We start from the raw sequence: 56510 nt of genomic DNA, 5'->3' as shown, positions 1-56510 counted from the left end.
CGTGCGCGAACTGCTCTGGCTGGAGCGGACCGAGAACTACATCGACAAGTTCCTCGATCACCAGCCGCTGAATGCAGGCGATTCGATCATCATCTACTCGCATTCCGGCACCAACTCGGCCGGCATCGAGACGGCGATGTACGCCAAGAAGCGCGGCTTGTTCGTTGTCGCCGTCACCTCGAAGGCGAACGACAAGCCGGCCAAGCACTCTTCCGGCAACCGCCTGAAGGACGTCGCCGACATCGTCATCGACACCAACTCGCCGGTCGAGGACGCCATCGTCCCGATCGAGGGCTGGAGCCGTCCGGTCTCGGGTTCCTCGACCGTTCTGGCGATGGTGCTGACGCATGAGTTGATCGCCCGCACCGCTGACGCGCTGTCGAAGAAGGGCCTCGAGCTGCCGGTCTTCGCTTCGCCGACCATCGAAGGCGTGACGCTGCACGACACCGACGTCATCTACGGCATCTACCGCGAGAAGATGCTGGAAGCGCAGCAGAAGCACCTGGCAACCTTCCAGGAAACGATGAAGGGCTGAGCGTTTCGCTCCATCCTTCTAGCGCCGTCTCGACGCCGCGAACCTCCGGGTTCGCGGCGTTTTTTGTTGGCCTTCGGTCCGCCCGTTTGGGTCTCAAATTGTGCGTGCCGAGTCCCAGCACGATGGTGCACCTGCCTCTTGCCGTTCCCCACGCTCGCCGTCATCCCGGCCCCCGAGCCGGGACCCATGCAGCCGAGGCATGGAGAGGCTAGCTCACCGGAAGCCCGGCTGAATGGGTCCCCGCCTTCGCGGGGATGACGCCGGAATGGGATTGGGAAGATGGCCTGTTGGCCCTGCCTGGCGGACGTGTTTTCGCACAGGCTGCCGATCCAAATAACGCGAAATGGATCAGCATCTTGTCCGTATTTCCTCAGGACACTTACACGACCAACTTTGTCGGGTTTATTGACAGGCGGCTTCATTTCGGGAAATCTCGGGTCTGACCGGGCTGTTCTGCTTCGGTCAACGAGCGACGGAGACGTGCCGGCCGCCTGCTTCTGCGGCGCATTCCTGGGAGAAACCCGATGACACTAGCCAACGATGTTCCTTCCGATCTTCCCCGTTTTTTCTCGTTCTTTCGAGCCGCCGATCCGAAGGTTGCTCGAGATTCCGAGCCCTCGCAGCGTCCTGACCAGGTGCTTGACGGCGACAAGGCAGACGACGCCGACACCACATCCGACCTCGTCTGGTCGCTTGCCTATTGGCCGTGGCTGTAGCACTCGAAAGGGGGCCGGCGGTGATCGGCTCCTTTTTCAAGGATGCAGCATGAACGCGACGATCCGGACCCGCTCCGTGGGGGCCACAGCCTCGGCAAGCCGCGACGGCCTGCCGGAAGTCATCAGCGAAACCGGCGGCAAGCTGTCGGTGGTGACGCGGCCCTCGGCCGAAGGGTTCAATCCGCTCGACCTGCTCGCGGCGTCGCTTTCGTCCTGCATCGTCCTCAGCGTCCAGATCGCCGCGCGCGGCGAGGGATGGATCGGCGAAATCGACCAGGTGACAGCCAAGGTCATCCCGGAAAAGGCAAAGGACGGCCTTTCGCGGGTTGAGCGCTTCGTCACCACGGTGACAATCGAGGGCCCGCTCGACGCGGCGAAGAAGGCCAAGCTGATCGAGGCGGCCGAGACGATCTGCACGATCTCCAACACGCTGCGCACCGGCGCCACCGTCGTCACCGACTGACAGCGCCAAACGCCATTTGCGCCGACTGAATTGTTTCGTCGGGAGCCGGCCGTTTTCCGGCTGCGTTGCGTCGGGGCGTCGAGACAAGGTCTGAATTCACACCGCGCCGGACACTTCGCGGTGTTTTTTTCACCATCTATTCAAAAATCGAAACGACGCCCGTTGCGGGCGGACGCGGCGGATGGTTCCATGCCCATCAATTGGGGGAGCGGCTGGCTTCCGGCCGCCCGCATGGAACAATGAGGACCTCATGACCATCCGCTTCCTATCCGCGACGGCGCTTGCCGGCGCGATTGCCCTGAGCAGCCTGTTCGTGGCGCCGTCCCAGGCCGCCACGCCCAAGGATCTGCTGATCGTCGCCCAGGCGATCGACGACATCGTCAGCCTCGATCCGGCCGAAGGTTTTGAGCTGACCTCGGTACAGTCCTTCAACAGCCTGTATCAGCGGCTGGTGCAGTCGAACCAGACCGAGCCGACCAAGCTCGATCCGGTGCTGGCCGAAAGCTGGGTCGTGGCGCCGGAAGGCAATGCGATCACCTTCAAGATCCGCGAAGGTGCGACCTTCTCGTCCGGCAATCCGGTTCGCGCCGACGATGTGATCTATTCGCTGTCGCGGGCGGTGAAGCTTGGCAAGTCGCCGGTGTTCATCCTGAACGAGCTCGGCTGGTCGGCCGATAATGTCGACACCTTCCTGACCAAGGTCGACGACAACCACGTCAAGGTTTCCTGGCCCGCCAAGGTCGGCCCGTCCTTCGCCCTCTCGATCCTTTCCGCGCCGGTCGCTTCGATCGTCGACCAGAAGGAAGTCGAGGCGCACGCCAAGGATGGCGATTTCGGCAATGCCTGGCTGCACACGGCCTCGGCCGGCTCCGGCCCGTTCAAGATCCGCGCCTACCAGCCGCATGAAGCGCTCGTGCTCGACGCCAATGCGACGTCGCCGACCGGCGCGCCCAAGCTCAAGGGCATCATCTTCAAGAATGTCGCCGATCCGTCCGCGCGCCGCCTGCTGATCGAGCAGGGCGATGCCGACATCGCCCGCGATATCGGCGCCGACCAGATCGCCGCCCTGACCGGCAAGCCCGGCATCAACGTGCTATCGGCGCCTTCCGCCGAGGTCGATTTCCTGGGCTTCAATGCCGCCAGCAAGACCAATCCCGACACGAAGAACCCGGCGCTCTGGGAAGCCGCGCGTTGGCTCGTCGATTATGAGGGCATTGCCAAGAACCTGCTCAAGGGCCAGTCAAACGTCCACCAGGCCTTCATTCCGAAGGGCTTTGCCGGTTCGCTCGACGATACGCCGTTCAAGCTCGACGTCGAGAAGGCAAAGGGCATCCTGAAGGCCGGCGGTCTCGACAAGGGCGTGACCGTCAAGCTCTCCGTGATCAACCAGCCGCCCTATACCGACATCGCCCAGGCGCTGCAGGCGACCTTCGCGCAGGCCGGCATCAAGCTGGAAATCGAGCCCGCCGTCGCCAGCCAGTTCTATTCGACGCTCCGCTCGCAGGGCCACGAGGCGGCTCTGGCGTTCTGGATCCCGGACTATTTCGACCCGCATTCCAACGCCAGCGCCTTCGCGCTCAATCGCGATGATGGCACCAAGACGGTTGCCTGGCGCTATGGCTGGAGCATTCCGGAGCTTTCCGAGAAGACCCAGGCCGCGGTCGAAGAACAGGATGCGGAGAAGCGCGCGGCGGATTATAAGGCTATTCAGCTTGAGGTTCAGCAGAAGTCGCCCTTCGTCATCCTCCTGCAGCCGAACAACCAGATCGTGCTGCGCGATAACGTCAAGGGCTTCGTCCAGGGCCTCAATGCGGACCAGGTCTATTTCGCAGGGGTCGAGAAATAAGTGACAGATACCGGCGGCCGGCTGGCGGCCCCTGAGCTTCTTCCCCGTCGGCCTCGCGGCCGGCGGGGACTTTCGTTTTTGTCTGGCGTCGCCAATTGGCTGGTCACGCTGGCGATAACTCTGCTTGGCCTTTTGGTCGTCACCTTCGCGCTGGCCGAGCTTTCGCCCGCCGATCCGGCCCTGCATCTGGCCGGCGACAAGGCGACCGAGGCGACCTATCAGGCGGCGCGCAAGACGCTCGGCCTCGACGATCCGCTGCCGCAACGCTTCGCCACTTATGTTGGCGACGCGCTCACCGGCGATCTCGGCACGTCCTGGTCGACCAACCAGCCTGTCTTCAGCGACATTGTGCGCGTGTTTCCGGCAACGCTGGAACTCGCCACCGTCGCCATCCTCTTCGGCGCGCTGCTCGGCGTGGCGCTTGGCGTCGTGGCCGCGCTCCGGCCGGGCGGGCTCGTCGATGGCCTCGTCCGCATCGTCTCGCTGATCGGCTATTCGGTGCCGATCTTCTGGCTCGGGCTGCTGTTCCTGCTGCTGTTCTATGCAAAGCTGCATTGGGCCGCGGGCCCCGGCAGGCTCTCCGACATCTACGCCTATACGATCACGCCGGTGACCGGCTTTTACCTGATCGATACCGCGATCTGGGGCGAGGAGGGGTCGTTCCTCGATACGCTGTCGCATCTCGTGCTGCCGGCAACCGTGCTCGCCATTCACTCGCTCGCCTCGATCTCGCGGCTGACGCGGGCGAGTTTGCTCGGCGAACTCGGCAAGGAATACGCCGTCGCGGCGCGGGCCAAGGGCGTCGGCGAGGTTCGCCTGATGCTGACCCATCTCCTGCCCAATGTCGCCGGAACCGTGCTGACTGTGATCGCGCTTGCCTATGCGACGCTGTTGGAAGGCGCGGTGCTGACCGAAACCGTGTTCGGCTGGCCGGGCCTTGGCCGCTACATGACGACGGCGATCTTCGCCTCCGACATGCCGGCCGTGCTCGGCGGTACGCTCGTCATCGGCGTCTGCTTCGTGATCGTCAACGCGATCACCGACATTCTCGCCCGCATCGTCGACCCGAGGCTGTCATGACCAATCTTCCGCTGACGGTCGCCGTCGCCCCCAACCGGCTTTCGCTGGCCAAATTCGCGCGCCGCTCGCCCTCCGCCGCCATCGGCGCGACGCTCGTTATACTGATCCTTCTGGTCGCGCTGTTCGCGCCGTGGATCGCGCCCTATGACCCGATCGCGCAGGATGTCGCCAATCGTCTGGCGCCGCCCTCCGCCGCGCACTGGTTCGGCACGGACGGCTTTGGTCGCGATCTGCTCTCGCGGCTCCTTTACGGCACGCGGCCGACCCTGATGCTGCTCGCCATCGTCATCCTGCTGACGACGCCGGTCGGCATTGCCATCGGCATCATCGCCGGCTTCTATGGCGGCCTCGTCGAGCGCGTCCTGATGCGCATCACCGATATCGCCATGGCGTTCCCGAAGCTGGTGTTGGCGCTCGCCTTCGTCGCCGTTCTCGGCGCCGGCCTCGTCAATGGCGCGCTGGCGCTGGCGTTGACCGCCTGGCCCGCCTATGCGCGGCAGACCCGGTCCGAAACCGTCGCGCTGCGCAAGAGCGACTATCTGGCGGCGGCCGAAATGATGGGCATCACCGGCCCGCGCCTGCTGCTCGGCCATGTGCTGCCGCTCGTCCTGCCCGGCGCGATCGTCCGCATGGCGCTCGATCTCGGCGGTATCATTTTGATCGCCGCCGGCCTTGGCTTCCTCGGCCTCGGTGTCCGGCCGCCGACGCCGGAATGGGGCGCGATGGTTGCCGATGGCACGCAGGTGATCTTCGACCAGTGGTGGGTGGCGGCGACGCCGGGCGCGGCGATCCTCCTGACCAGCTTCGCCTTCAATCTTTTGAGCGACGGGCTCCGTGACTTGATGGACCCGCGCAATGGCTGATCCGACTCTTCTCAACGTCGAAAAACTCTCCGTCCGCTTCCCGTCCGATCGTGGCCCGGTCGAAGTCGTGCATGGCATCTCGTTCGCGATGGGCGCCGAAAAGCTTGGCCTGGTTGGCGAATCAGGCTCGGGAAAGTCGATGACGGCGCGCGCGCTGATCGGGCTGGTGGCAAAACCCGGCCGCGTCACAGCTGACCGGCTGACGCTGGATGGCGAGGATCTGACCGCGCTCACGCCCCGGCAATGGAAGCATTGGCGCGGTTCGAAGATCGGCCTCGTCCTGCAGGATCCGAAATTCGCGCTCGATCCGGTGATGAGCATCGGCCGCCAGGTCGAAGAGCCTTTGAAGCTGCACACCGCCGCCAAAAAGGCCGAGCGGCGCGAGCGCGCGCTGGCGATGCTCGAAGCTGTCGGCCTGCCGGATCCGCTCCGCGCCTATCATTCCTATCCGCACCAGCTTTCCGGCGGCATGGGCCAGCGCGTCATGCTGGCGACGACGCTGATTGCCGAGCCGCGCCTGCTGATTGCCGACGAGCCTACCTCTGCGCTCGACCGCGATCTTCGCGACCAGGTGCTCGACCTGATGCTGAAGCTGGTCGACGAGCGGCAGATGGGCCTGATCCTGATCAGCCATGATCTCGACCAGGTGGCGCGCTTCTGCGACCGGGCGCTCGTCATGTATCGTGGCGATATCGTCGACCGGTTGCCGGCGTCCGAACTGGTCAACTCGCAGCATCCCTACACCAGGACGCTTTGGGCCTGCCGACCTTCGCCCGAGACGTTCGGCACGATGCTGCCGACGCTCGACCGCGTCCGCCTGGAGGCCGGCGCATGAGCCTCGTCGATATAAGCGATCTCAATGTCACGTTCCGCGATCAGGACGTCGGCCGCCATATCCTTCGGGGCATCGAGCTTTCGATTGGCGATGGCGAGACCTTCGGCCTGCTCGGGCCATCCGGCTGCGGCAAGTCCACGCTGCTGCGGGTCATCGCCGGCTTGAACCGCGACTGGCACGGTTCGATGTCGCTGCTCGGGCAGGCTGTGCCGCCGCGCAGGCGCTTTACGGGCAAACTGCGCCAGCAGGTGCAGATGGTGTTCCAGGATCCCTATGCCTCGCTGCATCCGCGCCACAAGATCGGCCGCGCGCTGCGCGAGCCGCTCGTCGTCAACGGGCTCGACAATCCGGACAAGCGCGTCGCCGAGGCGCTGGCCGAGGTCGGCTTCGGGCCGGATGTCGCGGGGCGCTATCCGCATCAGCTTTCCGGCGGCCAGCGCCAGCGCATCGCGATTGCCCGCGCGCTGCTGCTGCGGCCCAAACTGCTTCTGCTCGACGAGCCGACCTCGGCGCTCGACATGTCGGTGCAGGCCGAGATCCTGAACCTGCTTGTCACGCTCAAGGCGCGCTTCGGTATGAGCTTTGTGCTGGTCAGCCACGATCCGGACGTCATCGGCCATATGTGCGACCGCGCTGCCCGCATGGCCGAGGGCCAAATTGCCACCACCTTTGACCGGGCGGCTCTTGCGGCCGGCGCTGCCGCCGCGCGATGATCGCGGCCACATTGGATCGACAAGCGGGGACGGATATGAGCGACGACCAGGCATTGCTGCAGGAACTTCTCGATCAGGAAAAACGGCTGGTCTTCGATCGCTTCGACAATGATACCGCGATTGCGCTCGGCCAGAAGATCATCGACCGGGCGCGGCGCGACGACCTCTCCATCGTCGTCGAGATTTCGCGCGGCGAGCAGCGGCTGTTCTATTGCGCGCTGGCCGGCACCTCGGCCGACAACGAATTCTGGGTCGCCGGCAAGACGGCGGTCGTTCGCCGCTATGGCCATTCCTCGTTCTACATGGGCCAGAAGGCACGCGTGAAGGGCGTCGATTTCGCCACCGCGCAACTGGTCGACCCGCACAAATATCTGCCGCATGGCGGCGCTTTCCCGATCATGGTCCGCGATGTCGGCATGGTCGGCACGGCAACCGTCTCGGGGCTTCCGCAGGCGGATGATCACAAGCTGGTTGTCACCGTGATCGAGGAAATGCTGGAGGAACTGGGTCTTGGCGAGAGCCGCGCCGAGGTCTGGACGGCTTAGCAGGTCTCCGCGGCACGGGCTGGCTTTCTGAGCGGGCGTGAAGGCGCTTTATCTTGGTGCGCCTGCAGGTGGCACACCGCGCAAGTCCCACCCTCGCCGTCATCCCGGCCACCGAGCCGGGATCCACTCAGCCGTGGCGTTGACCAGCTCTGCATTGCGGGAGACGTCCCACCCGGCCGGACCATGGATTCCTGCTTTCGCAGGAATGACGGCCTTGCGGCGTCGAGGCTCGCGCTACGATCGAATGGATTTGGCTACCCTCTCCCTCGGATAGCGAGGTGAGAGTAGCGAAATCCGGTCGATCCGTTTCACACGAAGCTGGCCCGATCCGGGTGGTCGCGTAGCAGGGCGGCCTTCAGCTTCTCGATCGCCCGGCTCTCGATCTGCCGTACGCGTTCCTTGGAAATGCCCAGCGTCTCGCCGAGCGATTCCAGCGTTGCGCCATCCTCGCGCAGGCGACGCTCGCGCAGAATGCGCACTTCGCGGTCCGACAACGCGCCCATCGCCTCGTTCAGCCAGACGACGCGCCGTTCTGTGTCGATCACGTCGCCGACCGTCTGGTCAGGCAGCGGCATGCTGTCGACGAGAAAGTCCTGGCGATCCGAGGTCGAGGATTCGGTGTCGTAGATCGGCGCGTTGAGGGAGGTATCCGAGCCTGAAAGCCGGGCGTCCATCAGCGCGACGTCATTGGTAGAGACCCCGACCGCGATGGCGATCTGCTGGTAGATCTGGTGATTGGGGACCGCGACCGACCCTTGCGAGAGCTTGGCGCGCAGCCGGCGCAGGTTGAAGAACAGCGCCTTCTGGGTCGAGCTGGTGCCGCCACGGACGATCGACCAGTTGCGCAGGATGTAATCCTGGATGGAAGCGCGGATCCACCACGTCGCGTAGGTCGAGAAGCGGACATCGCGGTCCGGCTCGAACCGGGCGGCGGCTTCCAGCAGGCCGACATGGCCTTCCTGGATCAGGTCGCTCATCGGTAAGGCAAAATGCCGGAACCGGGCAGCAATCGCGATGACCAGCCGCATATGCGAGGCGGCGAGACGATGCAGGGCCGCCTGGTCCTTGATGTCGCGCCAACGGATGGCGAGGTTCTTTTCCTCGTCTCGCTCCAGATAGGGCGCCTGCATCGCCGCCTTGACGAATTGCCGCCCGGAGATCGCCGATGTGCCCATGCGACCTACTCCTGTTTATGGAAAGCTTCGTGCGCCCCACGTGCATCTAAGGGGCAACCCTACGCTCGCGTTCCACAAAGGCACGACACATTGGTGTGATGCGACGATCGTGGCAGCAGGATCGGTGACGCTAGCGTGCCGTAACTCCAGGGTTTCTGCGCGAAAACGTCAGGGAACATATGTTGGTGGTGGGCCCAAAAAAGAAACGCCCGGCGGAGCCGGGCGTTTCAATAACAAGCTGGAAGTGCGCAGATTATGCGGCTTCGTCGTGCTTCTCGTCGTCGGTGTCGACTTCGGCAACGGCTGCCTCTTCATCGGCCTTGCCGCCGCGCTTCGGGCTCTTGGCAAGGTTCTGCTCGATCTGACGGACCGCTTCGGTCTCGGAGATCTCGCTCACTGCGGCGATTTCGCGCGACATGCGGTCGAGAGCGGCTTCATAGAGCTGGCGCTCGCTGTAGGACTGCTCGGGCTGGGTGTCGGAACGGAACAGGTCGCGGACAACTTCCGAGATCTGGATCAGATCGCCGGAATTGATCTTCGCTTCATATTCCTGGGCGCGACGGCTCCACATGGTGCGCTTGACGCGGGCGCGGCCACGGATGGTCTCGAGAGCCTTCTTGACGGTGGTGGCGTCCGAAAGCTTGCGCATGCCAACCGTCGCGGCCTTCGCGACCGGGACGCGCAGTTTCATCTTGTCCTTTTCGAAGGAAATGACGAAGAGCTCAAGCTTGATGCCGGCCACTTCCTGTTCCTCGACGCCGACGATCGAACCGACGCCATGCGCCGGATAGACAATCTGTTCGCCGGTCTTGAAATCGGAACGCAGAGTGGTCTTCTTGAGGGTGGCCATACGCGTATTAACTCCGTTAAATTGGCGGGCCTGGCTCGCCAAGCCAAACCGGATTCTGACGAAACCCGTCTCATCCATGGCAAACGCTTTCCCGAACCGGTCCCGGAACTTGGTTCCGGAGGCGACCCGGTCGGGTCCGCTCATCCACTGTCAGCCGATCAGGAAAACACTCATCCCGATATGGGGATCCGCACGCGCGCAATCAACATCGAAGACAATGCACCGCCGCCGCGCTCTATTGTCGCGGCAGGACGACTTTTGGCTTCAATGTTGAGGGTTATTCACGAACGAAACACCAGAACGGTGCGGTTACGCCGTAAGTGGTTACCGACTGTATTTGTATATATATCACAAAATACCCCAAAATCAAAGCGTTGCCGTCGCGGTGCGCGGGCGCACCTCGGGGCTGGTCTTGATGGCGGGTATCGGATCCGCTCAGGCGTCGGAAGGAACCCGGCTGGAAAGCCGGCTCAGTCGCCTTCGCCGGGAGCGGCGGAGAAATGCGTCTCGAGCTTGTTGGCCACGCCGTCGAACTCGGCAGCATCAGCCGGCGCATCCTTGCGAACCGTGATGTTGGGCCACTTCTCGGCGTATTCGGCGTTGAGCTTCAGCCACTTCTCGAGGCCAGGCTCGGTGTCCGGCTTGATCGCCTCGGCCGGGCATTCCGGTTCACAGACGCCACAGTCGATGCACTCATCCGGATGGATGACGAGCATGTTTTCGCCCTCGTAGAAGCAGTCCACGGGACACACTTCGACGCAATCCGTGAATTTGCACTTGATGCAGTTGTCGGTCACGACATAGGGCACATTCGTCTCCTCGGGCGAGCACGCTCCAAGCTCGCCGCCGCGCTTTGGGTAAACGCTTTAGCCGGAACGCGCAAGGATCGCCGATGCGGCATCCAGCCTGCCGGGCTGAATGAATTTCCTCAATCTTCGTCGTCGTTTGGAAAATTCTCTCTAGAGCCATTCGAATTCTCGCCAAGACCGTTCGACGAGAAGGAATGATACGCATCCAGCGCCCGGCGATCGCGCTTTGTCGGCCTCGGGCCGCCGCGCACGACCGGCTCGGTGAGAACCGCCGGCGGGGTCAGGTCTTCATACAGAAGCTGCGCTTCGGGGGCGGGACCCCGGCGCGTGCCGGGGTCGAGGATTTTAACGACGCGAATCTGGCGTTCGAGCGCCAGCGTCAGCACATCGCCGGGCCGCACGAGGCGGCTCGACGAATCGATCTTGTCGCGATTGACGCGGACCTTGCCGCCCGTCACCAGCTTCTGGGCGATCGAGCGGCTCTTGGCGAAGCGAGCAAACCAGAGCCATTTATCGATACGCTGGCGTCCGGTCTCCTCGCTCATCGCTGCTCCGCGTCTGCGTTAACCGCCGCGCTTCTTGGCTTCCAGGTCGGCCTTGAGGGCCGCCAGAGCCGCGAAGGGCGAGTTGGGATCGATCGCGCGCTCGCGCCGGGGCTCTTCGCGACGCGGCTGCGGCGCGCTCTGACCCGGACGATCGCCGCCCTTGTTGCGGTGATCATTGCCGGGACGATCGTTGCGACGACCGTCGCGATCGCCCTGCGGACGCTCGCCGCCACGCTCGGGACGAGGTCCACGCGCCTGCTGCGGACGGCCCTGGCGGCGTGCTTCGCCATCCTGCGGGCGACCACGGCCGCCTTCGCGACCTTCCGGCCTGGCGTCGCCCGTCGCGGCATCGGCCGAAGCCGGAGCGTTGTTCGGACGGCGACGGTTGTCGGCGCGCTGCGGCGGACGACGGTCGAAACGACCCGGACGCCAGACATCGATCATTTCCGGCTCGGCAGGCGCAGCCGCTTCCGCCGTGGCGGCCTCGGCCGTCTCGACATCGGCTGTTTCCAGCGACGGCGCATCGACGACCGGCGTGGCGTCGGCCTCGGGAGCCTCGGCCGGAGCTTCCGCTTCGGTCGTGATTTCGGTTGTTTCCACCGTCTCTTCCGAGACGACGGTCTCGACCGGAGCCACCTCGGCCTCAGCCGGGGCCTCGCTCGCGGTTTCCGTCTCGACTGTCTCTTCCGAAGCGATCGTCACGACCGGCGCGGCTTCAACGGCCGCCGGAGTTGCCTCGACGGCGGCAGGCGCCGCCTTGGGCGGTGCCGGACGGCGGTCGAGACGATAACCCAGGGACTTCAGCACGCCGGCGAAATCCTCGCCCGAGCAGCCCAGAAGCGACGTCATGGCGACGGTGATGGTGAAACCATTGCCGTCGACGGCGCCCTCGGGCGGCACGAGATTGTCGGAAGTCGGCTTCCAGGCAATCAGCGGGCGGATGATATCGGCCAGGCGCTCGAGGATATCGATGCGGACGGCGCGATTGCCGGCGATGCGATAGCCGACGACCTTGTAGAGCGGCCGCGCGAACGTCGGATCGACCGGCACCGTGGTGCGGCCGGTGGCCGACAGCTGCGGCAGCTCGGCCAGGCCCGGCGCGTCGAGGCCGTGGTTCTTCAGCGCCCACAGCATGGCGTTCAGCGCGCTCGGGGCGGGCTTCAGCAGGGCCGGGACGTAGATGTGATAGGCGCCGAAACGGACGCCGAGCTTGCGCAGGCCGGCGCGCGAATCCTGGTCGAGACCCTTGATCTCGTCCGCGAGTTCCGAACGCTCCAGCACGCCCTGTCCCTCGACGAGACGGAAGGCGATGCCGCGTGCAGGCGCCGAAAGCTCGACACCGGCCAGCAATTCGAACAAGGGCTTCAGCAGCGTCTCGACATGGCTCTTCAGCCAGATGTCGACGCGATCCTGCACGCGTTCGCGCGCCGGGCCGGTCAGGCCTTCATCGGACAAGACGACGAAGCGCGGCTTCAGCGCGTCATCGGTTGCGACGATCCGCGCGACAGGCGCGCCGAGCCAGCGCAACGTGCCGTCGGTCGACAGCACGAATTCGGGATTGGGCGCGTTGCCGAATTTCTCGGCACGGCGTTCGATTTCGCCTGCAAGGGCTTTCTGGGCAACCGCCCCGATCGCTTTGGCGTCCGGTCCGTCGGCCTGGGGATCTGGCGTGAAGCGGAAACCCTGCAGGCTTCCGACATGCTGTCCCTCGACCAGCACATCGCCGGAGGTCGTGATTTCTGCTTCGAGCATGGCGTTTTCTCTGAGCCGCTTCATCAGTACACTGGTGCGTCGATCCACAAAACGCTGAGTCAGCCTCTCGTGGAGCGCATCGGAAAGACGATCCTCTATAGCGCGCGTGCGCTCCTGCCAATGGCGAGGATCTTTAAGCCAGTTAGGCCGGTTTGCCGCAAAGGTCCATGTCCGAATGTGTGCAATGCGGTTGGCAAGCGTATCGATATCGCCATCTGTGCGATCTGCAAAGGCGACTTGACGCTGAAACCAGTCGTCGGGAACCGCCCCGTCGCGGGCGACGAAGGTAAAAATATCGCCGACCAGCTCGGCGTGATTAGCCGGTGCAATGCGTCGATAATCAGGCGTCTGGCAGATATCCCAGAGAAGTTCGAGCCGTTCGCGCCGGTTGGCCAGCCCCCTTATGCCGGGATCGCGGGAGAGGATTTCGAGGACCGTAACGTCTTCCGAGGGCGGCGCCTTCGACAGGCCTTCCATGGCCGGCGGGCGGTCCAAACTGGCGCGAAGCGTATCGATTGAGCGGAAATCGAGCGCGCGATTGCGCCATTGCAGCGTTCGCACCGACATGAAGTGGTGGCTTTCCAGCGCCTCGATCAGCTCGTCCTCGAACGGGTCGACCTGGCCCGTCACGCCAAAGGTGCCGTCGCGCGTATGCCGTCCGGCGCGCCCGGCAATCTGGCCAAGCTCGGCTGCCGTCAGCCGGCGATACTGGAATCCGTCAAATTTGCGTTCCTGCGCGAAGGCGACATGGTCGACGTCGAGATTGAGGCCCATGCCGATGGCGTCGGTCGCCACCAGAAAATCGACATCGCCCGATTGATAAAGTTCGACCTGGGCGTTTCTCGTCCGGGGAGAAAGGGAGCCAAGCACCACGGCGGCGCCGCCGCGTTGCCGGCGAATCAGTTCGGCGACCGCATAAACCTCGTCGGCCGAGAAGGCGACGACGGCCGAGCGGCGGGGTAGGCGGGTGATCTTTTTCGAGCCGGCATAGGTCAGCATCGACATGCGCGGCCGGGTGACGATCTCGATGCCCGGCAGCAATTTTTCCAGAATGCCGCGCATGGTGGCGGCGCCGAGCAGCAGCGTCTCGTCGCGCCCGCGCAGGTTCAGCAGTCGGTCGGTGAAGACATGGCCGCGATCGAGATCGGCCGCCAGCTGGATTTCGTCGATGGCCACGAACGAGACGTCGGTATGGGAGGGCAGGGCCTCGACCGTGCAGACGCGAAAACGCGGATTGGGCGGGACGATCTTTTCCTCGCCCGTGATCAGCGCCACCGATTCCGCGCCGATGCGGGCAACGACCCGTCCATAGACCTCGCGCGCCAAAAGCCGCAGCGGCAGGCCGATGATGCCGGAGGAGTGGGCCAGCATCCGCTCGATCGCCAGATGCGTCTTGCCGGTATTGGTCGGCCCCAGGACGGCAGTGACATTGCGCCCGCCCGCTCCGGCGCCAGGGGGTCTTATCCGTTCATGCATATCGCGGGCGGTCTCACTTCCAGATCAACGCTTCCGAACCTGTCCTCTGTATCATGTCGATACAGTGACCCGCTCGGATCCTTGCCGCAAAGGGTTCCGGTTAAGGTTTGGAACCTTTCTAGAACAAACGATGTCCGAATCGCTGACTCGTCGGAAATCGCTTTCTGTTCACCCCCATATATGTGCCGGCTCGGCGCGAGTGCCACGAAATAGTGCCGTGAACCCCGCGTCATCGACGGAAAAACACCGTCTGGCATTAACCTTTGCCGGTTCGGCACTGAGCCAGCGTGGTTAGCAAAAGGTAAATTGTTTCAAGGGCTTTTGACCGATCGCGTTAAGGATCGGGCCGAACCCAGAACGGAGCATGGACGAATCGCTGGCGTATCAGGGTTCCGCATTCGTGCCCACGAGCGGTGGTGTGGCTTTTCAATTCGGCCACTGGATGTCGGGGCGCTGTCTTGGCCCGGCTATATTGGCCGGGGCTGATCCGGGGGCGCATGGTTAAGGCTGGATGGCAGAGTGTTGCAATCCGGGACAGTCACTCAATTCGCAACCCACCGCCCCAACATGCCGAGGAGGCCCGAAGGGCCGACTCGATTTTGCGGGGGGAGTGCCGGGTTGCATCGAGGTCGTGCGTCCTTCGAGACGGCTTTCTGCGAAAGCCCCTCAGGATGATGGAGTCTGGCATTTGGCAGGACGGCCGGTAGCTAGAACAAGATCCATCATCTTTGAAGCATCCTTCTTCACCTCTGCCTGAGGGAGAGGTCGACGGCCGCAGGCCGGCGGGTGAGGGTTTACGGCCTCACCGGATGGTTCCCTAAACCCTCTCCCGGCTCTTCGAGCCGACCTCTCCCTCAGGGAGAGGTGAAAGGTCGGAATCGACCCCGATGGATCTTGCTCTAAAGCTCGAGGTCGTGAGGGTCTCCAGAACCTCCTCCATCGATGCAATTCAAAACCCCCATCATGCTGAGGAGGCCCGGAGGGCCGTCTCGAAGCACGCACAGGGGCCGAGCAGGGCGCAAACTGGCACCCGGATATCCCCAACGCTCCGGCGTCATCCCGGGCGGAGGCCCGGGATCCATTCAGCCGGGAAGATAGGGAGCCAGGCGCTCGATGCGACGGCTGCATGGGTTCCCGCTTTCGCGGGAATGACGGCGAGCGTTTGGGTGCGACGGCCAGCGTAAGGCGATCCAAAAAGCCTCAGCGACCGCTATTCCGCCGAGGCGCGCTGGGTCTCGGTATGGCCGACGAAGCGGGAGGCGTGGATGGTCAGCATGCCCACTTCAGTGCCGATCTGCATCCGGAAGGGCATCATCACGCCGAGGCTCTCGACCGGGGCCAGCCAGACTTCGAGCGTCTTGTTGTTTTCCATGTATTCGATCGCCTCGCGCGTCGGCCTGTGGCCGGCGACCGCGACATAGCGGGCGGCGCAGACGACGACCGTGCCCTTGTAGGAGCCAGGCTGGCCCTCGACCTCGGCCGTGCCCTTGTAGGATAGCTTGACGTCGAAGCGCTGCCAGCCGTCGAAGACCGGGACGGTGCGGTTGCAGGCGGCCGACGGGTTGCCCTTGACGATCGGCACGATCATCGCGCTCAGCGGATCAAAAATGTTGCGCTTGTGCTGCGGCAACAGGGGAACGCGATCCGCCTTCTTGGCCAGGGGCGGCATGGCGGCCACATTGATGATGGTGCCGGCCTTCATCTGCATCGAGACGGTGCTGTTGCGCTGGCCGTTCTCGCTGGTATCCAGCATGTAGGCCGCAGGCAGGATCCGCGAGCCGACAATGCGGCCGCTGCTCTTCAACAGGCCCTTGCCGTCGGAGACGAAGCGGCTGACGCCGCTGGTCGTGCCGCGAACCGTGATCGTGTAGCCCTTGCCGTCAAATACCGTGTCGAGCGCGAACCGACCGATGGTCATTCCGCCAAGCAGAATGTTATATTCGCCGTCTACCGTGCCGATCTTCGGCGTGGCGGCGGGAGCGGCTTCCGCCTTCGGTACGACGAAAGTCGATGCCAGAATGCCGGCCGAGATCGTGGCCAGCATCGGCAGGACAAAGGTACGGAGAAGGCGGGGCGATCGCATGGGATTGTTCCGTCGAAGAGGGCAGCCGAACCCGATTCCCGCCGGCTTCACAGCCGGGGCTTCGAGCCCGTGATCGATGCCCCCAAATCACTTCGCGTGATTCTATGTGATTTGCACCGCCTTCGTCACTAGTCATCGCATGCTGAAAGCTTGACGACCGCAGCTTCGGCCACTATGAGAAGGCCCACTTTCCGATACCCCTGCTGCTATGAATGCCGAGCCCGGCGCGTTGCGGCGGAAAAGAAGGATTTCTGTTATGTCCCGTGTCTGCGAGTTGACCGGCAAGGCCGTTATGACCGGCAACACCGTCAGCCATGCCAACAACAGGGCGCGCCGTCGCTACCTGCCGAACCTCGTCAATGTGACGTTGATCAGCGATGCGCTCGGCCGCAGCTTCAAGCTCCGCGTTTCGGCTTACGGCCTGCGTTCGGTTGAGCACCGTGGTGGTCTCGACGCGTACCTGGCCAAGGCTAGCGCCAGCGAGCTGTCCGATCGCGCCCTGACGCTGAAGCGCGCTATCGCCAAGAAGACCGCTGGCGTGGAAGCCGTCGTAGCCGCTTGAGGCCTTCGATGATCAAGCCCGGTCACATCGTTGCGGCCGCCTTCATGGCGGCCGTTGTCGTTCTGTCCAACATCCTCGTCCAGTATCCGGTCGATGCGATGGTGGGCAGGCTTGCGCTCGCCGATATCCTGACCTGGGGCGCGTTCACCTATCCGTTCGCCTTCTTCATCAGCGACCTGACCAACCGACGCTACGGCCCGAACGTGGCGCGCATTGTCGTGCTGGTCGGCTTCGTCTGCGCCATCGTGGTGTCCTTCAAGCTGGCGACGCCGCGTCTCGCGATCGCGTCCGGCACGGCATACCTGTTTGGCCAGCTGCTCGATATCAGCCTGTTTGCGCGGCTGCGTCGTCAGGCCTGGTGGCGGGCGCCGCTGGCGGCTTCGGTCGTTGGCTCGGTGATCGACACGGCGATCTTCTTCACGCTCGCCTTTGCACCGTTTGCCGCCTTCCTCGGCCCGAACGATTCCTTCGCGCTCGAATCGGCGCCGCTTCTGGGCGTGTTGTCGATTGCCAGTGCGCGCTGGATGTCGTGGGCGCTGGGCGATCTGACGGTCAAGCTCTGCGCGGCCCTGCTGCTGCTGGCGCCTTATCGCGCGCTGATGCGGTATGTGCTGTCCTGGCCCGACGCGCAGAGAAGCCCGGCCTGACCGGCTCCCAACAAATAGAAAAAGCCCCGCTTCGGCGGGGCTTTTTTTATGCTTGGTTATGCCGCTTGAAAGCGGACCTCGCCGCCGTTCAGGAAGCAGGTGTGGTTGAACAGCGAAAGGTCCAACGGGTTTGGCAGCCGGACATCGCCGATATCGGGAAACGCCTTGCTAGCCGGATCGTAGGTGCGGTCGATTTGGGAAATGAAGACGAGGATCAGCGCCCGCTTCTGGGCAAAGGCCCGCAGGGTACGGATCTGCGTCATCAGGTCGGGGTTCTCGCGGCGCTGGTCGAGCAGTTGCAGGTAGTCGACGACCGCCAGCGTGCCGGGTGGCGCCGTGGCGAGAGTCTGGATGATGGTGTCGGCGCTGATCGCGTCGGAACTGTCGAAGGCGAACAGACCGCTGGCCAGCATCGCCTCCGCGCCGATGGCCCGAAGCCGATCGATGATCTCGCTCCCGGTATATTCCAGCGTGAAAAACACGCCGCGATGGCCGGCCCGCATCGCCTCGACGGCCAGTTCCAGGCTCAGCAGGGTCTTGCCCTGGCGAGGACGTGCGCCAACCAGAACCAGATCGCCGGGGGAAAGCCGGGCGTAAAGCCGCGCGGCCGGCGAGATCGCCGCTGCCTTGGCGATGAGCAGGCTCCAGGCAGAAAACCCTTCGCTCGCGGCGATCCGGTTGAGCGCGGCGTGCAGGGGAATCCCTTCGCTGCGGGACAGAAGCCGGGCGTTTCGCTTCAACTGGTGGACGGGGGCGGACAGAATCATGGCGCAAACCTCCTATTGCGAGCGGGTTTGGCAATCCCTCCTTATGCGCAGGCTCGAACAGTTGGTTCGAAAGATCGTCCGTCGCCCTGCATGAAGGATGCTGTCCCGGCTGGAGGGGGGAGGCGTGGGCCGCGCCAGAATCAAAGCATAGCTGATCGCGCGGCGGCCGAGAATGCTGGGCGGGCTGGCTCGCGCGAAAAAGGCGGGATCAATTGACGGCGGTGCTGGGAGCGCTGCCCGGACCTTGCCAGATGAATTCGAGGATCAGGGTGCGCTGCAGGACGCTCAGATTGTCGTCCGACACCAGCGTGATGCGCGTCCGGCCTTCCTCGTCGGTCGTGACGGCGAGGCCTTCCATGTTGTCGATCTGGTTCAGCATGTCGGCGTTCATCACGATGGGGCCGTCGACGAGCGCGCCGGGGCGGATCGTGTCGCCTGAAATGCGGCGCAACCGCATGCCGACGCCATAGGGCATGATCACCCGTCGCTCCAGCAGCAGCAGGTCGCCATTCGGCAGGAAGGCGCCGTCGGTCACATCGAAATCGTCGCTGCGCACGACGGTGAAGGCGCCGGCGAGCGGCCCGCGCACGATCCAGGCGCGATGATTGCGCCTCTTGTCGAGCGAGCGTTCCGCGACCAGCACAGGGGATCCGGCAAGCGCGCTGTCGGCCGGCGCAAGCGCCACGGTTTCGAGGCCGCTGTTGCGGACCAGTCCGGTTGCCGAACGCGGCAGCTTGACCGGTTCGGGCCTGGCGAGCGAAAGGTCGGGATTGGCGCGGTAGAGGCGAAGCTCGTTGGCCTGCTCGAACGAGACATAGGCCGCCTCGCGACCGTCGATCGTCGTCAGCCGCAGCCCTTCGGCGTCGGCGTTGCTCTTGATGCCGAGCGGCTTGCCCTTGCTGTTCAACATCGGCGCCCCTTCGGCGTCGCTTATGCCGACCAGGCGCCCCGCCTCCCGCTCCAGCGTGCCGCGGAACCAGTAGCCCGTATCCGAGATGGCGACGAAGCTCTTGCCGTCCGGCCTGAAATCGATGCCCGACAGGCCGCCGAAGGCGCGGTTGGTCGAGGTCAGCGTCAGCCCACCGGCAAATTCGAATTCGCCGAACTGGGTCTGGCCGCGGCCGATGAGGAACTTGTCGATCCGCGTGGTGCGGACGGGCTCCGGCAGGAAGCCGGCGGCCAGTGCGATGCCGGCCGACCCGGCCAGGATCATCGCACAGAGGGCCGCCAGCGCGTGCCTCATCGCGTGCCGGTCCGCCGTCTCGGCGCAGCCCGGCGCACCGGCGCCTGGTGCTCGTCAAACAGCTCGGCCAGCTTTTCCGTCATCGCGCCGGCCAGTTCTTCGGCGTCGACGATGGTCACGGCGCGGCTGTAATAGCGCGTCACGTCATGGCCGATGCCGATGGCGATCAGTTCGACCGGCGAGCGATTCTCGATCTCGTCGATGACGAAGCGCAGATGGCGCTCGAGATAGTTGCCGGTGTTCACCGACAGCGTCGAATCGTCGACCGGCGCGCCGTCCGAGATCATCATCAGGATCTTGCGCTGTTCGGTGCGCGCCAGCAGGCGCTGATGCGCCCAGTCCAGCGCCTCGCCGTCGATGTTTTCCTTGAGCAGGCCTTCGCGCATCATCAGGCCGAGGTTGCGCTTGGCGCGCCGCCAGGGCGCGTCGGCGGCCTTGTAGATGATGTGGCGCAGATCGTTCAGGCGGCCAGGAGCGGCCGGCTTGCCGGCCTGCAGCCATGCCTCGCGCGACTGCCCGCCCTTCCAGGCGCGCGTCGTGAAGCCGAGGATCTCGACCTTGACGCCGCAACGCTCCAGCGTGCGCGCCAGGATGTCGGCGCAGGTCGCCGCGACCGTGATCGGTCTGCCGCGCATAGAACCGGAATTGTCGATCAGCAGCGTCACGACGGTATCGCGGAAATTGGTTTCCTTCTCGATCTTGAAGGAGAGCGGCTGCATCGGATCGGTGACGACGCGGTGGAGCCGCGCCGGATCCAGCATTCCCTCTTCGCGATCGAAATCCCATGAGCGGTTCTGCTGCGCCATCAACCGGCGTTGCAGCCGGTTGGCGAGACGGCCAACGGCGCCCTGCAGGTTGGAAAGCTGCTTGTCGAGGAAGCCGCGCAGCCGGTCCAGCTCCGCCGCGTCACAAAGATCCTCGGCCTTGATCGTCTCGTCGAAACGCTGGGTGAAGGCCTTGTAGTCGATGGTCGGATGGGCGTTGGAGAACGGGCCATCCTGCCGCTTGGCTTCGCCGGCGTCGCGCGCATCCTCGGCGTCCTCGCCGTCGGAATCGTCTTCCGCGCCGGCTTCGGTCGTTTCGGTGTCGCCGGCCTCGGACTCGTCGCCCGTGGTCTCGGCTTCCTCGGCGGCGTCGCTGTCGGCCTGGTCGGCCTGATCCGATGCATCGTCCTTCTCGGAGCCCGAATCCTCGGAGGCGTCGTCGCCCTGGTCCTCGTTGTCGTCGTCCTCGCCCTTGCCGAGTTCATCGGCCATGTCGAGCGAGGCGAGCAGCGAACGGACGGCGGAAGCGAAGCGCTTCTGGTCGCCCACCGCGTCGGAAAGCTTGTCGAAATTCGGTCCGGCCTTGGATTCGATCCAGTCGCGCCAGAGGTCGACGATCTTTTCGGCCGATTGCGGCGGCTTCTGCCCGGTCAGCTTTTCCCGCACGAGCAGCGAGATGGCATCCTCAAGCGGGGCTTCGGACTGCTCGGTGATCTCGTGGAAATTGCCGCGGTGATAGCGGTCCTCGAGCATGGCGGCGAGGTTGCCGGCGACACCCTCCATCCGCCGCGCGCCGATCGCTTCGACGCGCGCCTGTTCGACGGCGTCGAAAATGGCGCGGGCGTTCTTGCCCTCGGGCGAAACGGCGCGGTGGATCGCGTCGTCATGGCAGGCAAGCCGCAACGCCATCGAATCGCCGAGGCCGCGCGTCACGGCGACCTCGGCCGCCGTCGGCTTGCGCGCCGGCTCGGGCAGCCGGGCGCGAAGCCCGGTCAGGATCGGCCGGTCGTTGGAAAACGAGACTTCGAGGTCCGGCTTGCCGGAAATGGCGCGCACGCAGCCGGCGACCGCGCGCTTGAACGGTTCCGTCGCCGCTTCGCCGGGTCTCTGTCTCGGATCGCTGTTGCTGCCGCTCATCTTCGCTTCCTTCTCCCTCGCCCGCCTGGCGGGAGAGGGTTGGGGTGAGGGTCTTGGGCGCCCGATCTTGTGGGAAGATCCGGGCTGCCGATCTTACGCGCAGATCCTTGCCAAGGGCTATCGACCGAAAGGGCGAGGCGGTGCGCACGAATGTGCAAGCCTCGCCAAGTCCTGGCTGGCGATGCCTTCGCCAGCCAAACCCTCTCCCGCGATGCGGGCGAGGGTTTGGGTCCGCCTTAGCTCAGCACCACATTGGCAGCCGATTCGACCAGCTCTTCGCCAAAGGCGCGCTGATAGAATTCCGCCACCAGCGAACGCTCGAGCTCGTCGCACTTGTTCAGGAAGGTCACGCGGAACGCGAAGCCGATATCGCCGAAGATCTCGGCATTCTCGGCCCAGGTGATGACCGTGCGCGGGCTCATGACGGTCGACAGGTCGCCATTGACGAAGGCCGAGCGGGTCATGTCGGCAAGCCGAACCATGCGACCGACAAGGGCGCGGCCCTTGGGATCGTCAAAGCCCTTGGCCTTCGAGACGACGATGCCGACCTCGTTGTCATGCGGCAGATAGTTCAGCGTCGTGACGATCGACCAGCGGTCCATCTGCGCCTGGTTGATCTGCTGCGTGCCGTGATAGAGGCCGGAGGTGTCGCCGAGGCCGACCGTGTTGGCGGTCGAGAACAGGCGGAAGGCCGGGTGCGGGCGGATGACGCGGTTCTGGTCGAGCAGCGTCAGGCGGCCGGACGATTCGAGCACGCGCTGGATCACGAACATCACGTCCGGGCGACCGGCGTCATATTCGTCGAACACCAGCGCGATGTTGTGCTGGTAGGCCCAGGGCAGGATGCCGTCGCGGAATTCCGTGACCTGCAGGCCGTCCTTGATGACGATCGCGTCCTTGCCGATCAGATCGATACGGCTGATATGGCTGTCGAGATTGACGCGCACGGCCGGCCAGTTGAGGCGCGAGGCGACCTGCTCGATATGGGTCGACTTGCCCGTGCCGTGATAGCCGGTGACCATGACGCGGCGGTTGTGCGCGAAGCCGGCCAGGATGGCGAGCGTGGTCGTGCGGTCGAACAGGTAGTCCGGATCCGCCTCCGGCACATGCTCGCCCGCTTGCGAGTAAGCCGGCACACGAAGGTCGGTATCGATACCGAAGACCTCCCGGACGGAAATCGTCGTATCGGGCAGGGCGGTGCGATCAGTCGTCGTCTCAGTCATGTCTGCTCCGTCGCATCCAGCGGACGCTTGCGGTCGGGTTCAAGGCGGGAGGGCCAAACTGAAGATTCCGCTCGCGGGGAGCGAGCGGAAGAGGAGGCTCTTCTAGCAGAAGCCGGCCGCTTTGAGAAAGTTATATGCCTGAATGATTTCCGCCAACTTGTCCTCGAAGCTGCGGTCACCACCATTGGCATCGGGGTGGTAGATCTTGACCAGCGATTTGTAGCGCGCCTTGATCTCGACATTCGTCTCGGAACCGTCAAGCTCCAGCGTGTCGAAGGACTTTCGCTCCAGCGTCTTGATGTGACGGACCGGCTTGGCCGGCTCCTTCATGCGGCCGGGCGTCCCGTCGAACATGTCGAACGGATCCTGCACGCCGCCGCTCCAGTCGCGCGCTGCCTCAGTCTTGACCCGCTCGCGCTGTTCGCCGGCGCTGTTGACGCCCATCGTCCAGGTCGGGCGATGGCCGGTCAGCGAATCCTTCTGGAACGCGGCGACATCGTCGTCGCCCATGCCCGAGAAGTAATTGTAGTTCTTGTTGTACAGGCGAACGTGGTCGATGCAGAAAAGGTGGAACTGTCCCTCGCGGTTTCGGCCTTTTGGCGCCTTGTGCGTGCCTTCGGCTTTGCAGCCGGCCCAGCTGCAAGGCTGGGTCGCTGGCTTCTGGGCAGTTTTGCCGGATGCGGACTTGATCCGGATCCCGTCGAACAATTTTGAATCGAGCTTCATGATGCGATTATGATAGCCACTCCGCCCACGAACAAGGCGATGGTTCGCCAGAGTGACGGAGCTTTCTCTATGAACACGAAAGAGCGGATTACGACGGCGCTGGCAAGCGCCCTGTCGCCGCAGAGCCTAGATGTGATCGACGAGTCGCATTTGCACAAGGGCCATGCCGGACATCGGGACGAGGGTGAGACCCATTTTCGCGTGTTGATCACGGCCGAAGCGTTTCGCGGCAAGAGCCGTGTGGATATCCACCGGACGATCAACACGATCCTCGCCGACGAACTCGCCGCCGGTGTCCACGCCCTCGCCATCCGCGCCAAGGCGCCGGAATAGGGGGCAACCTCGGCGCTTGGTGTCCTCGGGATTATCCCCACTCTGACGTCATCCCGGGCGAAGACCCGGGATCCATTCAGCTGCGAATTCGGGAACCAAATCGCCAGAAGCTCTGGCTGCATGGGTTCCCGCCTTCGCGGGAATGACGGCGAGCGCGGGTGCGCGGGATATGCTGGAATCGCAAGCAAGCCCCTCACCCAACCCTCTCCCGCAAGCGGGCGAGGGCTTTTCGGCCGCAGCTTGATGGCGGAAAGAGAGCCGCCGTCTTTCGGGACGCGGCGCGGCCCGCCCCCTCTCCCGCGAGCGGGAGAGGGCTGGGGTGAGGGCCTTTTGGCTACGAGGGCTGGCGCTTCTTGAACTTGTCCCAGAAGCCCGGCTTCTTCTCGACCGGCGCCGGAGCATAGACATCGGCCGCAGGATCCGCCGTCATGCGGACGGGCGACGGCACCGGCAGCGGCATTTCGGGAGCCGGGACACCGTCGATTGCCATCGAGGCGGCGTTGCCCATCGGTTCCGCCGCGGCGACCGGGGTGAAGGCGGCGGGGGCCGAGGCAACGGCTTCGGCTTCCAGCGATGCCTGGCGCGCGGCAGCGTCGGTCACGGCCTTCGAGGCGGCAACCTGGTCCTGCCCGTCGAGCTTGGCGGCCGTGGCGAGGAAGATTTGCTGGTCCTTCGACTGCTTCTGCTTCACCGCCGCGTCGAGCCATTCCGGCACGCGCATGTTGGCCGGGCAGGCAGCCGCGGCGTTGAGCTTGGCGCCGCCGGTATCGACGTTGAACACGTAGCTCTTGCCGCAGACGCCGACGACGGGCGGCTTGCGCGTCACTTCGAAGTGGTCGTTGCCGTCCTTCAGCATCTTCCAGAACGGCATGTTCGGGTCGTTGCGATGCTTGGCCATGTTCTCGGCCGTCATGCGGAACGGATAAAGGTGGACCTCGAACGAGCGCTGGCCGCCGATGAACGAATCGCGGGCGAGCCAGTAGATCTCGCCGGCGGATTCGTCGGTCATCGAATAGCAGCCGGCCGACGAGCAGGCGCCATGCACCATCAGGCTGTTGCCGGTGCGGCCCCAGGCATCGTCATAGGCATTGGGGAAGCCGATGTTGAACGACAGGTAGTATTGGGAGTTCGGATTCATCTGGCCGGGCTTGACCGTATAGAAGCCCTCCGGCGCCTGACGGTCGCCTTCTTTGATCTTGGGGCCAAGCTTTCCGGACCATTTGCAGATTGCATAGGTCTTGAGGAGTCCGTAGCTGCCGTCGCGGCGCTGCTTCCAGACCTCGAACTCGGACGTTTCCTTGAAGGAGCGGATATAGATCGGCGCCTTCGCATCCATGTTCAGCTGCTCCATCTTCGCCTTGAGCTTGGCGGGGAGCGGCTTCATGTGCTTGGGGACGCCGCCATCCTGGCAAGCGGCGAGCACGAGGCCGACCGCGAGCAACAGCACGGCCTTGCCCAGCCCAGACTTGTTCAGCCCAAACTTGCCCAGCACAAAATTGCGAAGACGAGAGAAAAACGCGGAACCTGGCATGCACAACCCCTGCGGAGCCTTCGCAGCCCTGCGGCGGATTGGCCCCATCCCGTCTCTGAACGACCGCGCACCACCTGCTACAGGGATGCGCGGACCGAATCAGAAGCTCAATAGACGTGAAGACGGGCGGAATCGTGTCAAAGCGACCTGCCGATCGCAAGGAACTTTTCGCGACGCTGGCGCTTGATGTCACCTTCCGAAAGGCCCTCGAACGAGGCCAGCGCATGGGCGATCGCATTGCCGGCAGCGTCGACCGTCGCGTCGGGATCGCGATGCGCGCCGCCCATCGGCTCGGGGATGATCTCGTCGATCACGCCGAAGCGGAACAGGTCCTGCGCGGTGATCTTCATGTTGGTCGCCGCATCCTGGGCGCGGCTTCCGTCGCGCCAGAGGATCGAGGCGGCGCCTTCCGGCGAGATGACGCTATAGATCGAATGCTCGAGCATCAGCACGCGATTCGCCGTGGCGATCGCGATGGCGCCGCCCGAACCGCCTTCGCCGATGATGACGGAGACGTTCGGCGTGCCGAGGCCGAGCGCTGCTTCGGTCGAGCGCGCGATCGCCTCGGCCTGGCCGCGTTCCTCGGCGTCGATGCCGGGATAGGCGCCGGCCGTGTCGACCAGCGCGATCACCGGCAGGCCGAAACGCTCGGCCAGTTCCATGATGCGCACGGCCTTGCGATAGCCCTCGGGCCGGGCCATGCCGAAATTGTGCCGCAGGCGGCTCTCGGTGTCATGGCCCTTTTCCTGGCCCATGACGGCGACAGGACGGCCACGGAAACGCCCGAAACCGGCCAGGATCGCCTGATCCTCTCCAAACTTGCGGTCGCCGGCGAGCGGCGTGAAATCGGTGAACAGCCGCTTGGCGTACTGGACGAAGTGCGGCCGGTCGGGATGGCGCGCCACCTGCGTCTTCTGCCAGGGCGTCAGCTTCGCGTAGATCTCGGCCAGAGCCTGGCCGGCCTTCGCCTCGAGCTTGGTGATTTCGTCGCCAACCGCGACGGCATCGCCTTTCTCGGCCATGGCGCGGAGTTCCTGCACCTTGCCCTGGAGATCAGCGACGGGTTTTTCGAATTCAAGAAAGGTTCGCATCCAGACCTTCAAGCCGTACAAACATGGCTATATGCGGGCGGCCGGATAGACCTCCCTGAAAGTGGCCGCACACTGGCTGTAAGGCCCGGCGGTGTCAAGCTGACGCAAGCGGAGCTTGCGGAGACGTCAGGATTTCGCCAACGGGTGATGTTCGGCGACGAGCGCCCGAAGCCGCTCCTCCAGAACATGGGTATAGATCTGCGTGGTTGAAATATCCGCATGCCCCAATAATTGCTGGACGATGCGCAAATCGGCGCCGTTCTGCAGAAGATGGCTGGCAAAGGCATGGCGCAGCACATGCGGCGACACGCGGGAAGCCGGGATGCCGGCGGCGGCGGAAAGGTCTTTCAGCTCGCGGGCAAAGGCCTGGCGGGTCAGCGTGCCGCTCTCGCCGAAGGAGGGGAACAGCCACTGGCCGCTCGGCGCCTTGCCCTCATGCTCGCGCCGCAGCGCCACATAGCGCGAGATCGCTTCCCTCGCGCGCGCCGTGAGCGGCACCATGCGTTCCTTGTTGCCCTTGCCGCGCACGATCAGCGCGCGCAGATCGGCCCTGGCTGCCGAGGACGGTAGCGCCACCAGCTCGGAAACGCGCATTCCGGAGGCGTACAGCGTCTCCAGCAGGGCGGCGAGGCGGGCGGCGCGCAACTGGGCGGCCGGCGTCTTGGCCAGCCCCACGGCGCTCTCCGCCGTTTCCAGCAGCCGGTCGACCTCGGCCTCCGAAAGCACCTTGGGGATCGGCACCTTGCGCTTGGGTCCCTCGACGATGCCGGATGGATCGTCGCCACGCACGCCTTCGGCAAACAGGAACCGATGCAGTTGGCGCAGCGCCGAAAGCCTGCGCGCCGCCGACGAGGCCGCAAAGCCGCGCAGTTCGAGATCGACCAGGTAGGCGCGGACATCGGTAAGGGCCGCGCGCTCGAAATCCAGCCCCCGATCGCCGAGGAATTCGGCATAGTCCTCGATGTCGCGGCGATAGGAAGTCAGCGTGTGCGGGGAGGCGCCCCGCTCGGCGCTCATCATCTCCAGGAACGCTTCGAGATGGTGCATGCCGGCAAGCGAGCGCCTGCCCTTGGATTTCGCGTTCATCATGGTTCCTGCAGCAGCCGGTCGGTCGGCACCCGAATGGTGATTTCGCGCGGGCTCGGCTCGACAAAATTCGCCAGCGAGAACACGACGGCATAGCCGGCAAGCGCAAGCAGGATGCAGGCGACAATGAAGCGCGACAGTGTCGGCATGAACCGGCCCCGGACCTTCTGGACAATGTAAGCTGTGGTTATGGCCATGCGCTGACGCCGATGGCAAGGGACGGTATTGCAACGGCTTGCGGCGCTCCGTGGCTAAGATCGGGTGAATTCCGGCCCTTCGGCCCTGTCTCTCTCCGCAGCCGATGCGCTGCCAATGCTTGACAGCGTCGCCCGGGTCCGGTTCTACCTCGACACAGGCTGGACGAGGAGCTGCGGGACCATGATCGAGAGCATCGTTCCAGAGACAGAGAGTACGGAACCCGAGGCCGCCCTGATCGCGGGGCTGGGTTCGCGCGCCATCGTGCTCGTCGGTCTGATGGGCGCCGGCAAGACCTCGGTCGGCAAGCGCATCGCCACAAAGCTGCATCTGCCCTTCATCGACGCCGACGCCGAGATCGAGAAGGCCGCCGACGCCACCATTCCAGAAATCTTCGCCCAGCATGGCGAGGCCTATTTTCGCGATGGCGAGCGGCGGGTGATCCGTCGCCTGCTCGACGGCAATCCCAAGGTGCTGGCGACGGGCGGTGGCGCTTTCATGAATGAGGAGACGCGCTCTGCGATCCTCGAAGGCGCTGTCTCGATCTGGCTGCGGGCCGAGCTCGATGTGCTGATGGCGCGGGTGCGCAAGCGCGCCAACCGGCCGCTGCTGCAGACCGCAGATCCGGAAGGCACGATGCGCCAGCTGATGACCGACCGCTACCCGGTCTATGCCTTGGCCAATGTCCATATCCTGTCGCGCGACGTCACCCATGAGGTCGTCGCCGACGAAACCATCGAAGCCCTGCTCGCCTTCCTGGCGGCAGAGGGTTCTGCGCAGGAAAGCTGATCTTCCGATGATGACCGCCGAAGCCTCCACCACCTCGGTCCGCGTAGCGCTCGGCGACCGCGCCTATGACATTCTGATCGGCCGCGGCCTGCTCCAGGATGCGGGCCAGGCCATCGCGAAACGTCTGCCGAAAGTGCGTGCGGCTGTTGTCACCGACGCGACGGTGGGCGCGCTGCATCTCGGCACGCTGACGGATTCACTGACCGCCGCCGGCATTCCGAGCGTGCCGATCGAAATCGCGCCCGGCGAAGCCTCGAAAAACTTTGCCACGCTCGAAGTCGTAACCCGGGCCATTTTGGCGGCGCGGCTGGAGCGCGGCGACATCGTGATCGCACTTGGCGGCGGCGTCGTCGGCGATCTGACCGGCTTCGCGGCGGCAATTGCCCGGCGCGGCATGCGCTTTGTCCAGATCCCGACCTCGCTCCTGTCGCAGGTCGACAGCTCCGTCGGTGGCAAGACCGGCATCAACACCGCCGAGGGCAAGAACCTCGTCGGCGCCTTCCACCAGCCCGATCTCGTCATCGCGGATACGGGTGTTCTGGATACCCTTTCACCCCGCGAATTCCGCGCCGGCTATGCCGAAGTCGCAAAGTACGGGCTGATCGATGATCCGGCCTTCTTCGCCTGGCTCGAGCAGAACTGGCAGGGCATCCTTTCCGGCGGTCCGGAGCGCGAACACGCGGTTGCCACCAGCTGCCGCGCCAAGGCCAAGGTGGTCGCGGCCGACGAGCACGAGACCGGCGAGCGCGCTTTGCTCAATCTCGGCCACACTTTTGGCCACGCGCTCGAATCGGCGACGGGTTATTCGCAGCGCCTGGTGCATGGCGAGGGCGTCGCCATCGGCATGGTGCTGGCGCACCAGTTCTCCGCCCGCATGAATCTCTGCTCGCCGGATGACGGCGTCCGCGTCGAGGCGCATTTGCGGTCGGTCGGGCTGCCGACGCGGCTTTCCGACGTGCCGGGCGGCTTGCCGGACGCGGAAGACCTGATGCAGCGCATCGGGCAGGACAAGAAGGTTTCGCGCGGCACGCTGACCTTCATCCTGACGCATGGTGTGGGCCAGGCCTTCATCGCCAAGGATGTGCCGCCGGCCGCCGTGCAGGCCTTCCTGACGGAAAAGCTGGCCGACTGAGTTCTTCCCAAAGGCCAAGCAAGCCCCTCACCCAACCCTCTCCCGCAAGCGGGCGAGGGCTTTTTCGGCCGGTGTGCTGTCGACGTCGAGACCGGGTGCGGCGCGCTCCCTCTCCCGCTGGCGGGAGAGGGGCGGGGTGAGCGTCTTTCGGGCGCCTGACGCTGCCGCACTCTCCCTTGTCGCGGTTTCTTCACGCGAACCGCTACACACTTCGCTCGAAAACGCTCTAGACTGAGGCACGAAAGCCCAGACCTTGTTCAGGTCGAGCGTGGCCTTCGCGGGGAGACGGTGCGTGTTTGACATCCTCGAAACGTTTGGCGGCTGGTACGACCTGCCAGCCCATATCGGCTATGTGCTGTTCGCCATCTCGTTGTTCCTGACGAACATCTTCTGGCTGCGCATCCTGCTGATCGTTTCGCTGGCATTCCAGATCATCTATTTCGCCATGGCCGGTGGTTCGCTCTACACCGGCATCGTCTGGAACATCGTCTTCATCCTGATCAATGCCTACCGGCTGGTCGCGCTGGTGCAGGCGCGCCGTGTCCTGACCAAGGCGACGCGGGGCCAGCTGCTGGGCGCGGGCGCCGACGGGGTGGTGATCGACGCGGCCAACAGCCTCGACGACACGCAGCTCGAGGAACTGATCCGGCTTGGCGAGGTCTATGACCTGGCGCCCGGCGCGCCGCTGACGACCGAGGGGGAACGGGTCGACTGGTTCTATTTCGTCACTGCCGGCCATGCCGTCGTGACGGTCGACCATGCCGAGGTCGCCCGCATTCATCCGGGCGAGTTCGTCGGCGAGGTGTCGTTCCTGACCGGCATCGTCGCGTCGGCGACGGTCAAGGCTTCGGACCGGCTGTCGGTGATCGCGTTCGACCGCGAAAAGCTGTCGCGCGCCTGCGCCGAGGATTCAAAGCTCTCCGCCGCCGTGCATCAGGTGATCGGCAACGCGCTGGCGCAAAAGCTCGTGGCCGCCAATCATCGTCACCCGGTGGCCGAGCCCATGCCTTCCTGAGCGCCGTTGCCGGCTTTTCTGGAGTGTGGGCTGCACCCGGCGTTGGGCGCTGGCTGCCCCCTACACTCGCCGTCATTCCCGCGAAGGCGGGAACCCATTCAGCCGAAACAGCTGGTGCTTTCAAGGTACACCCGGCTTGGAGCGCCATTCTTCACCTCTCCCTGAGGGAGAGGTCGACGGCCGCAGGCCGGCGGGTGAGGGTTTACGGCCTCACCGGAGAGTTCCCTAAACCCTCACCCGGCTCTACGAGCCGACCTCTCCCTCAGGGAGAGGTGGGAAGCTAGATTCCACCTAACGGGCCATGCTTCAGCCCCCGGCTTCCCGGCTGAATGGATCCCGGGTCTCCGCCCGGGATGACGCCGGAGTGGGGGCGGTGCTGCGCGGCCTTGCTCGCGCCAGTCGGACGCTCCCGGGCTTCCCGGCCTATCGACCCGTTCCCCCCATCATCCTGAGGTGCTTCGCGGAAGCGAAGCCTCGAAGGAGGATCCAGCGAAACACTCCAATTCTGACGCGCGGTGAGCCGCGTTTCATGGACCCTCCTTCGAGGCCCGGCTTCGCCGGGCACCTCAGGATGATGATCGTGTCTGTGAATCCCCCGGGTCGGGCCACCGCCAGTGCCTCTCGACTTCGCACACTCCGGCCCCAGAACAAAAAAAGAGCCCGGCACGCTGGCGCGCCGGGCTCTTTCAATTTGTCTGCTCCAAGCGGGATCGCTCAGAAGGCGAACCGCCTCAGGCCAGCTTGCCGTGGCAATGCTTGAACTTCTTGCCCGAACCGCAGGGGCAGGGGGCGTTGCGCTGAAGGCGGCTCCAGGTCGTCGGATCGTTCGGATCCACGCCAAGGGCCTCGAAGCCGGCGGCAGCGTCCGCATTCTCAAGCAGCGGCCGGTCGTCGAACTCGTTTTCGCCGGTCAACGGATCGAGATGCAGGGTCTGCAGGCCGTCCATGTCCAGCTCATCGGGAGCCAGCGGCGGCGACTGCATGATCTCGACGCGCATCATCTGCGCCGTGACCGCTTCGCGCAGGTTCTGCAGCATCGCCTCGAACAGCTCGAACGCCTCGGTCTTGTACTCGTTCAGCGGGTCGCGCTGGGCATAGCCGCGGAAGCCGATGACCTGGCGCAGATGGTCGAGCGTGACCAGATGCTCGCGCCAGAGGTGATCCAGCGTCTGCAGCAGCACGGCCTTTTCGACTTGGCGCATGACCGTCGGCGAGAAACGCTCGGTGCGGGCGGCGGCGGCTTCGTCGCCGGCCTTCTGCACGCGTTCCAGCACTTCGGCGTCGGCAATGCCTTCCTCGGCCGCCCACGCTTCGATCGGGAGGTCGAGATTGACCGCCGTCTGCAGCGCCTCGTGCAGGCCCTTGGCGTCCCACTGCTCGGGATAGGCCTTTTCGGGGATGTGCTTGGCGACCAGGTTGGCGATCACTTCCTGGCGCATGTCGTCGACGGTGGAAGCGACGTCTTCCTCGGCCATCAGCTCGATGCGCTGGTCGAAGATGACCTTGCGCTGGTCGTTCATGACGTCGTCGTACTTGAGCAGGTTCTTGCGGATGTCGAAGTTGCGCGCCTCGACCTTCTGCTGAGCCTTTTCGAGCGCCCGGTTGATCCAGGGATGGACGATCGCCTCGTCTTCCTTGAGGCCGAGCTTCTGCAGCATGCCGTCCATGCGCTCCGAGCCGAAGATACGCATCAAATCGTCCTGCAGCGACAGGAAGAAGTGCGAATGGCCGGGGTCGCCCTGACGGCCGGAACGGCCGCGCAGCTGGTTGTCGATGCGGCGGCTTTCATGCCGCTCGGTGCCGATGACGTAGAGGCCGCCGGCGGCGAGCGCCTTGTCCTTGAGGACAGCGATCTCGGCCTTGATCTCTTCGATGCGGCGATTGCGCTCGGCCTCGTCCTGGACGTCGCCCAGTTCGCGCTCGATGCGCATTTCGAGGTTGCCGCCGAGCTTGATGTCGGTACCGCGGCCGGCCATGTTGGTGGCGATCGTGACGGCGCCGGGCGCGCCGGCCTGGGCGACGATATAGGCTTCCTGCTCGTGGTAGCGCGCGTTCAGGACCTGATGCGGCACCTTTTCCTTCACCAGCAGCTCGGCCAGCAATTCCGACTTCTCGATCGAGGTCGTGCCGACGAGGACCGGCTGGCCACGCTGGCTGCAATCCTTGATGACGCGGATGATCGCCTTGTACTTCTCGTTGGCGGTCCGGTAGACCTCGTCGTCATCGTCGATACGCGAGACGGGGACGTTGGTCGGGATCTCGAGGACCTCGAGACCGTAGATGTCCATGAACTCGGCCGCTTCCGTCTGCGCCGTACCGGTCATGCCGGCCAGCTTCTCGTACATGCGGAAATAGTTCTGGAAGGTGATCGAGGCCAGCGTCTGGTTTTCCGGCTGGATCTTGACGCGTTCCTTCGCTTCCAGCGCCTGGTGCAGGCCTTCCGAATAGCGGCGGCCCGGCATCATGCGGCCGGTGAACTCGTCGATGATGACGACTTCGTCATCCTTGACGATGTAGTCCTTGTCGCGCTGGAACAGGCGGTGCGCGCGCAGGCCCTGGTTGATGTGGTGGACGACGGTGACGTTCTCGACGTCGTAGAGCGAGTCACCCTTCAGCAGGCCCGCCTCGGTCAGAAGCTGCTCGAGCTTCTCGTTGCCGGCTTCCGTGAAGTTGGCGGTGCGCTGCTTCTCGTCGATCTCGTAATCTTCCGGCACGAGAGACGGAATGAACGCATCGATCGTCGAGTAGAGTTCCGAGCGGTCGTCGAGCGGGCCGGAGATGATCAGCGGCGTGCGCGCTTCGTCGATCAGGATCGAGTCGACTTCGTCGACGATCGCGTAGTGATGCGGGCGCTGGACCATCTGGCCGAGCTCGTACTTCATGTTATCGCGCAGATAATCGAAGCCGTACTCGTTGTTGGTGCCGTAGGTGATGTCGCAGGCATAGGCCGCGCGGCGCTGGTCGTCGTCGAGGCCATGCACGATGACGCCGACCGACAGGCCGAGGAAGCGATAGAGCCGGCCCATCCATTCGGCGTCGCGCGAGGCGAGGTAGTCGTTGACGGTGACGACGTGGACGCCCTTGCCGGTCAGTGCGTTCAGGTAGACGGCCAGGGTGGCGACGAGCGTCTTGCCTTCGCCGGTCTTCATTTCTGCGATGGCGCCGTCGTTCAGCACCATGGCGCCGATCATCTGCACGTCGAAATGACGCATGCCGAGCGCGCGCTTGGCGCCTTCGCGGACGGTGGCGAAGGCGGGGACCAGCAGGTCGTTGACCGACTTGCCGCCGGCGATCTCGCGCTTGAACTGTTCCGTGCGGGCGCGGAGCTGGTCGTCGGTGAGTGCCGACAGCTCGGCTTCCAGCGCATTGATTTGCGCGGCTATCGGTCGATAACCCTTGACGCGGCGGTCATTGGCCGAGCCGAAAAATTTGCGCGCAAGCGAACCGAGACCGGCCATGGGTCATCCTTGATGTTGGAGCCGGGCCGCCCGAAGAAGGCGAGGGGGCGCCGGGTTCTTGTTGTCGGCAGCGATACTTATGCCGCGACGGAGGTCGGAAACCGTTAGGCGCGCCGTTACCTCACACGTCACAGCGTTCTGGACGCCGAGTTCCGAGACAGATAAGAGGGGGCACAATGGTTGTCAACGTGGACGACCCGCGGTTCCGTGCCTGCAAAATGCCGGAATTGCAGAGGATCCACGCACTTGATCGTGAGGAACACGCAATGCTCTTCACTTCTCTCTCCGTAATGGAACAGGACAAGTCCATGATGTCTCGTGTCTCATCTTCCCTTACGGCCCTGCGCGGGCCGGCTCTGGCCGTGTTCGGCCTGATGGCGCTGGCGCTTCCCGCTTCCGCCCAGGATGCAGCGCCGGCCGCAGCCCCCGCCGCCGCTCCGGCTGCCGCGCCGGTCGATCCGACCACCGTGCTGGCGACCGTCAACGGTCAGCCGATCACCGAAGCCGACCTGACGCTGGCCGGCGACGACTTCGCCGAGGAACTCGCCAAGGTTGCTCCCGAGCAGCGCCGCAAGGCCATTCTCGACGTGCTGATCGACCTGCGCCTGATGGCGACCGCCGCCGAGAAGGACGGTCTCGACAAGTCGGAAGAGTTCCAGCGCCGCCTCGCCTTGCTGCGCGCCCGCGCCCTGCGCAACGAGTTCTTCCGTGCCAAGGTCGATCTCGGCGTGACCGACGAAGCGGTCCAGAAGCGCTACGAGACCGAGGTCGCCAAGATCGTTCCGGCTGAGGAAGTCCACGCCGAGCACATCCTGGTCGAGACCGAGGACGAGGCCAAGGCGATCATCAAGGATCTCGACAAGGGCGGCGACTTCGCCAAGCTCGCGGCCGAGAAGTCGAAGGACCCGGGTTCCGCCAAGATGGGCGGCGATCTCGGCTTCTTCACCAAGGGCAAGATGATCAAGGAATTCGAGGACGCGGCCTTCGCGCTCGAGCCCGGCAAGTACACCGAGAAGCCGGTCAAGACCCAGTACGGCTTCCACGTCATCAAGTCGGTCGAGAAGCGCAAGCAGCCGCTGCCGACCTTCGACCAGGTCAAGGATCAGGTCCGCCAGCTCGTGCTGCGCGACACCTTCGTCGAGACCGTCGAGGGCCTGCGCAAGGAGAGCAAGGTCGAGATCGTCGATCCCGTCCTGAAGGCAGCTCCGTCGCAGCCGGCGCAGTAATCGCCGTTACCGCCAGGTTAACGGATCGCTAACGGAAGGGCCGGACATTGTCCGGCCCTTTTCGCGTTTCAGGATCGCGGCAGAACCGCCGGGCGATCGTGAAACGGCTTGCGCGTGACAGGCGGTTCGGGCAGAGGGATGGCCTCATTTGCCCGAAACAGCCGAGGCATCATGTCCACTGCCGTCTCCCCGCTCGCCGTCCCCTTTCCCGACATGCCGCCGATCGAAGGCGTTCGCTTCGCGACCGCCGAGGCCGGCATCAAGTACAAGAACCGGCTCGATGTCTTCCTGGCGCTGTTCTCGGCCGGAACGACGGTCGCCGGTGTCTTCACCCAGTCGAAATGCCCATCGGCCCCGGTCGACTGGTGCCGGGAATCGCTGAAAAGCGGTACGGCACGGGCGCTTCTGGTCAATTCCGGCAATGCCAACGCCTTCACCGGCAAGAAGGGTCGCGAGACCTGCGGCCTACAGGGCGAACTGGCGGCCAAGGTCGCGGATTGCCGCCCGGATGAAGTTTTCCTCGCCTCGACCGGCGTGATCGGCGAACCGCTCGACGCGCAAAAGTTCGCAGCCGTCCTGCCGGATGCCGCTTCCCGCGCCGCCAGCGGCCCCTGGATCGACGCGGCCCGCGCGATCATGACCACGGATACGTTCCCGAAGGGGGCGACCCGTCAGGTCAAGCTCGGCGCGGCTACGGTCACCATCAACGGCATTTCCAAGGGCGCCGGCATGATCGCCCCTGATATGGCGACCATGCTGTCCTTCGTCGCCACCGACGCCGCCATCGCCGCTCCGGTGCTGCAGGCGCTGTTGTCGAAGGGCGTCGTCGGCAGCTTCAACTCCGTCACCGTCGACAGCGACACCTCGACCTCCGACACGCTGCTGCTGTTCGCCACCGGCAAGGCCGCCAATGCCGAACTGATCACCGACGCAGCCGATCCGCGCCTGGTCGATTTCGCGCTCGCGCTCGATGCCGTTCTCCTCGACCTCGCCACCCAGGTGGCGCGTGACGGCGAAGGCGCGCGCAAGCTGATCGAGGTCCGCGTCGTTGGCGCCGCCTCTGACTCGTCCGCCAAGCGGATTGCGCTGTCGATCGCCAATTCGCCGCTGGTCAAGACGGCGGCAGCCGGCGAGGACGCCAATTGGGGTCGCGTCGTCATGGCCGTCGGCAAGGCCGGCGAGCCTGCCGATCGTGACAGGCTGTCGATCTCCTTCGGCGAAACCCGCGTCGCCTTCGAGGGCGAGCGCGACCCGGCCTATTCGGAAGCGGTCGCCTCGGCCTACATGAAGAACAAGGAAATCGTCATCACCGCCGAAATCGGTCTCGGTGAAGGCAAGGCCACCGTCTGGACCTGTGACCTGACCAAGGAATATGTCGCGATCAATGGCGATTACCGGAGCTGATGTGACAACACTGCCGTCGATCCTGGGTATCGAAGCCGCCTGCCTTTCAGCATGGCCCGCCGTTGGCACCGTGCATGACGGTGCCTGGATCTGGCGCTTCGCCCATGGCTATTCGAAGCGCTCGAACTCGTTCCAGAGCCTTGACCCCGAGGATGACGACGAGGCCGAGCGCCGGATTGCGTATCTGGCGGGGCTCTCGACAAGCCATGGCATCGAGCCGGTATTTCGCGTGACCCCGCTGGCCGGGCCGCGCGTGATCGATGCGCTCAATCGTGCCGGTTGGGCGGCGTTTGACGAAAGCTGCGTTCTGGTCATGGATCTGGAGGGTATCGAGTTCGAGCCGGCGGGCGACGTGCGGTTTTTCGAACCGACCGATCCGCGCTGGTATCGGGCTCAGTCGACCTTGAGCCAATCGACCGGCAAGACCGTCGAGACGTTGAAGATCCTGCTCGGACTGATCGCGCCGGAAGCGCGCGGTGTCGTCGTCTATGCCCCGGACGGATCGCCGGCCGCCGCGGCGCTTGCGGTTAATTCCGGCGGTATCGGCGTCTATCTGAATGTCATCTCCGACAAGACGAAGCGTCGGCAGGGTTATGGCGCGGCGGTGATGCGGGCGGCGTTGAACTGGACGAAGGAAAACGGCGCCCGTGCGGCGGCGATCCAGGTCACGTCCGACAATGAGCCGGCGATCCGGCTCTATGAGTCGCTCGGCTTCGTCGAGCAGTATCGCTATCACTACCGCCGTCCCGCCTGATCCCCGTCGCGAGGTTTCGATGACACGCCGCCTTCTTCTCGTCGTCGCCTGCGCGCTCGTCGATCCGGACAACCGCATCCTGATCGCCCAGCGTCCGGAAGGAAAATCGCTGGCCGGTCTCTGGGAATTTCCCGGCGGCAAGGTCGATGCTGGCGAGAGCCCGGAAGAGGCGTTGATCCGCGAGCTTCGTGAGGAATTGGGCGTCGAAACCAAGACGGCCTGCCTCGCGCCGCTGACTTTCGCCAGCCACAACTATGATGATTTCCACCTGCTGATGCCGCTCTATGTCTGCCGGCGCTGGACCGGCTTTCCCCGCAGTCTCGAAGGGCAGAACCTGAAATGGGTTCGCGCCAAGGCGCTGCGCGACTATCCGATGCCGCCGGCCGACGAACCTTTGATCGCGCCGTTAATCGAGCTTTTATGAGTTTAGGCGAGCTTGTGGGCTGAAGGCGCCGCGTTTGGTGGCGCCGAAGGGATAGCGGGATGTTGCCGCTGTCCGGGCAAGGCACTGTCGATGAACGCCGCCGCTGGTCATTCCCTGCTACGTTTTTTGCGCGCCCGCCGTGGGCCGATCGCGCTCGAATATGGCCTGATCATCGGCGTCATCGTGCTGGCGCTGATCGCCGTGACTTTCACCAGCGGCGGGATCGTGGCGCTTTACGAACGGGTCGCTGCGATGGCCTGGCAGGCCTGAGCGCCTAATCCGGCGACCCCTCTCTCTCCTTCCGCGCGGCTTCGAGCGCATCAGCGAGCCGTAACTTGGCAGAACCCGGCTTGAGTGGTTTCTGCTGGCTTTCATGTGGCGACCAGCCCGAGAGCGCGATCACTTCGAAAGTAGCCCGGATGCGCCCGTCGGCATCGGCGTATCGCTCGGCATAGAGCGTGGCGGCACGGGCCAGGATGGGGCGCGTGAGCGGGCGCGGATCGCGGGCGACGAGTGCGTTGGTCGCCCCCATGGCTCGCAGGTCGCGCATCAGATGAAACAAGCTGTCATATCGCACGATGAGGCGATCGGTATCCGTCACCGGCAAGGCGAAGCCAGCGCGCTGCAACAGCGCGCCGATATCGCGAACATCGGCGAAGGGGGCTACACGTGGGGCTGCGCCGCCGCGAATGTCGCTTTCCGCCTCGGTCAGAACGGCGCGCAACTCCTGCAAGGAGTCGCCGCCGATGAGGGTGGCCAGCAGCAGGCCGTCCGGCTTCAGCGCCCGTTTGATCTGCGCCAGCAGCCCCGGCAAATCATTGACCCACTGGAATGACAGGGCGCTGATGGCAAGGTCGACCGAGCCCGGCTCCAGCGGCAGACCCTCGTTTTCGTCCAGGCGGACGCGCCTCACCACACCGCCTTGGCCCCGTTCGCGGAGCGCGGCGGCAAGCGCGGGCGTAAGATCGCCGATATCCACTGCCTGTTCAAAATGGCGGTTTACCGTCGAAAGGCGGTCCATCAGGTCTTCGATGGTGCGGGCAAGCAGGAAATCGCTGCCCGGAACGGCCAGCCTTTCGGCGCGGGCGCGATGCAGATCGAGCAGGCTTCGGTCGAAAAGTGTGGGGGCGCCGGCCATGAGACAGCCTTCCTGATGGATGTGTTGGCGGCGGTTATGGAACCCACCGTCCTTCCGGTCAAAGCCGTTTTGCATTACGTTACGGCATGCACGAGTGCGCTGCGGTCGACAAACCGACTTTCCTGAATTCTCTCCAGGCGCGCGCAAGCGCTGTGGGGCGGCTTCTGGTTGGCCTCGCTTTGCCGCCGGCCTGCATGGCCTGTAGCCGGCCGGTGGCGGCGACCGGGGCGCTCTGCGCGACCTGCTGGAGCCAGTTGCGGCTGATCGAACGGCCCTTCTGCCAGCGGCTCGCTATTCCCTTCGGATATGATATCGGCCCGGAAGCGCTTTCGGCCGAGGCGATCGCCGATCCTCCGCCCTTCGGTCGATTGCGCGCCGTCGCTGTCTATGACGATTTTTCCGGCCGCATCGTGCAGGCGTTGAAATATCATGATCACACGGAGCTTGCCCGGTCGCTCGGTGCGATGATGATGCGGGCGGCGGGCGACATTACCGTAGACGTGGACGTCGTGGTGCCGGTTCCGCTGCATCCGCGCCGGCTCTGGCAGCGGCGCTTCAACCAGTCGGCCATGATCGCGGCGGAGATCGCAAAGGGACTGGAAAAGCCGCATGGCTCCAATCTGGTAGACCGGATCAAGCCGACGCGCCGACAGGTCGGGCTGAAGGCGACCGAGCGCGCGGCCAACGTTCAGGGCGCATTTCGGGTGTCGCCGGAGGCGAAGGCGAAACTCGCTGGCCGCCACGTACTTCTGGTCGATGATGTGTATACGACCGGGGCCACGGCGAAGGCCGTGACACGAGCGCTTCTGCGCGGTGGAGCGGCGGGCGTCGATGTCGTCGTCTTCGCGCGGGTTGTCGAAGGGCTAGGCTGAAGCCTATATAGGCGGCTCCCTTTCATCAGGATTGCACATGGCCGAAGTGATCATCTACACCCGGCAGGCCTGCGGATATTGTTCATCCGCCAAGCGCCTTCTGGAAAACAAGGGCGTTGCGTATGTCGAATTCGACGCCACCGGCAAGCCGGAACTGCGCCAGGAAATGATCGGACGCGCCCAGGGGCGCTCGACCTTCCCCCAAATTTTCATCGGCGCGACGCATGTCGGCGGCTGCGACGACCTACACGATCTCGACGCCCAAGGGCGTCTGGATATGCTGCTGGCGTCCTGACGGCCGCCATTTCCATTCAGACAATCAAGGAGAGAGCCGATGACGAGCTTCAAAGCGGCTTGCGTCCAGATGCGCAGCGGGCGCTCGGTGGCAGCGAACGTCGATGACGCCGAAGCTCTGATCCGCGCTGCGGCAGCGGCCGGCGCTGGGTATGTGCTGACACCGGAAATGACGACGATCCTCGACCGCGACAAGGAAGCGCTTCTTGCCTCGATCGGCCCGGAAGAGATCGACCCGTCGCTGCAGCGTTTTCGCGAGATCGCGCGCGAATTGGGCATTCATCTCCATATCGGCTCGATGGCGATCAAGCTCGCAGACGACCACATCGCCAATCGCTCGTTCCTGATCGCGCCGAACGGCGCCATCATCGGGCGCTACGACAAGATCCACATGTTCGATGTCGATCTTTCCGGCGGCGAGAGCTATCGCGAATCGGCGACATACCGCGCCGGCGACACGGCGATCGTCGCTGACCTGCCGTGGACGAAGATCGGCCTGACGATCTGCTACGACGTGCGCTTCCCCGCCTTGCACCGGACGCTGGCCAAGGCCGGCGCATCGATCCTCGCCGTGCCTGCCGCCTTCACCAAGAAGACCGGCGAGGCGCATTGGCATGTTCTGCTGCGTTCGCGTGCCATCGAGACCGGCTCCTATATCGCGGCAGCGGCGCAGGCTGGCCATCACGAGGACGGCCGCGACACCTATGGCCACAGCATGATCATCGATCCGTGGGGCAAGATCCTGGCCGAGGCGGACGATCAGCCTGGTTTCATCATCGCCGAAATCGATCCCGCCTTCTCCGCTTCGGCGCGCCTAGCCATTCCGGCGCTCGTGAATGCGCGGGATTTCGCCCTGCCCGAGATGCCTCAGGTTGGCAGCTTCGCGATCTGACCCCCATATAGACGTCATGATCCGATACAATCTCGTCTGTACGGCCGGGCACGACTTTGAAAGCTGGTTTCGCGATGCGGCTGCCTTTGACAAGGCAGCCAAGGCGCGTGCTGTAACGTGTCCCGAATGCGGGACCAGCGATGTCGTGAAAGCCTTGATGGCGCCGTCGGTTGCGACGGCGCGCAAGCGCGAAGCGGCGGCCGTCAAGGTCGCGGCGCCCGATCCGCGTCAGGTCGCCATGGTCGAAATGATGCGCAAGCTGCGCGAGCATGTGACCGAAAATGCCGACTATGTCGGCGGCAAGTTCGCCGAGGAAGCGCGCAAGATCCACTATCAGGAGGTCGAGGCGCGCGGCATCTATGGCGAGGCTTCGCCGGAAGAGGCCCGCTCGCTGATCGACGAGGGCATCGATTTCCTGCCCTTGCCGACGCTTCCCGAAGACGGCAACTAGCCGGACGCCGGTATCTTCGGCCGTGCTGGTTAGCGGCGTACGGCCGACAGCATGTAGTTCACGTCCATGTCGGTTGACTGGCTCCACTGGTCCCGCAGCGGATTGTAGACAACGCCGGTCTCGGCCGAGAGGTCGAGGCCGTTTTCCGCCAGCGCCGCCGTGAGCTCCGAAGGACGCACGAGCTTGTCGTAGCTATGTGTGCCACGCGGCAGCCAGCGCAGCACGACTTCCGCGCCGAAAATCGCCAGTGCCCAGGCTTTTGGCGTGCGGTTGATGGTCGAGAGGACCATGAGCCCGCCTGGCCTCACCATCGCCGATGTCTCGCGGATGAAGAGCGGTAGATCGGCGACATGCTCGACGATCTCCATGGCGAGCACGATGTCGAATCGTTCGCCGGCAGCGCCCAGCGCTTCGGCCGTCGTCGCCCGGTAGTCGATGTCGAGGCCGGCTTCGCTCGCATGCAGGGATGCGACGCCGATGTTGGTTTCCGACGCATCGGCGCCGATAACGGTCGCGCCAAGTCGCGCCATCGGTTCGGAAAGCAGGCCGCCGCCGCAGCCGATATCGAGCACGCGAAGACCCTGGAGCGCCTTCGGATCCTTGCCGTCGCGGCCGAACAGGCGCGCCGCCTCTTCCTTGATGAAGCCGATGCGGATCGGGTTCAGCCGGTGCAACGGCGCGAACTTGCCGTTCGGCGCCCACCATTCGCTGGCGATCGCGGAGAAATGCGCGATTTCGTCCGGATCGACCGTGGTGCCTGGATCGAGGGTGGTGCTTGCGGCTGACATGGGCGGCTCCTTCTGCGGCGAACGTCGTCGTCACGGGGTGTGAAGTCAAGGCGGCGGTCGCCCGCTTCGATGTCGCGTGCGTCGGGCCTCGAGCCTCGGTCGGTTGTTTTCGACGTTGTCCCACCCCATTCCCAAGGCTTGGCGCTGGTGGGGCTCCGTTGCCGTTGCGGCTTCTTTCCGAAGCCGCTATGAAGGCGCCCGTCCGGTTGTTCTTGTTAGCCGGAACTCCTTCAATCTCTTCCGCACGATCTGCGGAAACTGCCCTTCAAAGGTTGCTGATGGCCCGGCTGGTGATGAAGTTCGGCGGAACCTCCGTCGCCGATATCGATCGCATCCGCATTGTGGCTCGTCACGTCAAACGCGAGGTCGATGCGGGTTTCCAGGTCGCCGTCGTGGTTTCGGCCATGTCCGGCAAGACCAACGAACTCGTCAATTGGACGCGCGCCGCGGCGCCCATGCACGATGCGCGCGAGTATGACGCTGTCGTGGCCTCCGGCGAGCAGGTGACGTCCGGCCTCCTGGCAATCGCGCTGCAGGAAATGGGCATCAATGCTCGCTCCTGGCAGGGCTGGCAGATCCCGATCCGTACCGATGGCGCCCATGGCGCCGCGCGGATCGTCGATATTGACGGCTCGCGGTTGATCGAACGGCTGGAGCAGGGTCAGGTCGCGGTCGTCGCAGGGTTCCAGGGCATCGGCCCCGACAACCGCATCGCGACACTTGGCCGTGGCGGCTCCGACACGAGCGCTGTCGCAATCGCCGCTGCGATCAAGGCCGATCGCTGTGATATTTATACGGACGTCGATGGCGTCTACACGACCGATCCCCGCATGGTGCCGAAGGCCAAGCGCCTCGACCGCGTCTCGCATGAAGAAATGCTTGAGATGGCGTCGCTGGGCGCCAAGGTGCTGCAGGTGCGTTCGGTCGAACTGGCTATGGTGCATGGTGTGCGGACCTTCGTGCGGTCCAGTTTCGTCGACCCGGAAGATCCGCGTCTCGCCGATCCCAACAATCCCCCAGGCACCCTTATTTGCGACGAGGACGAGATCGTGGAAAAGCAGGTTGTTACCGGTATCGCCTACGCCAAGGACGAGGCTCAGATCTCGCTCCGCGAAGTCGCCGATAAGCCGGGTGTCGCCGCCGCGGTGTTCGTGCCGCTGGCCGAGGCCAACATCAATGTCGACATGATCGTGCAGAACGTCTCGGAAGACGGCACGACCACCGACATGACCTTCACCGTGCCGACCACCGATTTCGATCGGGCCTGGAAGGTGCTGGAGCAGGCGCGCGATTCGATCGGCTATACCAGCGTGCAGGGCTCGCGCGACCTGACCAAGGTCTCGGTGATCGGCATCGGCATGCGAAGCCATGCCGGCGTCGCCGCTTCCGCCTTCAAGGCGCTGGCCGGCAAAGGCATCAACATTCGCGCCATCACGACGTCGGAGATCAAGATTTCCATCCTGATCGACGCGCCGTATACCGAGCTCGCAGTGCGGACGCTGCATTCGCTCTATGGGCTGGATGCTGCCTGATCAACAGGCTTTTCGACCCGACGAAACAGCATTTTACCTTCTGCCTAACTCGTGCCACGACTAGGTAGGAAAGCATGCGGGGAACCGGCCGAATCGGTCGGTTGCCCAAGACGGATTTCGGTGGTCGGAACCCGTCACAGCTCTCAAATTGCGGAAGGCGGACCATGCGGGGGTCACTCGCCGGGCCGCGCGTCCTGCTCCGTCGCCTGCGCGAAATCATGGCGGAGCCGATCAGCGCGCAAGACCGGCTCGACAAGATCGTTGCCCAGATCGCGGCCAACATGGTGGCCGAGGTGTGCTCGGTCTATGTGTTGCGCGCCGACGACGTTCTGGAGCTTTACGCAACCGAAGGCCTTAACCGTTCGGCGGTCCACCATGCTGGCCTGCGCGTCGGCCAGGGCCTGGTCGGCCTGATCGCCTCCGAGGCGCGTCCGCTCAATCTGCAGGACGCCCAAAGCCACCCCGCCTTTGCCTATCTCCCGGAAACGGGCGAAGAAATTTACAACGCCTTCCTCGGCGTGCCGATCTTGCGCGCCGGCCGGACGCTGGGCGTCCTCGTCGTGCAGAACCGGGCGCATCGCACCTATTACGACGAAGAAGTCGAAGCGCTGCAGACGACGGCGATGGTTCTGGCCGAGATGATCGCGGTCGGCGAACTCCAGGGCCTCGCCCGGCCCGGCACCTCGCTCGACGTCAAGCGTCCGCTCTCGCTGAAGGGCACGCCGCTCTCCGATGGCATTGCGCTCGGTCATGTCGTGCTGCATGAGCCGCGCGTCGTCGTTACGCAGTTGATTGCCGAGGATACGGACAAGGAAAGCCAGCGGCTGGAACAGTCGATCGCCAACCTGCGCCTTTCGGTCGATGACATGCTCTCGCGCGACGATATCGCGCCGGCGGGCGAGCATCGCGACATTCTCGAAGCCTATCGCATGTTCGCCTATGACCGCGGCTGGGTTCGCCGCATGGACGAGGCGATCCAGAACGGGCTTTCCGCGGAAGCCGCCGTCGAGAAGGTGCAGAGCGATACGCGCGCCCGCCTGCAGCGCCAGACCGACCCGTATCTGCGCGAGCGGCTGCACGATTTCGACGATCTCGCCAACCGGCTCCTGCGCGAGCTGATGGGCAAGTCGCACGGACCTGATGGCGCCAGCCTGCCCAAGGACAGCATCATCGTCGCGCGCAACATGGGCGCGGCCGAACTGCTCGACTATGACCGCAGCCGTGTGCGCGGTCTGGTGCTGGAGGAGGGCGGGGCGACCAGCCACGTGACGATTGTCGCGCGCGCGCTCGGCATCGCCACCATCGGTCGCGCTGCCAACATCGTCTCGCTGGTCGAAAACGGCGACGCGATCATTCTCGACGCCGAGAGCGGCGAGGCCCATGTCCGGCCGCCAGCCGACGTCGAGGCCGCCTATGGCGAAAAGGTCAAGTTCCGGGCCAAGCGTCAGGCGCAATACAGGCTCCTGCGCAACAAGCCGGCGGTCACCCTTGATGGTCATCGCGTCTCGCTCAACATGAATGCCGGCCTGCTGGTCGACCTGCCGCATCTCGCAGAGGCGGGCGCCGAGGGCATCGGCCTCTTCCGCACCGAGCTGCAGTTCATGGTCGCATCGACCATGCCGAGGATGGATGAGCAGACCACGCTCTACGCTGCCGTGCTGAAGGCCAGCGGAAATCGGCCGGTGACGTTCCGCACGCTCGATATCGGCGGCGACAAGGTGCTGCCCTATATGCGGATGCAGCCGGAAGAGAATCCGGCGCTCGGCTGGCGGGCGATCCGCCTCGGCCTCGATCGTCCTGGCCTGCTGCGCATGCAGTTGCGGGCGCTGTTGCACGCGGCGGCCGGTCGCGAATTGCGCGTCATGCTGCCGATGGTCACCGAAGTGAGCGAGATCCGCAGGGCTCGCGCCTTGCTGGACCGTGAGGTCGCGCAGTTGCGGCGACATGGCCACAAGGAGCCGACGCGGATCCTGCTTGGCTCGATGCTGGAAGTTCCGGCTCTGCTGTTCCAGCTCGATTCACTGATGGAGGCCGTCGATTTCGTCTCGGTCGGTTCCAATGATCTGCTGCAATACATGACGGCGAGCGACCGGGGAAATACCCGCGTCGCCAGCCGCTTCGATGCGTTGTCGCGCCATTTCCTGCGCACGCTTCGCATGATCGTGGAGGCGGCGGACCGGCATGAAAGGCTGGTCACGCTTTGCGGCGAAATCGCCAGCCGCCCGCTCGCGGCGATGGCGCTGACCGGCATCGGCTTCCGTTCGCTCTCTATGTCGGCGGCCTCGATCGGCCCGGTCAAGGCGATGTTGCTGGCCCTCGATGTGGCGCGGCTGAAGGCCGTGCTTGATCCCCTCCTAGCCCTGGACGATGGCGAGGACGGCGTCCGCGCGGCGCTTTCCGCCTTCGCCGAAGCCGAAGGCGTACCGATCTGACCTCCTTGCTGCCGCCCGGTCTTCCTTGGGAAAAGATCAATCATCTCGTCGCCCGCGCCGAGGTTATCGATCAGAAGCTTGCCGCCACCAGCGACGGCGCGACCTTGGTGCAATTGTCCAAGGAACGCGCCGAGCTGCAGGATATTGCCGAGGCCGTCTACCGGATAAAGGCGGCGCTTTCCGAGCGCGAGGCGTTGGACGATCTCGCCGGCGATCCGGAAATGGCGGCGCTTGCCGAGGAAGAGCGCGGCTCGCTCGAAGCGCAGATCGACGCGCTGGTCCAGGAAATCCGCGTCCTGCTGCTGCCACGCGATGCGGCCGACGAAAAGAGCGCCATTCTCGAAATTCGCGCCGGCACCGGCGGCGACGAGGCGGCTCTGTTCGCGGGAGATCTCTTCCGCATGTATCAGCGCTATGCCGCGCTGCATGGCTGGCGCGTCCAGGTTCTCTCGGAGAGCGAGGGCGAGGCCGGCGGCTACAAGGAAATCATCGCCGACGTTACCGGCAAGGGCGTGTTCGCGCGCTTCAAGTTCGAGTCCGGTGCGCACCGGGTCCAACGCGTACCGGCGACGGAGGCGAGCGGTCGCATCCATACCTCGGCCGCGACTGTCGCCGTGCTGCCCGAGGCGGAAGATGTCGACATCGACATCCGTCCCGAAGACATCAAGATCGACACGACCCGCGCTTCCTCTGCCGGCGGCCAGCACGCCAACACGACGGATACGGCCGTGCGCATCACGCATATTCCGACAGGAACCGTCATCGTCGTGGCGGGACGCTCCCAGCACCAGAACCGCGCCCAAGCGACGCAGATTCTGCGCGCCCGGTTGTTTGACCAGGAGCGCGAGCGCCTTTCGTCGGAACGCGCGGCCGATCGCAAGGGCCAGGTTGGGTCGGGCGATCGTTCCGAGCGTATCCGCACCTATAATTTCCCGCAGGGTCGCGTCACCGACCACCGCATCAACCTGACGCTCTATAAGCTCGATGCGGTTATGGCCGGCGAGGCGCTCGACGAGATCATCGAGCCGCTGATCACCGAGCATCAGGCGGGCCTGCTCGCCGCGCTCGATTCATGATTGGGGCGGCCGCTACGCTTGGGGCGGCGCGCCGTGCCGCGGCGAAGCGGCTGTCCGCGGGCTTGGGCGCCGATGCGACCCCGGCGCTGGATGCCCGGCTGCTGATTGCTTCGGCCCTCGGGATGGCGCCGGATCAACTTGTTCTCGTCGATGACCGGACGCTGTCGGAGCCGGAGATCCACGCTATCGACGTGGCGATCGAACGGCGGCTTGCCGGCGAGCCGGTCGCGCGGATTATCGGCGAGAAGGAGTTCTGGGGCCTGAGCTTCCGCCTCTCCGACGCCACGCTGGTGCCGCGTCCGGATACCGAGACGCTGGTCGAGGCGGCGCTTGCCTGGATCGACCGCACCCATGGTCGTGACGCGCCCTTGCGCATTGTCGACATCGGCACGGGCAGCGGCGCGATCCTGATCGCGCTCTTGAGCGCCCTGCCGCAGGCGCGTGGCGTCGGCATCGATCTATCCGAAGGCGCGGCGCGCACAGCCCGGGAAAACGCCCAGCGGCTCGGATTTTCCGATCGCAGCGTGTTCATTCAAGGCTCTTGGTCGGCCAGTTGTTGCCCGGTGGATGTAATCGTCTCAAATCCGCCCTATATACAACGTAACGTCATTCAGAGCTTGGATCGGGAGGTCAAGGACCACGATCCAATGCTGGCACTGGACGGGGGTGACGACGGTCTCGATGCCTACAGGGAGATCCTTCGGGACCTCGACCGGGTGATGCAGCCCGGAGGCGCGGCGTTTTTCGAAATTGGCTACGATCAGGGTGACGCTTTGGGCTCGCTCGCACGGCTTGCCGGCTTCGAGGGTGTAATTCATCCCGATCTCGCCGGTCATGACCGTGTCGTCGAACTGATCCGGCAAAATTGATCGCGCTCGGTAGTGGCTCGGAGGCTAAACTGAATAATCCGCTTGGAAATCGGCCGGGAAACGGCTAGTTTCCGAGCAGCCGCAGATGGAATGATGTGTCTCCCGTACGTTGAAGCGAAAGCCACGATCGGGAGCGCCGCGGCAAAGGCCACCAGATTGGCCATGAGGGTCGTATCGGGGGAGATCGACCGGCTCTGGTAACCTTGAGCGTCATCTCTACTCGGCACGACACGAATTCCCAGGACGCCCCGCTCCGGCGGTGGCCAGGTCGCCTCAGGTCTCAAGACTGGACGTTGGGCTGCCTTGTTCCGCGGAAGAGTGACGATCGTTTTCGCCGGTCCCGGCGTTTCGAGCTTCGGCTTGGGGCGACCCGATCGACGGATTTGTCCGGCCAGCGTTTCGCTTCGGCCGAAGAGATTTTTTGACCTTGTTGGTCCCGGAAGAGAAAATTCATGAGACAAGGACAGCAGAACAACAATAACAATAACAAGCGGATGCGCGGGCGGAACAACAACAGCAATAACAATAACAGCAACCAGAACCGCAAGGGCCCCAACCCGCTTACCCGCTCGTTCGAGAGCAATGGTCCGGATGTGAAAATCCGCGGCACCGCTCTCCATATCGCGGAGAAGTATGTGACGCTGGCGCGCGACGCACAGTCGTCGGGCGACCGGGTGATGGCCGAAAGCTATCTGCAGCATGCCGAGCACTATTTCCGCGTCATCGCCGCCGCTCAGGCGCTGAATCCGCAGAACTCCCAACAGCCGCAGCCCTCTTATCGCGCCGATCAGGACGATGAGGGTCTCGACGAAGAGGACGATCGCTTCAGCGAGCGTTTCGGTCAGGCGCACAATCAGGAGCGCGGCCAGCAGGCACAGCAGCCGCGTGAAAACGACGGCAATGTCGGGCCGAACGACCCGCAGCCCTATGTCAACGGCTCCCAGGACGCTGGACAGAATGGCGAGGCTCGCGAGGGTTCGGAACGTCAGGACCGTCCCGATCGTCAAGACCGTCAAGACCGCTCGAACCGTCAGGATCGCCCGGATCGCCAGGATCGCTCCGAGCGTCCCGCGCGCGCCGATCGTCAGGATCGTGGCGACCGTCAGGATCGGTTCGAGTCGCGTTCGGATCGTAACGAGCCGCGTACCGATCGCAATGAGCCGCGCGCCGACCGCCCCGACCGGACGGAACCGCGTGCCGATCGGCCGGAGCGCAGCGAACAGCGTGCGGATCGCCCCGAGCGTCAGGATCGTCCGGAACGCACGGATCGCCAGCCGCGTTCGGATCGCGGCGAGCGCCGGGATCGTGGCGACCGCTCGGATCGCGGCGATCGCAACGAGCATTCGCAGCTGCCGCGTTTCGTAACGGGCGAGCCTTCGCCGCAGCCGGCTGTTGATGTGCCGCAGTTCCAGCCCGCCGCCGAGCCTGTCAGGCCGGCAGCTGTTCAGGCACCGGCAGCCGTTCAGGCAGAGGTGGTTGAGGCCGTGAAGGTCGAGCCGGTCGTTGTGGCTGCCGTTGTGGCGGATGTCGCTCCCGCATCACCCGCGCCGACCCGTGCGCCGAGGAGCAACGCGGCCAAGGCCGGACGGGCTGCCGCGGCAGAAGCCGCTGCGGCTGCGGCCGCTGAAGCGGCTCCGAGCCTCGACCTCGGCACCGAGGGTTCTGCCTCGGCCGACGAGGAGGAGTTCCGGCCGCGCCGTCGTCGCACTACCCGTGCGCGGGCTCGCACGGGGGACGATGAGGCCGCATCCGAGCCAGCTTTGGCCAGCGAACCGGCTGGCGACGAGTAAGTCGTTCCACCTCCAAGACCAATAAAACGCCCGGGCCAACGCCCGGGCGTTTTGCTTTCGGTGTCAGGTCGCGGGCCGAACCGCTAACGTCTCCGATGCAATCTGCGCGTTAAATTTTTTGCTGCCGCCCCTTTCTGTTGCTGCATTGCAACACCATATCCTCTTCAGGCGGCAGGCCAAGCTTGGCTGTCGCCGGACGCAGGTCCATATTCGAGCGGCCCATTCGCGCCTTCGGGGCGGTGGGACCGGGTCAGGAGGCACAGACATGAATTTCGATAATTATTCTGAGCGCGCGCAGGGGTTCATCCAGTCGGCGCAGACGCTCGCCATGACACGTGGCAATCAGCAGTTCACCCCCGAACATCTCTTGAAGGTTCTGCTCGACGACGAGGAAGGTCTCGCCGGCGGGTTGATCGACAGCGCGGGGGGCAATTCCCGCCAGGCGCTTGCCGCGACCGAGCTCGTGCTCGATGCGATGCCGAAGGTCTCCGGCGGCGGAGCGGGTCAGCTCTACCTCGCGCCTCCGCTTGCCAAGGTTTTCCAGCAGGCATCCGATCTGGCCAAGAAGGCCGGCGACAGCTTTGTCACTGTCGAACGGCTGCTGCTGGCGCTTGCGCTGGAGAAAGATTCCAAGACCGCAAACATCCTCAAGGATGCCGGTGTGACGCCGGTCAACCTGAACCGCGCTATCGAAGCGCTGCGCCAGGGGCGGACCGCAGATACGGCGGGCGCCGAGGGTCAGTATGACGCTCTTAAGAAGTATGCCCGCGATCTCACCCAGGTGGCCCGTGACGGCAAGCTCGATCCGGTCATTGGCCGGGATGACGAGATCCGCCGCACGATCCAGGTTCTGTCGCGCCGGACCAAGAACAATCCGGTCCTGATCGGCGAGCCGGGCGTCGGCAAGACCGCGATCGCGGAAGGCCTGGCGCTTCGGATCGTCAATGGCGACGTACCGGAAAGCCTGAAGGATAAACGCCTTCTCGCCCTCGACATGGGCTCGTTGATCGCCGGTGCGAAATATCGCGGCGAATTCGAGGAACGGCTGAAGGCCGTGCTCTCCGAAGTCACCGCGGCAGATGGCGGAATCATCCTGTTCATCGACGAGATGCACACGCTGGTTGGCGCCGGCAAGGCGGATGGCGCCATGGATGCGTCGAACCTGTTGAAGCCGGCTCTGGCGCGCGGTGAGCTTCACTGCGTCGGCGCCACGACGCTCGAAGAATACCGCAAGCATGTCGAGAAAGACGCGGCTCTTGCTCGCCGGTTCCAGCCGATCTTCGTCGGAGAGCCGACGGTCGAGGACACGATCTCGATCCTGCGCGGCATCAAGGAGAAGTATGAGCTGCACCATGGCGTGCGGATCACCGACTCCGCGCTTGTCGCCGCCGCGACCCTGTCGAACCGCTACATCACCGACCGGTTCCTGCCGGACAAGGCGATCGACCTGATGGACGAGGCGTCGGCGCGGCTGCGCATGCAGGTCGATTCCAAGCCGGAAGCGCTCGATGAACTCGATCGGCGCGTCATCCAGCTCAAGATCGAGCGCGAAGCGCTGAAGAAGGAGACGGACCAGGCTTCGAAAGACCGGCTCGAGCGGCTGGAAAAGGAGCTGACGGACCTCGAAGAGGAATCGTCAGCCTTTACCCAGCGCTGGCAGGCCGAGAAGCAGAAGCTGAACGTGGCGCAGAAGCTGAAGGAACAGCTGGACCAGGCACGCAGCGACCTCGACAAGGCGCAGCGCACCGGCGATCTGGCGAAAGCCGGCGAGCTTGCCTATGGCGCGATCCCGACGTTGGAGCGTCAGCTTGTCGAGGCCGAGAAGGCGCAGACCAGCACGATGATGGAAGAGGCGGTGACGCCCGAACACATCGCGCAGATCGTCGCGCGCTGGACCGGTATTCCGGTCGACAAGATGCTGCAGGGCGAGCGTGAGAAGCTGCTGCACATGGAGGACGATCTGGCCCGGCGCGTTGTCGGCCAGGCCGAGGCGGTGCATGCCGTCTCGACCGCCGTTCGTCGCTCTCGTGCGGGTCTTCAGGACCCGAACCGGCCGATCGGCTCGTTCCTCTTCCTTGGCCCGACGGGCGTCGGCAAGACGGAGCTGACCAAGGCGGTCGCCTCGTTCCTGTTCGACGACGAGACGGCGATGGTTCGCATCGATATGTCCGAGTTCATGGAGAAGCACTCCGTGGCCCGGTTGATCGGCGCGCCTCCGGGCTATGTCGGCTATGAAGAGGGCGGGTCGCTGACCGAAGCCGTGCGGCGTCGGCCGTATCAGGTCGTGCTGTTCGACGAAGTCGAAAAGGCGCATCCTGACGTGTTCAACGTGCTGCTGCAGGTTCTGGATGATGGCCGCCTGACCGATGGTCAGGGTCGAACGGTCGATTTCAAGAACACGATCATCATCATGACGTCGAATCTCGGTTCCGACTATCTGGCGCATCTGCGCGATGATGAGGATGTCGATGGCGTGCGCGAGCAGGTCATGGCCGTCGTGCGCGGGCATTTCCGGCCCGAGTTCCTGAACCGGCTCGACGACATCATCCTGTTCCACCGTCTGAAGAAGACGGAGATGGGCAAGATCGTCGAGATCCAGCTCGGCCGCCTCGCCAAGCTGCTCGAGGAGCGCAAGGTGACGCTGGAGCTGGACGACACGGCCAGAACCTGGTTGGCCGACAAGGGCTACGACCCGGCTTATGGTGCTCGCCCGCTGAAGCGGGTGATCCAGCGCTATGTGCAGGATCCGTTGGCCGACAAGATCCTGGCCGGCGAAATCGCCGACGGCCAGCTGATCAAGATCACCGCCGGCACGGACAGGCTTCTGTTCTTGCCGCGCGGCGAGACGGCGTCGGCCGCCGCCTGATCCAGTCAGAAGACGCAGGGTGGTTTCCGCCCTGCATCCTCTTCAATGCCAGAATGGCGCCGCATGTGAATGCGGCGCCATTTTCGTTTGTTCGAAGGCTCGCCTATCCCTTTGGCTGACGCGCCCGCCAGTGCCGATGCAGCGCCACGACATCCCCCGAGCAGAGCAGGGGCATGGCCTCTCGGATCTGGTCGAGTTCCCAGTCCCACCACGTCATTTCGAGCAACATGGCGATCGTCTCGTCCGCGAAGCGTTTGCGGATTGGCCGTGCCGGATTGCCGCCCACGATCGTGTAGGGCTCGACATTCTTCGTCACCAATGCCCGGCTGCCGATCACGGCGCCATCGCCGATACGGATACCCGGCATGATCATTGCCTCGGCGCCGATCCAGACATCGTGGCCGATCACCGTATCGCCGGCTGGGCGATGGGCGTCGAGTGCATCGGCAAACGCCGGCTCATCCGGCAGGTAGAAGAACGGGAAGGTCGAGACCCAGTCGTTCCGATGGCCCTGGTTGCCAGCCATCATGAAAGACGCGCCGGTTCCGATCGAACAGAAGTTGCCGATCACGAGCCGGTCGACATCGGTTAGATAGGGCATCAGGAAGCGGGCGCAATCATCGAACGAATGGCCGTGATAGTAGCCGGAATAGTAGCTGTAGCGGCCGACAACGATATTGGGATTGGTGACCTGCTCGATCAGCGGCTTGCCCAGAAACGGGCTCTCGAAATAATTCATGGCGATGTCCATGCCGGTGCGGCTGCAGACATCGTCGCAGCGGCGCACCCCAGAAACGGAAAGTCGCCTCAGATGAGGCGGATGACAGATTGAGCCGGCTGCCGCGCCGTTCGGCGTGGCAGCCGGGCTGCGGCTGTCATCTGTCGCTTTCTGGTAACATCGCGCTTTCCCGGGACTGGCTCCCGATCCGTATCTAGTTGGTGGCTTCGACGTCGGCGCTGATCGCGGCAACCTTGGCGCTGGCCGGCATGCCGATCAGCGTGTCGATGCGCAGCTTCTCCTGCTTGAAGGCCGTCAGCATCTCGCCCTGGAGCACGCGACCGCGAGGCAGGCGCACGCGAAGCGGATCAACCGGCTTGTTGTTGATGCGCACTTCATAGTGCAGATGGGGACCGGTGGAGAGACCGGTCGAGCCGACATAACCGATCAACTGGCCCTGACGAACTTTGGCGCCTGGAACGATTCCCTTGGCGATGGCCGACTGGTGACCGTAAGCCGATTCATAGCCGTTGGTATGCCGGATGAGCGTGAAATTGCCATAGCCCGAGCTCCAGCCTGCCTTCTCGACCGTTCCGTTGCCGGCGGCGAGAATCGGCGTGCCACGCGGCGCGGCCCAGTCGACGCCCGGATGCAGGCGCGTATAGCCAAGGATCGGGTGCTTGCGATAGCCGAAGTTGGAGCGAAGAACGCCGCCATTCATCGGCTTGCGGACGAGGAACTTCTTGGCGCTGCGGCCTTCCTCGTCAAAATAGTCGACGACGCCATCATCCGGCGAGCGGTAGCGATAGTAACGCTTGATCGCGCCATCGAGCGTGATGGCCGCGTAGAGAATTTCCTCGTCGTCCTCGGCGCCGCCGGATTCCGGCAACGAGTGGAATACTTCGAGCGTGTCACCAGGGGCGACGCGCGACTGGAAATCGACGTCATAGGAGAAAATGTGAATGAGCTCCGTGATCAGCGGAGCCGGGATCTTCTGTTCCAGCGCGGTCTCATAGACGGCCTGATAGAGACGCGGCATCGGGCTGTTGTCGATCGGCGCCGGCTCGGCCATTTCGAATTCATCGGTCGAGCTTTCCGGCTCGTCGGCGCGCACGAAAGTGTCGTCATCGCGCCGGGCAACAGTCGCCTGGTGCGAGCCCTCGTCATAGATCGAGACGCGCATCGGCCGCGATGTCTCGCCTTCCGATGAGAAGAGGATGCGGACCTTCTGGCCAGCCTGCAGGTCCGACAGATCCATCAGATTCGACATGGCAGACAGGATATTCGTCGCCTCGCTGGCGGCGACGCCATTCTCTTCGAGGACTTCGTCAAGCGTTTCCTTCTTCTCGACGACGGCGACGCGCTCATCCGAGGGAATGGCCGGGCCGGTCTTCGACACGAAGGAGACGTTTTCCGGCACAATGCGTACGCCAAGTGCCGAGAAGGGATCTGTGCCGCTTTCGTCGAAGGAGAAGCGATCGGGATCGACATACGGCATGGCCGCGATCTGGATGCCATTGGAAAGCGTCGGCTCAATCGAGGCGCGGGCGACCTGCTCGGCCTCGTCGGGACTGAAGCTGGGCTCTTCCGCCTGGGGGGCTTCGTTGATCGGGAAGTCGCTGACCTTGATCGATACCTCGCCCTCGACATTGGCGCCGTAGATCTGTTCCTGCTCAGTGCCAACGGCGATCACATTGGCATCGCCGCTCTTGTCATCGTCGGGGGCATCGCCGCTGCCGCCCTCAACAATCAGGGCGTCGTCGCCACCGTCGCCCGATGCGCCCTCGTCTTCGATGACGCCGAGCTTTTCGGTCGCGGTTGGCGCGGGAGTATCCGCGCCCTTGTCTCCGCCCCGGTTGGCGGCGGCTCCGGCGACGATCTTGGCCGGGTCGTAGGCCGGCACGTCGTCGCTGAGCGCGGTAATGGTTGTCGCGATCGAAGTCGCGATGCGGGCAAAGGGCTTCAGCTTGATGAGGTCGCGATCACCCTGCTTGGTGACGGTCGAAACCTGGACGACCTGGCGGTCGGAAGCGGGTTCGCGGGCAGCGCGTATGCGATCGCCCTTCGAACCGTTGGTCGCCGGGACATCGCCGCCGGCTTCGGAGGCGCGCACGGCGCGGCCGACTTCTGGGGGAAAGGCAAGCTGATGACGGCCATCGAGCGCTGCCATCAGGGCGCCGCCCATCAATATGGTGGAGGTAAAGCCGGTGAGGACCGTTCCCGTCAGCCATCGAATGCTGACGCTGCGCCGTTGCGGAACACCTTCGCGGGTGTCGCCGACCGTCAAAGGCGGCTCACGGCCAAGGTCGATCCTGGAGCCGTGCGTCCCTCTTGCTGGCGCGCCGCCGCGCGTCGATGCCTTCACGGTTCCGTATTCTCCCCGTCGCCGGCAGAATTCGCACTGCCTGTCATCTGATCCTGGAGCCTGCCCCGCGTGACGAAGGAATTTGCCGTTCGCGGCGGCTCAAGTCAACGAAGCGGACGCATTTGTCAGGCGAGCTTGCCCGCTGTCTATCATGCCGTTGCGCATGGCACCGGCCAAACCGAAGCAGCGCCGCCATTGCCGTCTCCTGAAGTCGCCCCTTTTCGTGTCATCAATATGGCTGGCAGGCCTTCCTTGGCACGGAGTGCAGAAGAGGGAAGAGGGAAGAGGGAAGAGGGAAGAGGGAAGAGGGAAGAGGGAAGAGGGAAGAGGGAAGAGGGAAGAGGGAAGAGGGAAGAGGGAAGAGGGGGCTCTCCTCCTGAGCGATTGCCCGGATCCCGTCGTGCCAAGCGGTATCGGTCCAATTCCGGGGCTCCGCCCTGCCTTCGAGTGAAGCACGGTCCGGCCCTGACTTCGGCGCGATCGGTTAACGAAAATTAATACATTTCAATGCGTTACAGAATTCGGCCTGTTCCTGCCGGTTCGCCGGGCATTGGAGCCGGCTTATCCACATGGCTGGATCCTAGGCAGTGGTCGCTGCTGGAATTGTTCGAATTAATCGTTGACGCCCCGGTCT

General features: G+C 64.4%; 50 protein-coding genes (1 of these 50 running past the window's edge). 30 read left to right on the top strand and 20 right to left on the bottom strand.

Annotation, left to right across the window (positions count from 1 at the left end):
* The 9 genes from OSH12_RS23535 to OSH12_RS23495 form a co-directional block, all read left to right on the top strand.
* Positions 1 to 535 carry the 3' portion of an SIS domain-containing protein gene (locus OSH12_RS23535; RefSeq protein WP_266346077.1) on the top strand. It extends 251 nt beyond the left edge of the window, so the window shows 535 of its 786 coding nt (coding positions 252-786); the start codon falls outside the window, past its left edge; the stop codon is at positions 533 to 535.
* Between the two features lie 524 nt (positions 536 to 1059).
* Positions 1060 to 1251 carry a hypothetical protein gene (locus OSH12_RS23530; protein WP_266346076.1) on the top strand — a complete coding sequence of 64 codons (192 nt, stop codon included), beginning with the start codon at positions 1060 to 1062 and terminating at the stop codon, positions 1249 to 1251.
* Between the two features lie 49 nt (positions 1252 to 1300).
* A complete protein-coding gene (locus tag OSH12_RS23525) occupies positions 1301 to 1714 on the top strand; it encodes an OsmC family protein (protein ID WP_266346075.1) in 414 nt (137 codons plus the stop codon).
* Positions 1715 to 1964: 250 nt separating this feature from the next.
* Positions 1965 to 3560 (top strand): ABC transporter substrate-binding protein, encoded by a 1596-nt coding sequence (locus OSH12_RS23520; protein WP_266346074.1) that lies wholly within the window; start codon positions 1965 to 1967, stop codon positions 3558 to 3560.
* A complete protein-coding gene (locus OSH12_RS23515; RefSeq protein ID WP_266346073.1) occupies positions 3561 to 4640 on the top strand; it encodes an ABC transporter permease in 1080 nt (359 codons plus the stop codon). It abuts the gene before it with no gap.
* Positions 4637 to 5503 carry an ABC transporter permease gene (locus OSH12_RS23510; protein ID WP_266346072.1) on the top strand — a complete coding sequence of 289 codons (867 nt, stop codon included), beginning with the start codon at positions 4637 to 4639 and terminating at the stop codon, positions 5501 to 5503. Before OSH12_RS23515 ends, OSH12_RS23510 begins: the two co-directional genes overlap by 4 nt.
* Positions 5496 to 6338, top strand: coding sequence for an ABC transporter ATP-binding protein (locus OSH12_RS23505; protein ID WP_266346071.1), 843 nt, complete (start codon positions 5496 to 5498; stop codon positions 6336 to 6338). The genes OSH12_RS23510 and OSH12_RS23505 overlap by 8 nt, the downstream gene beginning before the upstream one ends.
* Positions 6335 to 7051 (top strand): ABC transporter ATP-binding protein, encoded by a 717-nt coding sequence (locus OSH12_RS23500; protein WP_266346070.1) that lies wholly within the window; start codon positions 6335 to 6337, stop codon positions 7049 to 7051. The genes OSH12_RS23505 and OSH12_RS23500 overlap by 4 nt, the downstream gene beginning before the upstream one ends.
* 35 nt (positions 7052 to 7086) lie before the next feature.
* Positions 7087 to 7596: a heme-degrading domain-containing protein gene (locus OSH12_RS23495; RefSeq protein ID WP_266346069.1), complete on the top strand. Its 510-nt coding sequence runs from the start codon at positions 7087 to 7089 to the stop codon at positions 7594 to 7596.
* Positions 7597 to 7904: 308 nt separating this feature from the next.
* Here the strand turns inward: OSH12_RS23495 and OSH12_RS23490 are convergent, their stop codons facing one another.
* From OSH12_RS23490 to OSH12_RS23465, 6 genes are all read right to left on the bottom strand, one after another.
* Positions 7905 to 8771 (bottom strand): RNA polymerase factor sigma-32, encoded by an 867-nt coding sequence (locus tag OSH12_RS23490; RefSeq protein ID WP_266346068.1) that lies wholly within the window; start codon positions 8769 to 8771, stop codon positions 7905 to 7907.
* Between the two features lie 253 nt (positions 8772 to 9024).
* On the bottom strand, positions 9025 to 9621 hold the full coding sequence (locus OSH12_RS23485; RefSeq protein WP_266346067.1) for a CarD family transcriptional regulator: 597 nt from the start codon (positions 9619 to 9621) through the stop codon (positions 9025 to 9027).
* 470 nt (positions 9622 to 10091) lie between these two features.
* Positions 10092 to 10430, bottom strand: coding sequence for a ferredoxin FdxA (fdxA, locus tag OSH12_RS23480; protein WP_266346066.1), 339 nt, complete (start codon positions 10428 to 10430; stop codon positions 10092 to 10094).
* A gap of 119 nt (positions 10431 to 10549) precedes the next feature.
* Positions 10550 to 10975 (bottom strand): RNA-binding S4 domain-containing protein, encoded by a 426-nt coding sequence (locus OSH12_RS23475; protein ID WP_266346065.1) that lies wholly within the window; start codon positions 10973 to 10975, stop codon positions 10550 to 10552.
* An 18-nt stretch (positions 10976 to 10993) separates the two neighbouring features.
* Entirely contained in the window at positions 10994 to 14203 is a 3210-nt protein-coding gene (locus OSH12_RS23470; protein ID WP_266346064.1) for a helicase-related protein, read from the bottom strand.
* 1210 nt (positions 14204 to 15413) lie between these two features.
* Positions 15414 to 16286 carry a DUF3108 domain-containing protein gene (locus tag OSH12_RS23465; RefSeq protein WP_266346063.1) on the bottom strand — a complete coding sequence of 291 codons (873 nt, stop codon included), beginning with the start codon at positions 16284 to 16286 and terminating at the stop codon, positions 15414 to 15416.
* Positions 16287 to 16542: 256 nt separating this feature from the next.
* On the opposite strand from OSH12_RS23465, the gene rpmB reads away from it, so the two are divergent.
* Both rpmB and OSH12_RS23455 read left to right on the top strand, forming a co-directional pair.
* Complete coding sequence (gene rpmB / locus OSH12_RS23460; RefSeq protein WP_266346062.1) at positions 16543 to 16848, top strand: 50S ribosomal protein L28; 306 nt, start codon at positions 16543 to 16545, stop codon at positions 16846 to 16848.
* A gap of 8 nt (positions 16849 to 16856) precedes the next feature.
* The gene (locus OSH12_RS23455; protein ID WP_266346061.1) at positions 16857 to 17495 is read left to right on the top strand and encodes a VUT family protein; all 639 of its coding nucleotides are present in this window, start codon (positions 16857 to 16859) and stop codon (positions 17493 to 17495) included.
* A 56-nt stretch (positions 17496 to 17551) separates the two neighbouring features.
* Here OSH12_RS23455 and OSH12_RS23450 read toward each other — a convergent pair whose 3' ends face one another.
* From OSH12_RS23450 to OSH12_RS23430, 5 genes are all read right to left on the bottom strand, one after another.
* Entirely contained in the window at positions 17552 to 18262 is a 711-nt protein-coding gene (locus OSH12_RS23450) for a DNA helicase (RefSeq protein ID WP_266346060.1), read from the bottom strand.
* Between the two features lie 208 nt (positions 18263 to 18470).
* Entirely contained in the window at positions 18471 to 19505 is a 1035-nt protein-coding gene (locus tag OSH12_RS23445) for an esterase-like activity of phytase family protein (protein ID WP_266346059.1), read from the bottom strand.
* A complete protein-coding gene (cobT, locus tag OSH12_RS23440) occupies positions 19502 to 21406 on the bottom strand; it encodes a cobaltochelatase subunit CobT (RefSeq protein WP_266346058.1) in 1905 nt (634 codons plus the stop codon). Before cobT ends, OSH12_RS23445 begins: the two co-directional genes overlap by 4 nt.
* 236 nt (positions 21407 to 21642) lie before the next feature.
* Positions 21643 to 22629, bottom strand: coding sequence for a cobaltochelatase subunit CobS (gene cobS, locus OSH12_RS23435; RefSeq protein ID WP_266346057.1), 987 nt, complete (start codon positions 22627 to 22629; stop codon positions 21643 to 21645).
* A gap of 102 nt (positions 22630 to 22731) precedes the next feature.
* Positions 22732 to 23355 (bottom strand): J domain-containing protein, encoded by a 624-nt coding sequence (locus OSH12_RS23430; protein ID WP_266346056.1) that lies wholly within the window; start codon positions 23353 to 23355, stop codon positions 22732 to 22734.
* 69 nt (positions 23356 to 23424) lie between these two features.
* Between OSH12_RS23430 and OSH12_RS23425 the strand changes: the two genes are divergently transcribed.
* The gene (locus OSH12_RS23425; protein WP_266346055.1) at positions 23425 to 23688 is read left to right on the top strand and encodes a BolA family protein; all 264 of its coding nucleotides are present in this window, start codon (positions 23425 to 23427) and stop codon (positions 23686 to 23688) included.
* 334 nt (positions 23689 to 24022) lie between these two features.
* Here OSH12_RS23425 and OSH12_RS23420 read toward each other — a convergent pair whose 3' ends face one another.
* The 4 genes from OSH12_RS23420 to OSH12_RS23405 all read right to left on the bottom strand — a co-directional run bounded on the left by OSH12_RS23420 (position 24023) and on the right by OSH12_RS23405 (position 27593).
* On the bottom strand, positions 24023 to 25219 hold the full coding sequence (locus OSH12_RS23420; protein ID WP_266346054.1) for a L,D-transpeptidase family protein: 1197 nt from the start codon (positions 25217 to 25219) through the stop codon (positions 24023 to 24025).
* Between the two features lie 137 nt (positions 25220 to 25356).
* The gene (locus tag OSH12_RS23415; protein ID WP_266346053.1) at positions 25357 to 26310 is read right to left on the bottom strand and encodes an acetyl-CoA carboxylase carboxyltransferase subunit alpha; all 954 of its coding nucleotides are present in this window, start codon (positions 26308 to 26310) and stop codon (positions 25357 to 25359) included.
* A 126-nt stretch (positions 26311 to 26436) separates the two neighbouring features.
* Entirely contained in the window at positions 26437 to 27396 is a 960-nt protein-coding gene (locus OSH12_RS23410) for a site-specific tyrosine recombinase XerD (RefSeq protein ID WP_266346161.1), read from the bottom strand.
* Entirely contained in the window at positions 27396 to 27593 is a 198-nt protein-coding gene (locus OSH12_RS23405) for a histidine kinase (protein WP_266346052.1), read from the bottom strand. The genes OSH12_RS23410 and OSH12_RS23405 overlap by 1 nt, the downstream gene beginning before the upstream one ends.
* Positions 27594 to 27774: 181 nt before the next feature.
* On the opposite strand from OSH12_RS23405, the gene OSH12_RS23400 reads away from it, so the two are divergent.
* The 3 genes from OSH12_RS23400 (at position 27775) to OSH12_RS23390 (ending at position 30527) form a co-directional block, all read left to right on the top strand.
* The gene (locus tag OSH12_RS23400) at positions 27775 to 28380 is read left to right on the top strand and encodes a shikimate kinase (protein ID WP_266346051.1); all 606 of its coding nucleotides are present in this window, start codon (positions 27775 to 27777) and stop codon (positions 28378 to 28380) included.
* A 10-nt stretch (positions 28381 to 28390) separates the two neighbouring features.
* Positions 28391 to 29512 (top strand): 3-dehydroquinate synthase, encoded by a 1122-nt coding sequence (aroB, locus tag OSH12_RS23395; protein WP_266346160.1) that lies wholly within the window; start codon positions 28391 to 28393, stop codon positions 29510 to 29512.
* 292 nt (positions 29513 to 29804) lie between these two features.
* The gene (locus tag OSH12_RS23390) at positions 29805 to 30527 is read left to right on the top strand and encodes a cyclic nucleotide-binding domain-containing protein (protein ID WP_266346050.1); all 723 of its coding nucleotides are present in this window, start codon (positions 29805 to 29807) and stop codon (positions 30525 to 30527) included.
* Between the two features lie 731 nt (positions 30528 to 31258).
* Here OSH12_RS23390 and secA read toward each other — a convergent pair.
* Positions 31259 to 33985, bottom strand: coding sequence for a preprotein translocase subunit SecA (gene secA, locus OSH12_RS23385; RefSeq protein WP_266346049.1), 2727 nt, complete (start codon positions 33983 to 33985; stop codon positions 31259 to 31261).
* A 308-nt stretch (positions 33986 to 34293) separates the two neighbouring features.
* On the opposite strand from secA, the gene OSH12_RS23380 reads away from it, so the two are divergent.
* The 5 genes from OSH12_RS23380 to OSH12_RS23360 all read left to right on the top strand — a co-directional run bounded on the left by OSH12_RS23380 (position 34294) and on the right by OSH12_RS23360 (position 38063).
* On the top strand, positions 34294 to 35211 hold the full coding sequence (locus OSH12_RS23380; RefSeq protein WP_266346048.1) for a peptidylprolyl isomerase: 918 nt from the start codon (positions 34294 to 34296) through the stop codon (positions 35209 to 35211).
* A 171-nt stretch (positions 35212 to 35382) separates the two neighbouring features.
* The gene (gene argJ, locus OSH12_RS23375) at positions 35383 to 36615 is read left to right on the top strand and encodes a bifunctional glutamate N-acetyltransferase/amino-acid acetyltransferase ArgJ (protein ID WP_266346047.1); all 1233 of its coding nucleotides are present in this window, start codon (positions 35383 to 35385) and stop codon (positions 36613 to 36615) included.
* Position 36616: 1 nt separating this feature from the next.
* A complete protein-coding gene (locus OSH12_RS23370) occupies positions 36617 to 37369 on the top strand; it encodes a GNAT family N-acetyltransferase (protein ID WP_266346046.1) in 753 nt (250 codons plus the stop codon).
* A gap of 19 nt (positions 37370 to 37388) precedes the next feature.
* Positions 37389 to 37793, top strand: a complete 405-nt coding sequence (gene mutT, locus OSH12_RS23365) for an 8-oxo-dGTP diphosphatase MutT (protein WP_266346045.1) — start codon at positions 37389 to 37391, stop codon at positions 37791 to 37793.
* Positions 37794 to 37883: 90 nt separating this feature from the next.
* Entirely contained in the window at positions 37884 to 38063 is a 180-nt protein-coding gene (locus tag OSH12_RS23360; protein WP_266346044.1) for a Flp family type IVb pilin, read from the top strand.
* 4 nt (positions 38064 to 38067) lie between these two features.
* Here the strand turns inward: OSH12_RS23360 and OSH12_RS23355 are convergent, their stop codons facing one another.
* The gene (locus tag OSH12_RS23355; protein WP_266346159.1) at positions 38068 to 38931 is read right to left on the bottom strand and encodes a methyltransferase domain-containing protein; all 864 of its coding nucleotides are present in this window, start codon (positions 38929 to 38931) and stop codon (positions 38068 to 38070) included.
* Between the two features lie 86 nt (positions 38932 to 39017).
* Here OSH12_RS23355 and OSH12_RS23350 point away from each other — a divergent pair, with 86 nt between their 5' ends.
* From OSH12_RS23350 to OSH12_RS23335, 4 genes are read left to right on the top strand one after another with little or no spacing between them, the layout of a single operon-like run.
* Positions 39018 to 39803 carry a ComF family protein gene (locus tag OSH12_RS23350; RefSeq protein WP_380225629.1) on the top strand — a complete coding sequence of 262 codons (786 nt, stop codon included), beginning with the start codon at positions 39018 to 39020 and terminating at the stop codon, positions 39801 to 39803.
* 37 nt (positions 39804 to 39840) lie between these two features.
* On the top strand, positions 39841 to 40098 hold the full coding sequence (grxC, locus tag OSH12_RS23345; protein WP_266346042.1) for a glutaredoxin 3: 258 nt from the start codon (positions 39841 to 39843) through the stop codon (positions 40096 to 40098).
* Positions 40099 to 40137: 39 nt separating this feature from the next.
* On the top strand, positions 40138 to 40989 hold the full coding sequence (locus OSH12_RS23340) for a carbon-nitrogen hydrolase family protein (protein WP_266346041.1): 852 nt from the start codon (positions 40138 to 40140) through the stop codon (positions 40987 to 40989).
* Positions 40990 to 41005: 16 nt separating this feature from the next.
* A complete protein-coding gene (locus OSH12_RS23335; RefSeq protein WP_266346040.1) occupies positions 41006 to 41440 on the top strand; it encodes a DUF1178 family protein in 435 nt (144 codons plus the stop codon).
* 29 nt (positions 41441 to 41469) lie between these two features.
* Here the strand turns inward: OSH12_RS23335 and ubiG are convergent, their stop codons facing one another.
* A complete protein-coding gene (ubiG, locus tag OSH12_RS23330; RefSeq protein WP_266346039.1) occupies positions 41470 to 42228 on the bottom strand; it encodes a bifunctional 2-polyprenyl-6-hydroxyphenol methylase/3-demethylubiquinol 3-O-methyltransferase UbiG in 759 nt (252 codons plus the stop codon).
* Between the two features lie 278 nt (positions 42229 to 42506).
* Here ubiG and OSH12_RS23325 point away from each other — a divergent pair, with 278 nt between their 5' ends.
* The 6 genes from OSH12_RS23325 (at position 42507) to clpB (ending at position 52793) form a co-directional block, all read left to right on the top strand.
* Positions 42507 to 43760, top strand: a complete 1254-nt coding sequence (locus OSH12_RS23325; RefSeq protein ID WP_266346038.1) for an aspartate kinase — start codon at positions 42507 to 42509, stop codon at positions 43758 to 43760.
* A 164-nt stretch (positions 43761 to 43924) separates the two neighbouring features.
* Positions 43925 to 46192, top strand: a complete 2268-nt coding sequence (gene ptsP, locus OSH12_RS23320; RefSeq protein ID WP_266346037.1) for a phosphoenolpyruvate--protein phosphotransferase — start codon at positions 43925 to 43927, stop codon at positions 46190 to 46192.
* 5 nt (positions 46193 to 46197) lie between these two features.
* On the top strand, positions 46198 to 47268 hold the full coding sequence (gene prfA / locus OSH12_RS23315; protein ID WP_266346036.1) for a peptide chain release factor 1: 1071 nt from the start codon (positions 46198 to 46200) through the stop codon (positions 47266 to 47268).
* Complete coding sequence (gene prmC / locus OSH12_RS23310) at positions 47265 to 48137, top strand: peptide chain release factor N(5)-glutamine methyltransferase (protein WP_266346035.1); 873 nt, start codon at positions 47265 to 47267, stop codon at positions 48135 to 48137. The genes prfA and prmC overlap by 4 nt, the downstream gene beginning before the upstream one ends.
* A gap of 452 nt (positions 48138 to 48589) precedes the next feature.
* Positions 48590 to 49927: a DUF4167 domain-containing protein gene (locus OSH12_RS23305; protein ID WP_266346034.1), complete on the top strand. Its 1338-nt coding sequence runs from the start codon at positions 48590 to 48592 to the stop codon at positions 49925 to 49927.
* A gap of 265 nt (positions 49928 to 50192) precedes the next feature.
* Positions 50193 to 52793, top strand: a complete 2601-nt coding sequence (clpB, locus tag OSH12_RS23300; RefSeq protein ID WP_266346033.1) for an ATP-dependent chaperone ClpB — start codon at positions 50193 to 50195, stop codon at positions 52791 to 52793.
* A gap of 103 nt (positions 52794 to 52896) precedes the next feature.
* Here clpB and catB read toward each other — a convergent pair whose 3' ends face one another.
* Together catB and OSH12_RS23290 are read right to left on the bottom strand one after the other, a co-directional pair.
* The gene (gene catB / locus OSH12_RS23295) at positions 52897 to 53532 is read right to left on the bottom strand and encodes a type B chloramphenicol O-acetyltransferase (protein WP_266346032.1); all 636 of its coding nucleotides are present in this window, start codon (positions 53530 to 53532) and stop codon (positions 52897 to 52899) included.
* A gap of 193 nt (positions 53533 to 53725) precedes the next feature.
* Positions 53726 to 55876: a M23 family metallopeptidase gene (locus OSH12_RS23290; RefSeq protein WP_266346031.1), complete on the bottom strand. Its 2151-nt coding sequence runs from the start codon at positions 55874 to 55876 to the stop codon at positions 53726 to 53728.
* Positions 55877 to 56510 lie beyond the last annotated feature (634 nt).

Origin of the sequence: Kaistia terrae (assembly GCF_026344005.1) — a bacterium.
Taxonomy (GTDB): Bacteria; Pseudomonadota; Alphaproteobacteria; order Rhizobiales; family Kaistiaceae; genus Kaistia; species Kaistia terrae.
Note: the sequence above shows the minus strand (reverse complement) of the source record. Positions and strands in the feature narration are given on the sequence as shown.

What these genes read in the sequence shown, in the direction of transcription:
- OSH12_RS23530 (WP_266346076.1), top strand. Translation starts at nt 1,060, where the DNA reads ATGACACTAGCCAACGATGTTCCTTCCGATCTTCCCCGTTTTTTCTCG.
- OSH12_RS23525 (WP_266346075.1), top strand. Translation starts at nt 1,301, where the DNA reads ATGAACGCGACGATCCGGACCCGCTCCGTGGGGGCCACAGCCTCGGCA.
- OSH12_RS23520 (WP_266346074.1), top strand. Translation starts at nt 1,965, where the DNA reads ATGACCATCCGCTTCCTATCCGCGACGGCGCTTGCCGGCGCGATTGCC.
- OSH12_RS23510 (WP_266346072.1), top strand. Translation starts at nt 4,637, where the DNA reads ATGACCAATCTTCCGCTGACGGTCGCCGTCGCCCCCAACCGGCTTTCG.
- OSH12_RS23505 (WP_266346071.1), top strand. Translation starts at nt 5,496, where the DNA reads ATGGCTGATCCGACTCTTCTCAACGTCGAAAAACTCTCCGTCCGCTTC.
- OSH12_RS23500 (WP_266346070.1), top strand. Translation starts at nt 6,335, where the DNA reads ATGAGCCTCGTCGATATAAGCGATCTCAATGTCACGTTCCGCGATCAG.
- OSH12_RS23495 (WP_266346069.1), top strand. Translation starts at nt 7,087, where the DNA reads ATGAGCGACGACCAGGCATTGCTGCAGGAACTTCTCGATCAGGAAAAA.
- OSH12_RS23490 (WP_266346068.1), bottom strand. Translation starts at nt 8,771, where the DNA reads ATGGGCACATCGGCGATCTCCGGGCGGCAATTCGTCAAGGCGGCGATG.
- OSH12_RS23485 (WP_266346067.1), bottom strand. Translation starts at nt 9,621, where the DNA reads ATGGCCACCCTCAAGAAGACCACTCTGCGTTCCGATTTCAAGACCGGC.
- OSH12_RS23475 (WP_266346065.1), bottom strand. Translation starts at nt 10,975, where the DNA reads ATGAGCGAGGAGACCGGACGCCAGCGTATCGATAAATGGCTCTGGTTT.
- OSH12_RS23470 (WP_266346064.1), bottom strand. Translation starts at nt 14,203, where the DNA reads ATGCATGAACGGATAAGACCCCCTGGCGCCGGAGCGGGCGGGCGCAAT.
- OSH12_RS23465 (WP_266346063.1), bottom strand. Translation starts at nt 16,286, where the DNA reads ATGCGATCGCCCCGCCTTCTCCGTACCTTTGTCCTGCCGATGCTGGCC.
- rpmB (WP_266346062.1), top strand. Translation starts at nt 16,543, where the DNA reads ATGTCCCGTGTCTGCGAGTTGACCGGCAAGGCCGTTATGACCGGCAAC.
- OSH12_RS23455 (WP_266346061.1), top strand. Translation starts at nt 16,857, where the DNA reads ATGATCAAGCCCGGTCACATCGTTGCGGCCGCCTTCATGGCGGCCGTT.
- OSH12_RS23450 (WP_266346060.1), bottom strand. Translation starts at nt 18,262, where the DNA reads ATGATTCTGTCCGCCCCCGTCCACCAGTTGAAGCGAAACGCCCGGCTT.
- OSH12_RS23445 (WP_266346059.1), bottom strand. Translation starts at nt 19,505, where the DNA reads ATGAGGCACGCGCTGGCGGCCCTCTGTGCGATGATCCTGGCCGGGTCG.
- cobT (WP_266346058.1), bottom strand. Translation starts at nt 21,406, where the DNA reads ATGAGCGGCAGCAACAGCGATCCGAGACAGAGACCCGGCGAAGCGGCG.
- cobS (WP_266346057.1), bottom strand. Translation starts at nt 22,629, where the DNA reads ATGACTGAGACGACGACTGATCGCACCGCCCTGCCCGATACGACGATT.
- OSH12_RS23430 (WP_266346056.1), bottom strand. Translation starts at nt 23,355, where the DNA reads ATGAAGCTCGATTCAAAATTGTTCGACGGGATCCGGATCAAGTCCGCA.
- OSH12_RS23425 (WP_266346055.1), top strand. Translation starts at nt 23,425, where the DNA reads ATGAACACGAAAGAGCGGATTACGACGGCGCTGGCAAGCGCCCTGTCG.
- OSH12_RS23420 (WP_266346054.1), bottom strand. Translation starts at nt 25,219, where the DNA reads ATGCCAGGTTCCGCGTTTTTCTCTCGTCTTCGCAATTTTGTGCTGGGC.
- OSH12_RS23415 (WP_266346053.1), bottom strand. Translation starts at nt 26,310, where the DNA reads ATGCGAACCTTTCTTGAATTCGAAAAACCCGTCGCTGATCTCCAGGGC.
- OSH12_RS23410 (WP_266346161.1), bottom strand. Translation starts at nt 27,396, where the DNA reads ATGAACGCGAAATCCAAGGGCAGGCGCTCGCTTGCCGGCATGCACCAT.
- OSH12_RS23405 (WP_266346052.1), bottom strand. Translation starts at nt 27,593, where the DNA reads ATGGCCATAACCACAGCTTACATTGTCCAGAAGGTCCGGGGCCGGTTC.
- OSH12_RS23400 (WP_266346051.1), top strand. Translation starts at nt 27,775, where the DNA reads ATGATCGAGAGCATCGTTCCAGAGACAGAGAGTACGGAACCCGAGGCC.
- aroB (WP_266346160.1), top strand. Translation starts at nt 28,391, where the DNA reads ATGACCGCCGAAGCCTCCACCACCTCGGTCCGCGTAGCGCTCGGCGAC.
- secA (WP_266346049.1), bottom strand. Translation starts at nt 33,985, where the DNA reads ATGGCCGGTCTCGGTTCGCTTGCGCGCAAATTTTTCGGCTCGGCCAAT.
- OSH12_RS23380 (WP_266346048.1), top strand. Translation starts at nt 34,294, where the DNA reads ATGATGTCTCGTGTCTCATCTTCCCTTACGGCCCTGCGCGGGCCGGCT.
- argJ (WP_266346047.1), top strand. Translation starts at nt 35,383, where the DNA reads ATGTCCACTGCCGTCTCCCCGCTCGCCGTCCCCTTTCCCGACATGCCG.
- mutT (WP_266346045.1), top strand. Translation starts at nt 37,389, where the DNA reads ATGACACGCCGCCTTCTTCTCGTCGTCGCCTGCGCGCTCGTCGATCCG.
- OSH12_RS23360 (WP_266346044.1), top strand. Translation starts at nt 37,884, where the DNA reads ATGAACGCCGCCGCTGGTCATTCCCTGCTACGTTTTTTGCGCGCCCGC.
- OSH12_RS23355 (WP_266346159.1), bottom strand. Translation starts at nt 38,931, where the DNA reads ATGGCCGGCGCCCCCACACTTTTCGACCGAAGCCTGCTCGATCTGCAT.
- OSH12_RS23350 (WP_380225629.1), top strand. Translation starts at nt 39,018, where the DNA reads ATGCACGAGTGCGCTGCGGTCGACAAACCGACTTTCCTGAATTCTCTC.
- grxC (WP_266346042.1), top strand. Translation starts at nt 39,841, where the DNA reads ATGGCCGAAGTGATCATCTACACCCGGCAGGCCTGCGGATATTGTTCA.
- OSH12_RS23340 (WP_266346041.1), top strand. Translation starts at nt 40,138, where the DNA reads ATGACGAGCTTCAAAGCGGCTTGCGTCCAGATGCGCAGCGGGCGCTCG.
- OSH12_RS23335 (WP_266346040.1), top strand. Translation starts at nt 41,006, where the DNA reads ATGATCCGATACAATCTCGTCTGTACGGCCGGGCACGACTTTGAAAGC.
- ubiG (WP_266346039.1), bottom strand. Translation starts at nt 42,228, where the DNA reads ATGTCAGCCGCAAGCACCACCCTCGATCCAGGCACCACGGTCGATCCG.
- OSH12_RS23325 (WP_266346038.1), top strand. Translation starts at nt 42,507, where the DNA reads ATGGCCCGGCTGGTGATGAAGTTCGGCGGAACCTCCGTCGCCGATATC.
- ptsP (WP_266346037.1), top strand. Translation starts at nt 43,925, where the DNA reads ATGCGGGGGTCACTCGCCGGGCCGCGCGTCCTGCTCCGTCGCCTGCGC.
- prmC (WP_266346035.1), top strand. Translation starts at nt 47,265, where the DNA reads ATGATTGGGGCGGCCGCTACGCTTGGGGCGGCGCGCCGTGCCGCGGCG.
- OSH12_RS23305 (WP_266346034.1), top strand. Translation starts at nt 48,590, where the DNA reads ATGAGACAAGGACAGCAGAACAACAATAACAATAACAAGCGGATGCGC.
- clpB (WP_266346033.1), top strand. Translation starts at nt 50,193, where the DNA reads ATGAATTTCGATAATTATTCTGAGCGCGCGCAGGGGTTCATCCAGTCG.
- catB (WP_266346032.1), bottom strand. Translation starts at nt 53,532, where the DNA reads ATGAATTATTTCGAGAGCCCGTTTCTGGGCAAGCCGCTGATCGAGCAG.